50 protein-coding genes, 1 pseudogene and 1 riboswitch (2 of these 52 running past the window's edge) are annotated in these 57,530 nt (G+C 66.7%); of the genes and pseudogenes, 25 read left to right on the forward strand and 26 right to left on the reverse strand.

Annotated elements, in window-relative coordinates; genetic code table 11:
* The 3 genes in view from G6N55_RS11220 to G6N55_RS11230 are tightly spaced (each overlapping or abutting the next) and all read right to left on the reverse strand, a layout consistent with a single transcriptional unit that may run on beyond the window.
* Positions 1-964 carry the 5' portion of an adenosine deaminase gene (locus G6N55_RS11220; RefSeq protein WP_085219956.1) on the reverse strand. 125 nt of this gene lie to the left of the window's left edge, so only the first 964 of its 1,089 coding nucleotides appear in the window; its start codon is at positions 962-964; its stop codon lies off the left edge, out of view.
* Entirely contained in the window at positions 961-2,259 is a 1,299-nt protein-coding gene (locus G6N55_RS11225; protein ID WP_085219955.1) for a thymidine phosphorylase, read from the reverse strand. The genes G6N55_RS11220 and G6N55_RS11225 overlap by 4 nt, the downstream gene beginning before the upstream one ends.
* Entirely contained in the window at positions 2,256-2,657 is a 402-nt protein-coding gene (locus tag G6N55_RS11230) for a cytidine deaminase (RefSeq protein WP_085219954.1), read from the reverse strand. Before G6N55_RS11230 ends, G6N55_RS11225 begins: the two co-directional genes overlap by 4 nt.
* A gap of 230 nt (positions 2,658-2,887) precedes the next feature.
* Here G6N55_RS11230 and sdhC point away from each other — a divergent pair, with 230 nt between their 5' ends.
* The 4 genes from sdhC to G6N55_RS11250 are packed head-to-tail and all read left to right on the forward strand — an operon-like array spanning position 2,888 to position 6,254.
* The gene (gene sdhC, locus G6N55_RS11235) at positions 2,888-3,226 is read left to right on the forward strand and encodes a succinate dehydrogenase, cytochrome b556 subunit (RefSeq protein ID WP_232078978.1); all 339 of its coding nucleotides are present in this window, start codon (positions 2,888-2,890) and stop codon (positions 3,224-3,226) included.
* On the forward strand, positions 3,223-3,693 hold the full coding sequence (locus tag G6N55_RS11240; RefSeq protein ID WP_085219952.1) for a succinate dehydrogenase hydrophobic membrane anchor subunit: 471 nt from the start codon (positions 3,223-3,225) through the stop codon (positions 3,691-3,693). The genes sdhC and G6N55_RS11240 overlap by 4 nt, the downstream gene beginning before the upstream one ends.
* A 3-nt stretch (positions 3,694-3,696) precedes the next feature.
* Entirely contained in the window at positions 3,697-5,451 is a 1,755-nt protein-coding gene (sdhA, locus tag G6N55_RS11245; protein WP_085219951.1) for a succinate dehydrogenase flavoprotein subunit, read from the forward strand.
* Positions 5,451-6,254, forward strand: coding sequence for a succinate dehydrogenase iron-sulfur subunit (locus G6N55_RS11250; protein ID WP_085219950.1), 804 nt, complete (start codon positions 5,451-5,453; stop codon positions 6,252-6,254). Before sdhA ends, G6N55_RS11250 begins: the two co-directional genes overlap by 1 nt.
* On the opposite strand, the gene G6N55_RS11255 is transcribed toward G6N55_RS11250, so the two are convergent.
* On the reverse strand, positions 6,226-6,672 hold the full coding sequence (locus G6N55_RS11255; protein ID WP_085219949.1) for a condensation domain-containing protein: 447 nt from the start codon (positions 6,670-6,672) through the stop codon (positions 6,226-6,228). The genes G6N55_RS11250 and G6N55_RS11255 overlap by 29 nt on opposite strands.
* A gap of 70 nt (positions 6,673-6,742) precedes the next feature.
* Between G6N55_RS11255 and G6N55_RS11260 the strand changes: the two are divergent.
* A pseudogene (locus tag G6N55_RS11260) lies at positions 6,743-7,375 on the forward strand (carboxymuconolactone decarboxylase family protein); the annotation flags it as partial.
* Here G6N55_RS11260 and G6N55_RS11265 read toward each other — a convergent pair.
* On the reverse strand, positions 7,347-8,246 hold the full coding sequence (locus tag G6N55_RS11265; RefSeq protein WP_163667276.1) for a sigma-70 family RNA polymerase sigma factor: 900 nt from the start codon (positions 8,244-8,246) through the stop codon (positions 7,347-7,349). The pseudogene G6N55_RS11260 and the gene G6N55_RS11265 sit on opposite strands and share 29 nt — an antisense overlap.
* A gap of 114 nt (positions 8,247-8,360) precedes the next feature.
* Here G6N55_RS11265 and G6N55_RS11270 point away from each other — a divergent pair, with 114 nt between their 5' ends.
* Together G6N55_RS11270 and G6N55_RS11275 are read left to right on the forward strand one after the other, a co-directional pair.
* Positions 8,361-9,194, forward strand: a complete 834-nt coding sequence (locus tag G6N55_RS11270) for a mycofactocin-coupled SDR family oxidoreductase (RefSeq protein ID WP_085219946.1) — start codon at positions 8,361-8,363, stop codon at positions 9,192-9,194.
* 32 nt (positions 9,195-9,226) lie between these two features.
* On the forward strand, positions 9,227-10,558 hold the full coding sequence (locus tag G6N55_RS11275; RefSeq protein WP_085219945.1) for an aspartate aminotransferase family protein: 1,332 nt from the start codon (positions 9,227-9,229) through the stop codon (positions 10,556-10,558).
* On the opposite strand, the gene G6N55_RS11280 is transcribed toward G6N55_RS11275, so the two are convergent.
* Entirely contained in the window at positions 10,533-10,769 is a 237-nt protein-coding gene (locus tag G6N55_RS11280; RefSeq protein ID WP_179968178.1) for a hypothetical protein, read from the reverse strand. The two genes, G6N55_RS11275 and G6N55_RS11280, sit on opposite strands and share 26 nt — an antisense overlap.
* 221 nt (positions 10,770-10,990) lie before the next feature.
* On the opposite strand from G6N55_RS11280, the gene G6N55_RS11285 reads away from it, so the two are divergent.
* Both G6N55_RS11285 and G6N55_RS11290 read left to right on the forward strand, forming a co-directional pair.
* Complete coding sequence (locus tag G6N55_RS11285; RefSeq protein WP_085219943.1) at positions 10,991-12,235, forward strand: D-alanyl-D-alanine carboxypeptidase family protein; 1,245 nt, start codon at positions 10,991-10,993, stop codon at positions 12,233-12,235.
* 108 nt (positions 12,236-12,343) lie between these two features.
* Positions 12,344-15,226: an MMPL/RND family transporter gene (locus tag G6N55_RS11290; protein WP_085219942.1), complete on the forward strand. Its 2,883-nt coding sequence runs from the start codon at positions 12,344-12,346 to the stop codon at positions 15,224-15,226.
* Here the strand turns inward: G6N55_RS11290 and G6N55_RS11295 are convergent.
* Entirely contained in the window at positions 15,177-16,439 is a 1,263-nt protein-coding gene (locus tag G6N55_RS11295; protein WP_085219941.1) for a hypothetical protein, read from the reverse strand. The genes G6N55_RS11290 and G6N55_RS11295 overlap by 50 nt on opposite strands.
* 214 nt (positions 16,440-16,653) lie before the next feature.
* On the opposite strand from G6N55_RS11295, the gene G6N55_RS11300 reads away from it, so the two are divergent.
* Entirely contained in the window at positions 16,654-17,091 is a 438-nt protein-coding gene (locus tag G6N55_RS11300) for an MmpS family transport accessory protein (RefSeq protein ID WP_085219940.1), read from the forward strand.
* On the forward strand, positions 17,088-19,958 hold the full coding sequence (locus G6N55_RS11305; RefSeq protein WP_085219939.1) for an MMPL/RND family transporter: 2,871 nt from the start codon (positions 17,088-17,090) through the stop codon (positions 19,956-19,958). Before G6N55_RS11300 ends, G6N55_RS11305 begins: the two co-directional genes overlap by 4 nt.
* Here the strand turns inward: G6N55_RS11305 and G6N55_RS11310 are convergent.
* On the reverse strand, positions 19,955-21,256 hold the full coding sequence (locus G6N55_RS11310; RefSeq protein WP_085219938.1) for a hypothetical protein: 1,302 nt from the start codon (positions 21,254-21,256) through the stop codon (positions 19,955-19,957). The two genes, G6N55_RS11305 and G6N55_RS11310, sit on opposite strands and share 4 nt — an antisense overlap.
* A 139-nt stretch (positions 21,257-21,395) precedes the next feature.
* Between G6N55_RS11310 and G6N55_RS11315 the strand changes: the two genes are divergently transcribed.
* Genes G6N55_RS11315 through nagA form a run of 3 tightly spaced genes read left to right on the forward strand, consistent with a single transcriptional unit; the run spans position 21,396 to position 24,189 of the window.
* Positions 21,396-21,725 carry a PH domain-containing protein gene (locus G6N55_RS11315; RefSeq protein ID WP_085219937.1) on the forward strand — a complete coding sequence of 110 codons (330 nt, stop codon included), beginning with the start codon at positions 21,396-21,398 and terminating at the stop codon, positions 21,723-21,725.
* Complete coding sequence (locus tag G6N55_RS11320) at positions 21,722-23,071, forward strand: sugar porter family MFS transporter (RefSeq protein WP_085219936.1); 1,350 nt, start codon at positions 21,722-21,724, stop codon at positions 23,069-23,071. The genes G6N55_RS11315 and G6N55_RS11320 overlap by 4 nt, the downstream gene beginning before the upstream one ends.
* Positions 23,062-24,189 carry an N-acetylglucosamine-6-phosphate deacetylase gene (gene nagA / locus G6N55_RS11325; protein WP_085219935.1) on the forward strand — a complete coding sequence of 376 codons (1,128 nt, stop codon included), beginning with the start codon at positions 23,062-23,064 and terminating at the stop codon, positions 24,187-24,189. The genes G6N55_RS11320 and nagA overlap by 10 nt, the downstream gene beginning before the upstream one ends.
* On the opposite strand, the gene yhjD is transcribed toward nagA, so the two are convergent.
* Entirely contained in the window at positions 24,186-25,214 is a 1,029-nt protein-coding gene (yhjD, locus tag G6N55_RS11330) for an inner membrane protein YhjD (protein WP_085219934.1), read from the reverse strand. The genes nagA and yhjD overlap by 4 nt on opposite strands.
* A 10-nt stretch (positions 25,215-25,224) precedes the next feature.
* Positions 25,225-26,244 carry a tryptophan--tRNA ligase gene (gene trpS, locus G6N55_RS11335; protein WP_085219933.1) on the reverse strand — a complete coding sequence of 340 codons (1,020 nt, stop codon included), beginning with the start codon at positions 26,242-26,244 and terminating at the stop codon, positions 25,225-25,227.
* A 127-nt stretch (positions 26,245-26,371) separates the two neighbouring features.
* On the opposite strand from trpS, the gene G6N55_RS11340 reads away from it, so the two are divergent.
* Positions 26,372-27,169, forward strand: coding sequence for an alpha/beta fold hydrolase (locus G6N55_RS11340; protein WP_085220093.1), 798 nt, complete (start codon positions 26,372-26,374; stop codon positions 27,167-27,169).
* A 3-nt stretch (positions 27,170-27,172) separates the two neighbouring features.
* Here G6N55_RS11340 and G6N55_RS11345 read toward each other — a convergent pair whose 3' ends face one another.
* Positions 27,173-28,390 carry an NADP-dependent isocitrate dehydrogenase gene (locus G6N55_RS11345; protein WP_085219932.1) on the reverse strand — a complete coding sequence of 406 codons (1,218 nt, stop codon included), beginning with the start codon at positions 28,388-28,390 and terminating at the stop codon, positions 27,173-27,175.
* A gap of 15 nt (positions 28,391-28,405) precedes the next feature.
* Positions 28,406-30,643 (reverse strand): NADP-dependent isocitrate dehydrogenase, encoded by a 2,238-nt coding sequence (locus G6N55_RS11350; RefSeq protein WP_085219931.1) that lies wholly within the window; start codon positions 30,641-30,643, stop codon positions 28,406-28,408.
* A gap of 128 nt (positions 30,644-30,771) precedes the next feature.
* Positions 30,772-30,893, forward strand: a riboswitch (SAM riboswitch).
* Between the two features lie 40 nt (positions 30,894-30,933).
* Between G6N55_RS11350 and G6N55_RS11355 the strand changes: the two genes are divergently transcribed.
* The 4 genes from G6N55_RS11355 to G6N55_RS11370 all read left to right on the forward strand — a co-directional run bounded on the left by G6N55_RS11355 (position 30,934) and on the right by G6N55_RS11370 (position 35,643).
* Positions 30,934-32,277, forward strand: coding sequence for a bifunctional o-acetylhomoserine/o-acetylserine sulfhydrylase (locus tag G6N55_RS11355; protein WP_085219930.1), 1,344 nt, complete (start codon positions 30,934-30,936; stop codon positions 32,275-32,277).
* Between the two features lie 10 nt (positions 32,278-32,287).
* Entirely contained in the window at positions 32,288-33,421 is a 1,134-nt protein-coding gene (gene metX / locus G6N55_RS11360) for a homoserine O-acetyltransferase MetX (RefSeq protein ID WP_085219929.1), read from the forward strand.
* Positions 33,418-34,152, forward strand: a complete 735-nt coding sequence (locus G6N55_RS11365) for a class I SAM-dependent methyltransferase (protein WP_085219928.1) — start codon at positions 33,418-33,420, stop codon at positions 34,150-34,152. Before metX ends, G6N55_RS11365 begins: the two co-directional genes overlap by 4 nt.
* Before the next feature lie 228 nt (positions 34,153-34,380).
* Positions 34,381-35,643 carry an MFS transporter gene (locus G6N55_RS11370; protein ID WP_232078979.1) on the forward strand — a complete coding sequence of 421 codons (1,263 nt, stop codon included), beginning with the start codon at positions 34,381-34,383 and terminating at the stop codon, positions 35,641-35,643.
* Here the strand turns inward: G6N55_RS11370 and G6N55_RS11375 are convergent.
* Together G6N55_RS11375 and G6N55_RS11380 are read right to left on the reverse strand one after the other, a co-directional pair.
* Complete coding sequence (locus tag G6N55_RS11375) at positions 35,615-36,031, reverse strand: pyridoxamine 5'-phosphate oxidase family protein (RefSeq protein ID WP_085219926.1); 417 nt, start codon at positions 36,029-36,031, stop codon at positions 35,615-35,617. The two genes, G6N55_RS11370 and G6N55_RS11375, sit on opposite strands and share 29 nt — an antisense overlap.
* Positions 36,032-36,069: 38 nt before the next feature.
* Positions 36,070-37,512 carry an FAD-dependent oxidoreductase gene (locus G6N55_RS11380; RefSeq protein WP_085219925.1) on the reverse strand — a complete coding sequence of 481 codons (1,443 nt, stop codon included), beginning with the start codon at positions 37,510-37,512 and terminating at the stop codon, positions 36,070-36,072.
* Positions 37,513-37,782: 270 nt separating this feature from the next.
* Here G6N55_RS11380 and G6N55_RS11385 point away from each other — a divergent pair, with 270 nt between their 5' ends.
* Positions 37,783-38,337: a DUF732 domain-containing protein gene (locus G6N55_RS11385; RefSeq protein ID WP_085220092.1), complete on the forward strand. Its 555-nt coding sequence runs from the start codon at positions 37,783-37,785 to the stop codon at positions 38,335-38,337.
* Here G6N55_RS11385 and G6N55_RS11390 read toward each other — a convergent pair.
* Both G6N55_RS11390 and G6N55_RS11395 read right to left on the reverse strand, forming a co-directional pair.
* Entirely contained in the window at positions 38,334-38,618 is a 285-nt protein-coding gene (locus G6N55_RS11390) for a DUF3017 domain-containing protein (protein WP_085219924.1), read from the reverse strand. The two genes, G6N55_RS11385 and G6N55_RS11390, sit on opposite strands and share 4 nt — an antisense overlap.
* Positions 38,615-39,460: a bifunctional methylenetetrahydrofolate dehydrogenase/methenyltetrahydrofolate cyclohydrolase gene (locus G6N55_RS11395; RefSeq protein ID WP_085219923.1), complete on the reverse strand. Its 846-nt coding sequence runs from the start codon at positions 39,458-39,460 to the stop codon at positions 38,615-38,617. Before G6N55_RS11395 ends, G6N55_RS11390 begins: the two co-directional genes overlap by 4 nt.
* A gap of 39 nt (positions 39,461-39,499) precedes the next feature.
* Here G6N55_RS11395 and G6N55_RS11400 point away from each other — a divergent pair, with 39 nt between their 5' ends.
* The 3 genes from G6N55_RS11400 (at position 39,500) to G6N55_RS11410 (ending at position 45,954) form a co-directional block, all read left to right on the forward strand.
* Positions 39,500-40,714: an NADH:flavin oxidoreductase gene (locus G6N55_RS11400; RefSeq protein ID WP_085219922.1), complete on the forward strand. Its 1,215-nt coding sequence runs from the start codon at positions 39,500-39,502 to the stop codon at positions 40,712-40,714.
* A gap of 76 nt (positions 40,715-40,790) precedes the next feature.
* A complete protein-coding gene (locus G6N55_RS11405) occupies positions 40,791-43,490 on the forward strand; it encodes an ATP-binding cassette domain-containing protein (protein ID WP_085220091.1) in 2,700 nt (899 codons plus the stop codon).
* 4 nt (positions 43,491-43,494) lie between these two features.
* The gene (locus G6N55_RS11410) at positions 43,495-45,954 is read left to right on the forward strand and encodes an ATP-binding cassette domain-containing protein (protein ID WP_085219921.1); all 2,460 of its coding nucleotides are present in this window, start codon (positions 43,495-43,497) and stop codon (positions 45,952-45,954) included.
* On the opposite strand, the gene G6N55_RS11415 is transcribed toward G6N55_RS11410, so the two are convergent.
* The 7 genes from G6N55_RS11415 to G6N55_RS11445 form a co-directional block, all read right to left on the reverse strand.
* Entirely contained in the window at positions 45,951-46,508 is a 558-nt protein-coding gene (locus G6N55_RS11415) for a pentapeptide repeat-containing protein (protein ID WP_085220090.1), read from the reverse strand. The two genes, G6N55_RS11410 and G6N55_RS11415, sit on opposite strands and share 4 nt — an antisense overlap.
* 5 nt (positions 46,509-46,513) lie before the next feature.
* Positions 46,514-47,086 (reverse strand): GTP-binding protein, encoded by a 573-nt coding sequence (locus tag G6N55_RS11420; RefSeq protein ID WP_085219920.1) that lies wholly within the window; start codon positions 47,084-47,086, stop codon positions 46,514-46,516.
* Positions 47,067-47,441 (reverse strand): DUF742 domain-containing protein, encoded by a 375-nt coding sequence (locus G6N55_RS11425; protein WP_085219919.1) that lies wholly within the window; start codon positions 47,439-47,441, stop codon positions 47,067-47,069. The genes G6N55_RS11420 and G6N55_RS11425 overlap by 20 nt, the downstream gene beginning before the upstream one ends.
* A 6-nt stretch (positions 47,442-47,447) precedes the next feature.
* Positions 47,448-47,864, reverse strand: coding sequence for a roadblock/LC7 domain-containing protein (locus tag G6N55_RS11430; protein WP_085219918.1), 417 nt, complete (start codon positions 47,862-47,864; stop codon positions 47,448-47,450).
* On the reverse strand, positions 47,861-50,620 hold the full coding sequence (locus G6N55_RS11435) for a sensor histidine kinase (RefSeq protein WP_085219917.1): 2,760 nt from the start codon (positions 50,618-50,620) through the stop codon (positions 47,861-47,863). Before G6N55_RS11435 ends, G6N55_RS11430 begins: the two co-directional genes overlap by 4 nt.
* A 250-nt stretch (positions 50,621-50,870) precedes the next feature.
* Positions 50,871-51,476, reverse strand: a complete 606-nt coding sequence (locus G6N55_RS11440; protein ID WP_085220089.1) for a class I SAM-dependent methyltransferase — start codon at positions 51,474-51,476, stop codon at positions 50,871-50,873.
* Positions 51,477-51,498: 22 nt separating this feature from the next.
* Positions 51,499-51,921, reverse strand: a complete 423-nt coding sequence (locus G6N55_RS11445) for a nitroreductase family deazaflavin-dependent oxidoreductase (RefSeq protein WP_085219916.1) — start codon at positions 51,919-51,921, stop codon at positions 51,499-51,501.
* Between the two features lie 29 nt (positions 51,922-51,950).
* Between G6N55_RS11445 and G6N55_RS11450 the strand changes: the two genes are divergently transcribed.
* Positions 51,951-52,415, forward strand: a complete 465-nt coding sequence (locus G6N55_RS11450; RefSeq protein WP_085219915.1) for a tRNA (cytidine(34)-2'-O)-methyltransferase — start codon at positions 51,951-51,953, stop codon at positions 52,413-52,415.
* Here G6N55_RS11450 and G6N55_RS11455 read toward each other — a convergent pair whose 3' ends face one another.
* From G6N55_RS11455 to G6N55_RS11465, 3 genes are all read right to left on the reverse strand, one after another.
* Positions 52,416-53,060 (reverse strand): nitroreductase family protein, encoded by a 645-nt coding sequence (locus G6N55_RS11455; RefSeq protein WP_085219914.1) that lies wholly within the window; start codon positions 53,058-53,060, stop codon positions 52,416-52,418.
* Between the two features lie 95 nt (positions 53,061-53,155).
* On the reverse strand, positions 53,156-53,506 hold the full coding sequence (locus G6N55_RS11460; RefSeq protein ID WP_085219913.1) for a hypothetical protein: 351 nt from the start codon (positions 53,504-53,506) through the stop codon (positions 53,156-53,158).
* Positions 53,507-53,609: 103 nt separating this feature from the next.
* Positions 53,610-56,894, reverse strand: coding sequence for an error-prone DNA polymerase (locus tag G6N55_RS11465; RefSeq protein WP_085219912.1), 3,285 nt, complete (start codon positions 56,892-56,894; stop codon positions 53,610-53,612).
* Positions 56,895-57,057: 163 nt separating this feature from the next.
* Here G6N55_RS11465 and G6N55_RS11470 point away from each other — a divergent pair, with 163 nt between their 5' ends.
* Positions 57,058-57,530 carry the beginning of a wax ester/triacylglycerol synthase family O-acyltransferase gene (locus tag G6N55_RS11470; protein ID WP_085219911.1) on the forward strand. It continues 895 nt past the right edge of the window, so only the first 473 of its 1,368 coding nucleotides appear in the window; its start codon is at positions 57,058-57,060; its stop codon lies beyond the right edge, outside the window.

Raw genomic sequence — 57,530 nt, forward strand, 5'->3', positions numbered from 1 at the left:
AGCCGAAAGCCTCTACCAAACGGTGCATTTCGAGGCTCATCGTGGTGTCGCTCATCAGCCGGTTGTCGGTGTTGACGGTGACCCGGAAGCGCGCGCGGGCCAGCAGGTCGAAGGGATGGTCGGCGATGCTCTTGACGGCGCCGGTCTGCACGTTCGAGCTCGGGCACAGTTCCAGCGGAATCCGCTTGTCGCGCAGGATCGATGCCAGCCTACCCAGCTCAACACCGCCGCCCTCGACGATCTCGATATCGTCGACGATGCGCACCCCATGGCCGAGCCGGTCGGCGGCACAGAACGCGATCGCCTCGTGAATGGACGGCAGACCGAATGCCTCACCGGCATGAATAGTGAAGCGCGCGTTGTGATCTCGCATGTATTCGAACGCGTCCAGGTGACGCGTCGGCGGGTAACCGGCCTCGGCGCCGGCGATGTCGAACCCGACAACTCCCCTGTCCCGGAAGCGAATTGCCAGCTCGGCGATCTCCCGTGACATTGCGGCGTGACGCATCGCGGTGACCAGTAGGCGCACGACGATCGGACGTCCGGCCGCCGCGGCGGCCTTCTCCCCGGCGGCGAAGCCTTCCAGCACGGCATCGACGATCTCGTCGAAGGAAAGCCCGCGGTTGATGTGTAGCTCAGGGGCGAAACGGATCTCGGCGTAGATCACGGAGTCGGCGGCCAGGTCTTCGACGCACTCGTAGCCGACGCGGAACAATGCCTCCGGCGTCTGCATCACGGCCACGGTGTGGGAGAACGGCTCCAGGTAGCGCTCCAGCGAGCCGCTGTGCGAGCGGGTGCGAAACCAGGTCGCCAGCTCGTCGGCGTCGGTGGCGGGCAGCTCGTCGTAGCCGATCTCGCCAGCGATCTCCAGCACGGTCGACGGGCGCAAGCCCCCGTCGAGGTGATCGTGCAGCAGCGCCTTGGGCGCCTTCTGGATCTGCCGCAACTCCAGCGGGGCGCTCACGACGCGACCCCGATGATCAGCGGTCGCGGCTCCGGCGCCGTATCGCCCACACTCCAACCGCGGTCCAGCTCGGCCAGCGCGGCACCGAAGCGTTCGGGGCTGTCGGTGTAGAGGGTGAACAACGGCTCACCGGCCACCACCGGCTGCCCCGGACGACGGTGAATCCTGACGCCGGCGCCGGGTTGCACCTGCCCACCCGGGCGGGATCGACCCGCGCCGAGTCGCCAAGCTGCCAGCCCCACTGCCATAGCATCGATGTTTCCCATTGTGCCGCTCCGCGCCGCGATCACGGTCTCCGAATGTGAACCGATTGGCAACGGTACCGACAAGTCGCCGCCCTGGGCCGCGACCAGCCGGCGGAATAGGTCCATCGCGGTGCCATCGCGCAGGGTCTGGGCGGGATCGCGCCCGGCAATCCCGGCCAGCTCCAGCATCTCGGCGGCCAGCCGCACCGTCAGCCCCACCACGTCGGGTGGCCCACCGCCGGCCAGCACCTCGAGCGCCTCGCCCACCTCGAGCGCATTGCCGACCGTCGCGCCCAGCGGGGAGTCCATGTCCGTCAGCACCGCCCGGGTCGGCACACCGTGGGCCGCGCCCAACCCGACCATGGTTTCGGCCAGTTCGCGGCACTGCGTCTCCGACGCCATCAGCGCCCCGTCACCGACCTTGACGTCGAGGACCAGCGCGCCGATGCCCTCGGCCAGTTTCTTGCTCATGATCGAGCTGGCGATCAACGGCAAGGAGTCGACCGTGGCGGTGATGTCGCGCAGCGCATAGAGCTTTTTGTCGGCGGGCGCCAGCTCACCGGCGGCGAAGATCGCCGCCCCGATATCGCAAAGTTGTTGGCGCACTTGCTGCTTGGAAATTCCCGCGGTGAAGCCCGCGATCGACTCCAGCTTGTCCAGGGTGCCACCGGTATGGCCGAGACCGCGGCCGGAGACCTTGGGCACCGCGCCGCCACAGGCGGCGACGACGGGCACCAACACCAGCGTCGTCTTGTCCCCGACCCCACCGGTCGAATGCTTGTCCACGGTGGCCAACGGTTTACCGTCTACTCGCAGATCGCTGAAATCCAGCCGGTCGCCCGACGCCAGCATCGCCGCCGTCCACCGGACGATCTCGCCGTGATCCATGCCGCGCCAAAAGATCGCCATCAACAGCGCCGCCATCTGCTCCTCGGCAACGCGCCCAGCGGTATAGGCGTCGACGACCCAGTCGATCGCGGCATCGGACAACCGAGTCCCGTCGCGCTTGGTCTTGATGACCGTCGGGGCGTCGAATGCGAAGTCAGTCAACGACGTTCCCGGGCAAGATCATCGGCATCGAACGGATCGGGCAGCAGCTCCTCGAGGCGGCGGGGACCGGCCGGATGCGCGATCAGCAGGTCGCGCCCGCCGTGCTCCAGCAGGACCTGGCGGCAGCGCCCGCACGGCATCAACAGCACCCCCTGTGAGTCAACGCACACCAGGGCAACCAACCGCCCGCCACCGCTCGCATGCAGGGCAGACACCACACCGCATTCGGCACAGAGACCAAGGCCATATGAGACATTCTCCACATTGCAGCCGGTGACCACGCGGCCGTCGTCGACCAATGAGGCCGCACCGACCGGGAATTGCGAATATGGGGCATAAGCTCCCGCCGCCACCTGTATTGCTTTGTCCCGCAGCAAATTCCAATCAATATCAGGCATACCACAACCTCAATCACCGATGGGCCCAGTCCAGAAAGCCACCCTAACCCCGGCACGAAAGCACCGTTGATGAATGGTGTCGGCCGGTTCCGGACACATCGTTGCCGGGCTAAGCTCGATTGCCCGGCTTTAGTTTCGCGGACCACATGAGGACCGGTTTGAGCACTGAGACCACAGAGCCATCACGCAAGCGGCGGCCACCACGGACCCTGTATCGGGGAGATCCGGGAATGTGGTCGTGGGTGCTGCATCGCATCACCGGCGCGACGATCTTCTTCTTCCTTTTCGTGCACGTCCTGGATACCGCCCTGGTCCGGGTGAGCCCGCAGACCTACAACGAAGTGATCGCGACCTATAAGACGCCGATCGTCGGGCTGATGGAGTTCGGGTTGGTCGCCGCGGTGCTTTTCCACGCACTCAACGGGATCCGCATCATCTTGATCGACTTCTGGTCGGAGGGGCCGCGGCACCAGAAGACGATGCTGTGGGTCATCGCCGTCGTCTACCTGTTGGTCATGGTGCCCGCCGCGGTGGCCATCGGCATTCACATGATGGAGCACTTCCGATGAGCAGCCCCGACCTTCAGCTCGGCCGCGGTGAGGTCGCGCCGGTTCTGCAGCGCAGCCACGACCGCCCGCCCAGCCTGGACAACCCGCGCTCGCCGCGGCGGCGCGCCGGCATCCCCAACTTCGAGAAATTCGCGTGGCTGTTCATGCGGTTTTCCGGTGTCGCGCTGGTGTTCCTGGCGGTCGGGCACCTGTTCATCATGCTGATGTGGGAAAACGGCGTGTACCGCATCGACTTCAACTACGTCGCTCAACGCTGGGCGTCGCCGTTCTGGCAATTCTGGGACCTGTCGCTGCTGTGGCTGGCGCAATTGCACGGCGGTAATGGCCTGCGCACCATCATCGACGACTACAGCCGTAAAAACAGCACCCGGTTCTGGCTGAACAGCCTGCTGCTGTTGTCGATGGGATTCACCTTGGTGCTGGGTACCTACGTGCTGATGACCTTCGACCCCAATATCGGAGGCTGACCGATGATTCAGCATCACAAATACGACGTGTTGATCGTCGGCGCGGGCGGCGCCGGAATGCGGGCCGCCGTCGAGGCCGGCCCCCGGGTGCGCACCGCGGTGCTGACAAAGCTCTACCCCACCCGCAGCCACACCGGCGCCGCGCAGGGCGGCATGTGCGCGGCGCTGGCCAACGTCGAGGACGACAACTGGGAATGGCACACCTTCGACACCGTCAAGGGCGGTGACTATCTCGCGGACCAGGACGCCGTCGAGATCATGTGCAAGGAAGCCATCGACGCGGTGCTCGACCTGGAGAAGATGGGGATGCCGTTCAACCGCACCCCCGAGGGCCGCATCGACCAGCGCCGCTTCGGCGGTCACACCCGCGACCACGGCAAGGCCCCGGTGCGCCGGGCCTGCTACGCCGCCGACCGCACCGGCCACATGATCCTGCAGACGCTCTACCAAAACTGCGTCAAGCACGACGTGCAGTTCTTCAACGAGTTCTACGCGCTCGACCTGGTGCTCACCCAAACGCCGAGCGGACCGGTGGCCACCGGCGTGGTCGCCTACGAGCTGGCCACCGGACGTATCCACGTATTCCACGCCAAGGCCATCGTGCTGGCGACCGGCGGCTCGGGCCGCATGTACAAGACGACCTCCAACGCGCACACGCTGACCGGCGACGGCATTGGCATCGTGTTCCGCAAAGGACTTCCGTTGGAGGACATGGAGTTTCACCAGTTCCACCCGACCGGCCTGGCCGGGCTGGGCATCCTGATCTCCGAGGCGGTGCGCGGCGAGGGTGGCCGGTTGCTCAACGGCGAGGGCGAGCGCTTCATGGAACGCTACGCCCCGACGATCGTCGACCTGGCTCCCCGCGACATCGTCGCCCGCTCGATGGTCCTGGAGGTCCTGGAGGGCCGCGGCGCGGGCCCGCACAAGGACTACGTCTACATCGACGTCCGCCACCTCGGTGAGGACGTGCTGGAATCCAAGCTGCCCGACATCACCGAGTTCGCCCGCACCTATCTGGGCGTGGACCCGGTCAAGGATCTGGTGCCGGTCTACCCGACCTGTCACTACGTGATGGGCGGCATCCCCACCACGGTCACCGGACAGGTGTTGCGGGACAACACATCTACCGTCCCGGGCCTGTACGCGGCCGGCGAGTGCGCGTGCGTGTCCGTGCACGGCGCCAACCGGCTGGGCACCAACTCGCTGCTGGACATCAACGTCTTCGGCCGCCGCGCCGGCATCGCCGCGGCCGGCTACGCCCAGGGCCACGACTTCGTCGACATGCCACCGGAACCCGAGGCGATGGTGGTCGGCTGGGTGGCCGACATTCTGTCCGAACACGGCAACGAGCGCGTCGCCGACATCCGCGGCGCCCTGCAGCAGACGATGGACAACAACGCCGCCGTGTTCCGCACCGAGGAAACCCTGAAGCAGGCGTTGACCGACATCCACGCGCTCAAGGAGCGCTACTCCCGAATCACCGTGCACGACAAGGGAAAACGTTTCAACAGCGACCTGCTGGAAGCCATGGAACTGGGCTTCCTCCTGGAGCTGGCCGAAGTCACCGTCGTCGGGGCCTTGAATCGCAAGGAGTCTCGCGGTGGCCACGCCCGGGAGGACTACCCGAACCGGGACGACGTGAACTACATGCGCCACACGATGGCCTACAAGCAGGGCAGCGAGCTGTTGAGTGACATCGCGCTCGACTTCAAACCCGTCGTGCAGACGCGCTACGAACCCAAGGAGCGGAAGTACTGATGTCTGTCGAAGCACCGGACGCACCAGAGGCCCTGCCCGCGGAACCACCCCTGCCGCAGGTTCCGGACGGCGCGGTGATGGTGACGCTGAAGATCGCCAGGTTCAACCCGGACGACCCCGATGCCTTTGCGAAAACCGGTGGCTGGCAAAGCTTTCGGGTACCGTGTCTGCCCAGCGACCGGTTGCTCAACCTGCTGATCTACATCAAGGGCTACCTGGACGGCACGCTCACCTTCCGGCGCTCCTGCGCACACGGCGTGTGCGGGTCGGACGCGATGCGGATCAACGGCGTCAACCGGCTGGCCTGCAAGGTGCTGATGCGCGACCTGCTGCCCAAAAAACCGGGCAAGTCGCTGACCATCACGGTCGAACCGATCCGCGGACTGCCGGTGGAGAAGGATCTGGTGGTCGACATGGAGCCGTTCTTCGACGCCTACCGCGCGGTCAAGCCGTACCTGATCACCAGCGGCAACCCGCCGACCCGGGAGCGGATCCAAAGCCCGACCGACCGCGCCCGCTACGACGACACCACCAAGTGCATCCTGTGCGCGTGCTGCACCACCAGTTGCCCGGTGTTCTGGAGCGAGGGCACCTACTTCGGCCCCGCCGCGATCGTCAACGCGCATCGGTTCATCTTCGACAGCCGCGACGAGGCCGCCGGTGAACGCCTGGACATCCTCAACGAGGTCGACGGCGTGTGGCGCTGCCGGACCACGTTCAACTGCACGGAGTCCTGCCCGCGCGGCATTCAGGTCACGAAGGCGATCCAAGAGGTCAAGCGCGCGCTGATGTTCTCACGCTGAGCCCGGCGGCATTGCACTCGGCGACCAGGTCGTCGACCACCGCCTGCCAGGCCGCTTCGTCGATGCAGAGCTGGCTGGCGGTGAGCACCAGGCGGTCGGGTTCTCCCGGCAGCAGCGAGACCGCGAACAACCGGCCGGTGTGCATGTCGAAGCTGGCCAAATGCCGCGCGACGACGTCGGTGATGGTGCCGCCGGGGGGCTCCACTCCCCACGCCCAGCCACCGCCCGGACGCGTCATCCAGATCTTCAGTTTCGACTCGAACACGGTGCCAAGGTCGGGGTGAGCAGCGAAGACCGTGTCGACCGCGGCGCGGATGCGCGCCTGGTCCAGCCGCGGTTCGGCGACCAACACCTCCGTGTGAGTGGCGGGCTCGATGTCTTCCAGACGGGGCGGCTCGTCGAAATAGCAGTAAGTCATCGCCACAGACTTGCCGGGGATCCTTAATGGATTCTTGGGAAATTCTTGGGATCAAGATCGCCTCAGTCGGTCACACTTGGCAGAGCTGCGTCGTCTGAGGGGTATGACACAGAAAACACGGATCGAGCCCCTACCACCCAAGAGCGCCGGACTGATGACCCGCGCTATGTACCGGATCGCCAAGCGCCGCTACGGCCAGGTTCCCGAACCGTTCGCGGTGGCCGCGCATCATCGCCGGCTGATGGTCGCCGGCGCCGTGCACGAGACCCTGATCGACCGGGCGTCACGCGCGCTTCCGGTCAGCGTGCGTGAGCTTGCCGTCTACCGGACGGCGCGCGCGATCGGCTGCGCGTGGTGCGTCGACTTCGGGTCCATGCTGCAGCGCCTGGACGGCCTGGACATCAACCGGCTCAAGGAGATCGACGACTACGCCACCTCGACGGCGTTCACCGACGACGAGCGCGCCGCCATCGCCTACGCCGACGCCATGACCACCGATCCGCACACCGTCACCGACGAACAGGTGGCCGACCTGCGGGCCCGCTTCGGCGACGCCGGGGTGATCGAGCTGACCTATCAGATCGGGGTGGAGAACATGCGGGCCCGGATGAACACCGCGCTGGGCATCACCGAGCAGGGCTTCAATTCCGGTGACAGCTGCCGCATTCCGTGGGCTACCGAGAGTTCAGCGGAGAACCGGTGAACTTGTCGGGGTTGGCGATATCCCATAGCGCGCAGACCTTTCCGTCGCGCACCGTCAGGGCCGTGATCCGCGGCAACATCTCCCGATAGCCGTCGCTGGCGGGGCAGCCGGGGCTGTACATCCCCAGCTCGCCGTTGATCAGCCCGAATTGATGCACGGTGTACATCGCCGGGCCGTAGCGTTGCGCCAGGCCCTGGATGAACCGGACCACCTTGTCCGCGCCGCGGATGACGTTGATTGCCGTGGGCGCCTTGCCATTCGAATCGCCGGTGAACGTCACATCCGGGTGCAGCAGCGACACCACGGTTTCCAGGTCGCCCTCGGCAATCGCCGCGAGCAACTTGCCGACCACCTCGGCGTGCGCCGGATCGGGTTTCGGCGGCGGCTGGTGCGCGACGGCCTTGCGGGCCCTCGACGCCAGCTGCCGGGCGGCGGGCTCGTTGGTGCCCAGCACCTCGGCCACTTCCGCGAACGGCATCGAGAACCCGTCGTGCAACACGAAGGCGACCCGCTGATCCGGCGACAACCGTTCCAGCACGACCATCGCCGCGAACCGGGCATCCTCGCGAGCCACCACGGCCGACAGCGGATCGTTACCGTCGAAGCCGGTCACCACCGGTTCGGGCAGCCAGGTGCCGGTGTAGCTCTCCCGGCGGTGGGCGGCCGACCGCAACCGGTCCAGCCCCAACCGGCTCACCACGGTGGTCAGCCAGGCGCGTAGATCGGCGATCGCCCCATCCTGTTTGTCCCACCGCAGCCAGGCTTCCTGGACGATGTCTTCCGCGTCGGCAACGGTGCCCGTCACCCGGTAAGCCACCGCCATCAGATGCGGCCGCAGCGCTTCGAAATCTGTGACCTGCGTCGCGGTCATGTCCCGAGCCTATGCGCTTCCCGACCAATACTGTGCGCGCATTGGCTAATGACTAGGCGGTCTCTAACGCGACAGTGAAGGTGGAGGAAACGCGTCAAGTATCGAGAGGGAATCATGACGGGGCGATTGGAAGGCAAGGTCGCGTTCATCACCGGCGCCGCCCGCGGCCAGGGCCGCGCTCACGCCGTGCGGTTCGCGGAAGAAGGCGCCGACATCATTGCCGTGGACATCTGTCAGCAGATCGACAGCGTCGCCTACCCGTTGGGGTGCCCAGAGGACCTGGACGAGACGGTCAACCTGGTGGAGAAGACCGGGCGCCGCATCGTCGCCGGGCAGGCCGATGTCCGTGACTTCGAGCGTCTTGGGTCGGTGCTGGCCGACGGCGTTGCCGAACTCGGCCGCCTGGACTTCGTCCTGGCCAATGCCGGCGTGGCACCGGGCTTCGGCCTCGCCGAGCCGACAGTGAGTTCGTACCTCGACGCGATCGACGTCCTGCTCAACGGTGTCTATTGCACGATCGAAGCGACCCTGCCCCATCTGCTCGCCCACCACGACGGCGGCGCGATCGTCATCACCAGCTCGGCGGCCGGATTCAAATCCGTCTCGCGCGATTTCGACACGCGCAACCCTGGTCTGGCCGGCTACACCGCGGCCAAGCATGGCGTCATCGGGCTGATGCGTTATTACGCCACCACATTGGCGGAGAAGGAGATTCGGGTGAACTCCGTGCATCCGACCGGAGTGGCCACGCCGATGGTTCACAACGACGTCTTCGACAAATACTTAGAGCAGCACCCGGCGTTCGCGACGGCCTTCACCAATCTGCTGCCCGTCTCGGTGATCGATCCCGAGGATGTCTCGGAGGCGATGCTCTACCTGTGCGCCAAGTCCGGTCGCTACATCACGGGCACGACGCTGTCGGTGGATGCCGGAATATTGCTCAAGTGATTGCCGCCCGTGGCGTTACGCTCACGGGCACGATGACTGACAATCTTTGGCTGCACTTCGCCCGGCACGGCGCCGGCATCACGCCGCCGATCATCACCCGCGGTGAGGGCGTCACCATCTACGACGATCGCGGCAAGAGTTATCTGGACGGGCTGTCCGGGCTCTTCACGGTGCAGGTCGGTCACGGCCGCACCGAACTGGCCGAGGTCGCGGCCCGGCAAGCGAGCACGCTGGCTTTCTTCCCGCTGTGGGGATACGCCACCCCCACCGCGATCGAGCTGGCCGAGCGCCTGGCCGGCTATGCCCCGGGCGACCTCAACCGGGTCTTCTTCACCACCGGCGGCACCGAGGCCGTCGAGTCGGCGTGGAAAGTGGCCAAGCAGTTTTTCAAGCTCACCGGCAAACCCGGTAAATACAAGGTGATTTCGCGGGCGATCGCCTACCACGGCACCACCCAGGGCGCGCTCGCGATCACCGGGCTGCCGCGCTTCAAGGCGCCGTTCGAACCGGTCACACCGGGCGGCTTCCGGGTGCCCAACACGAACTTCTACCGCGCCCCCGAACCGTTCGGTACCGATGCAAAAGCCTTCGGGCAGTGGGCCGCCGACCGGATCGCCGAGGCGATCGAGTTCGAGGGGCCCGACACCGTGGCCGCGGTGTTCCTGGAACCGGTGCAGAACGCCGGCGGCAGCATCCCCGCTCCCCCAGGCTATTTCGAGCGGGTGCGGGAGATCTGCGACGCCTACGACGTGCTGCTGGTCTCCGACGAGGTGATCTGCGCGTTCGGCCGGATCGGCTCGATGTTCGCCTGCGACGATATGGGCTACGTGCCCGACATGATCACCTGCGCCAAGGGCATGACGTCGGGCTACTCGCCGATCGGCGCGATGATCGCCAGCGAGCGGCTGTTCGAGCCGTTCAACGACGGCGAGACCATGTTCCCGCACGGGTATACCTTTGGCGGCCACCCGGTTTCGGCCGCCGTCGGGCTGGCCAACCTCGACATCTTCGAGCGCGAGGGCATCAACGACCACGTCAAGACCAACGCGCCCGTCTTCCGCGCCACCCTGGACAAGCTTTACGACCTGCCGATCGTCGGCGACGTTCGCGGCGAGGGCTTCTTCTACGGCGTCGAGCTCGTCAAGGACAAGGCGACCAAGCAAACCTTCACCGACACCGAACGCCGGTCACTGCTGGGGTACGTGTCGTCGGCCCTGTTCGAGGCCGGGTTGTATTGCCGCACCGACGATCGCGGCGATTCCGTCGTCCAGCTGGCGCCGCCGCTGATCAGCGGTCAGGCCGAGTTCGACACCATCGAATCGATCCTGCGCGGCGTGCTCAGCGAGGCGTACACGCGGCTCTAGCGGTACCTGTGGCCATCACCAGCTGGCGGGCGTGCGCCGCGCTCGGGTTGGTCACGAACCGCGACAGCGAGTTGCACAACCAGGCGAGTGCCGACCGCGCTTCGGGATCGACCGTGGCGTCGCGATGCATCTGCAGCTCGGACAGCACCCCGTCGAGTCCGGTACGTCGCACCTGAGTCGACTTCTCCACCTGCTTGAGCAGCTGTTCCAGCGAGCGCGGCGAGGTGCCCGACCCATTCGTGCCGTTCCGGCGCCGCCACTTTGACCACAATCGCTCGCTTGGAATGGCACACCCTTTTCGACGTTGACGGCTGTTGGTTCCTGCCAGCGTAGTGCGTCGATCCGCCGCACAGATGAACTTGTCACATACGCCCCAACAGTCACAGCGCGGCTCCCGCGAATCCGGCGCCCCATCGCCTAGTCTGCACACCAATGCCCCGCTCAAAAGCTCTCGTACGTTCCGCATCCTGCCTGGCAGCGACCGTTTTTGTGATGGCCGCCCCGGCCGCTGCGGGCATGCCGGCCGCGCTCGCGGAGCCGAGCCCCGGGCCCAATGCCGGAGCGCCGAACTGCCCGTACAAGGTGAACACCCCACCGGCGGTGGACTCGTCGGAGGTACCGCAGGCCGGTGACCCGCCGATCCCGCTGGCGGTGCCGGCCAAGCCGGTGGGCGGCGAGGCGCTGAGCAGCTGCGGCATCGTCGCCGCGCCTGATACTCCGGCACTGCCGACCGACGTCTCCGCCGAGGCCTGGCTGGTCGCGGACCTGGACAGCGGCGCGGTGATCGCGGCCAAGGATCCGCATGGCCGCCACCGCCCGGCCAGCATCATCAAGGTCCTCGTCGCGATGGCCGTCCTGAACGCGCTGCCACTCAACAAGTCGGTGACCGGGACGGCCGACGACGCCTCCGCCGAGGGCACCAAGGTCGGCGTGGACGACGGCGGCGTCTACACCGTCAACCAACTGCTGCACGGGCTGCTGATGCACTCGGGTAACGACGCGGCGCACGCGCTGGCCATGCAGCTGGGCGGGATGCAGCAGGCGCTGGAGAAGATCAACGTGCTGGCCGCCAAGCTCGGCGGCCAGGACACCCGGGTGGCCACACCGTCGGGACTGGACGGACCCGGCATGAGCACTTCGGCCTACGACATCGGCCTGTTCTACCGATACGCCTGGCAGAACCCGACTTTCGCCGCCATCGTCGCGACCCGGACGTTCGACTTTCCCGGCCACGGCGACCACCCGGGCTACGAGCTGGAAAACGACAACCAGCTGCTCTACAAGTATCCGGGCGCCCTGGGCGGCAAGACCGGCTACACCGACGACGCCGGCCAGACGTTCGTGGGCGCCGCGAACCGCGACGGCCGGCGGCTGGTGGCCGTGTTGATGCACGGCACCCGGCAACCGATCGCGCCCTGGGAGCAGGCGGCGCACCTGCTGGACTACGGCTTCGCCACCGCGCAGGGCACCCAGGTGGGTGCGCTGATCGCACCCGACCCGTCGCTGGCACCCAAGCAGGACAGCGCCGCGGACCGGCAGAGCAACGGCGCCCAGGCCGCCGGATTGCTGCCATCGGCCGACGCGTTGCCGGTGCGGGTGGGCGTGGGCATCATCGGCGCCATTGTCGTGTTCTCGTTGATCATGGTCGCGCGCTCGATGAACCGCCGGACCATATAACGATTAACTGGAAACTCTCGATGCTTTAACGCATCGACGGTAGCGTCTATCTCGCTAACGCAACCAAACGGGGTAAAGATGATTTCGATTACCCGAGTCGTGAAGCGAATGTTGTTGCTGTTGGCGGTCATCGCCGTCGCACCGAATTCCGGGCCGCCATTTCTGCCGCGGATTATCATCCGCTTTGCGGTGCCGATCGTTCTGTTATGGGTGGGGCTGACCGCCGTCGTCAATCTGGCCATCCCGCAGCTGGAAGTGGTCGGCAAAGCACACTCGGTATCCCTGAGCCCGAAAGACGCGGCCGCGGTCCAGGCGATCAAGCACGTGGGCCAGGTATTCCATGAGTTCGAGTCCAACAGCTCGGTGACGATTGTGCTGGAAGGTGACAAACCGCTCGGCGACGACGCTCACCGTTTCTACAACGAGATGATGCGCAGGCTTTCGGCCGATACCCAGCATGTCGCGCACATCCAGGATTTCTGGAGCGACCCGCTGACGGCCCGGGGATCGCAGAGCGCGGACGATAAGGCCGCCTACGTCGTGGTGTTCCTGGTCGGCAACAACGAAACACAGGCCTACAACTCGGTTCACGCCGTCCAGCACATCGTGAACAGCACCCCGGCGCCGCTCGGGGTCAAGGCATACATCACGGGTCCGTACGCGCTGATCGCCGACCAGACCGAGGCCGGCGACAAGAGCGTCGCCAAGGTCACCCTGACTACCGGCGTGGTGATCGCGGCGATGTTGCTCTTCATCTACCGGTCCGTCGTGACCATGCTTCTCCTGCTCGGCCTGGTTGGGGTCGAGCTGGGGGCAATTCGCGGGGTCATCGCTTTTCTCGCTCACCACAACGCTTTCGGGCTTTCGACCTTTGCGACAAACCTGGTCACCCTGCTCGCCATCGCCGCCAGCACGGACTACGCGATATTCATGCTCGGGCGTTATCACGAGGCGCGCTACGGCGGCGAAGACAGGGAAACCGCGTTCTACACGATGTTTCGCGGGACCGCCCATGTGATTCTGGGCTCGGGCATGACCATCGCCGGCGCCATGTATTGCCTGAGCCTTGCCCGACTTCCGTATTTCCGGACGCTCGGCGCCCCCTGTGCCATCGGCATGTTGGTCGCGGTCCTCGCCGCGCTGACGCTCGGGCCGGCGGTGCTGACCGTCGGCAGCTTCTTCAAACTGTTCGACCCCAAGCGCAGGATGGCCACTCGGCGCTGGCGCCGGGTGGGAACCGCCATCGTTCGCTGGCCCGGCCCGATGCTCGCCGCGACGTGCGCGGTGGCGTCCGTTGGCCTGCTGGCCCTGCCGAATTACCAAACCACTTACGACTTGCGCAAATTCATGTCCGCCAGCATGCCGTCGATCGTCGGGGATGCGGCCGCGGGTCGACACTTTTCGCAGGCCCGGCTGAACCCCGAGGTGCTGCTGATCGAATCCGATCACGACATGCGTGATCCGGTCGACATGGTGGTGTTGGACAAGGCCGCGAAAGCGATCTTTCACACCCCTGGAATCGCACAGGTGAAATCGATAACCCGGCCCCTGGGAACGTCTCTCAAACATACGTCGATTCCGTTCATCCTCAGCATGCGCGACGTGATGAATGCCGAAAACATGGAATTCATGAAGGGCCGAGTGGACGACATGCTGGTCCAAGAGCAGGCGATGGATGTATCGATCGAAACGATGCACAAGATGTACGACCTGATGGGTCGGCTTATCGACGATAACGTCGACATGGATCACCTGACCCACGACATGTCGAACATCACCGACACCATCAGGGATCACTTCGCCGACCTGTCGGATTTCCTCCGGCCAATTGTCAGCTACTTCTACTGGGAAAAACACTGTTTCGATATCCCGATCTGCTGGGCGACGAGATCGATATTCGATACGTTCGACAACGTCGATCAGCTGAGCGAGAAGCTTGGGCATTTCGCCAAGGACATGGACGTGCTGATCAACCTTTTGCCCCAGATGCGGGCGCAGCTCCTCCCGATGATTTCGACGTTGACCACCTTGCGCGACGTGCTGGTCGTTTGGCACGGCACACTTGCGTCTCTTTATGAAGAGCAGGAGCGCAACAGCAAGGACCCCGGTGCCATGGGTCGGGCCTATGACGCCGCCCAGGTTGACGATTCGTTCTATCTACCGCAGTCGGCCTTTGATAATCCGGGTTTCAAGCGGGTCCTGAGCATGTTCTTGTCGCCGGACGGCAAGGCGGCCCGCTTCATCATCTCCCTCGACGGAGCTCCCGCGACGCCCGAGGGCATCTCCCGTGTCGAGCCGATCCAGCAGGCGGCGAGGGAGGCGATCAAGGGAACTCCGCTGCAGGGCGCCGCGATCTCCATGGGCGGCGTCGCCGCGACGTTCAAAGACCTCCAGGAGGGCGCCTTCTACGATCTGATGATCGCCGTGGTGGCCGCGATCAGCCTCATCTTGATCATCATGATGATCGTCACCCGAAGCGTGATTGCCGCCGCCGTCATCGTCGGCACGGTGCTGCTTTCCCTGGGCTCGTCCTTCGGCCTGTCCGTGCTGCTCTGGCAAGACCTTCTCGGCATCGACTTGTACTGGCTGGTGTTGGCGATGTCGGTGATGCTGCTGCTGGCCGTGGGATCGGATTACAACCTGTTGCTGATCTCCCGGCTCAAAGAGGAAATCGGCGCCGGTCTGAACACCGGACTCATCCGTGCGATGGCCGGCACCGGCGGAGTGGTGACGGCGGCCGGCATGGTCTTCGCCGTCACCATGTCGCTGTTCGTGTTCAGCGATTTGCAAATCATCGGTCAGATCGGCACCACCATCGGCCTGGGCCTGGTTTTCGACACGCTGATCGTGCGCTCGTTCATGACACCGTCGATCGCCGCCTTGCTCGGACGCTGGTTCTGGTGGCCGCAACAAGTACGCCCACGCCCGGCCAGTCGGATGCTCAGATCGTCGGGACCCCGCCGTTTGGTGCGTGCCCTGTTGCTGCCCTAGCCGGCCCGGGTGCGCCCAGTGCCGCAACGGCGGCGGCGGCGGCCAGGACCACGACGATGGCGACCGGCCAGATCTTGGAGTGGTTTTGCGCGATCCCGCCCAGCGCCCCGCCCAGTGCCGTGGTTTCGATCGCGAGCAGCGTCGAGCAAAAGCCGATCAGGGTGACGCGGTGGGGTTCGGCGGCGACCACGCCGACCCACGAGATCGCCGCGGCGAAGACGGCGAGGGCGGCCACCGTCGCCAGCAAGAACACGGTGCCGTAGGCCCACATGTGAAACCACTGTCCGCACGCCTCGGCCGCGATGGACAGCACGCCGGCGGCGGCGCTGAGCAGGGCGCTGCCCAGCAGCATGCCGCGCACCCCGAACAGCTGGTAGACCTTGCGCCACAACGCGGAACCGATGACCAGTCCGATGGTGGACAGAAACACCAGCACATGCAGGGTGCCGCTCTGGTGCGCGGTACGCAGGGCATAGAAGGTCATGCCCAGGCTGAGCGGGGCGAACAGCAGGCACGTGATCACATACCGGCGAAACCAAGGCTGGGTGCGGGCAACCCCGAAGCCGCGCCGCCAGGTGTCGCGCACGGACATCCGTGGGGCGATCGAATCCGACCGCGCCGGGCCGACGAACAGTGCCGCGAAGCCCGAGGCAGCCAGTCCGAACGCACCCAGACACAGCAGATCGCGGTGCAACGCCAACTTGTCGCCGGTGGCCAGCCCCGGCACGAGGAACAGCGCGGCAACGGTGGCCACCACCGAGGCGATGGCCCCCTGTACCGACAGCATCCTCAACGCGGACAGCTTGCCGGAGGTCGTGTCGGGGTACGCGACATTGGCGACAGCGACGATGACTCCGCCCCCCGCGCTCGTCAGCAGAAACACCGCCGCCGCGAGCATGCCGTTCCAGCGGATCATCGCGTCGCACAAGATCAGCGCGGCCGCACTCGCCGCCATCGCGGCCAGCAGCAGGTGCCGCATCTGGCCGACGCGCCGCAACACCGCCGGTGACATCGAATTTCCCACGATGGAGCCGAGGCCGTACGCCGGAAACAGGAGCGCGGCCAGCCAGGTGAGGCCCAGGTGCGCGCAAATGAACGGCAGCACCACGGCGCCATTGCTGAACTGCATGCCGGCCGTGTAGAACGCGCCCTGCGAAGGCAGGCGCGGGAACGGGTTCGTGTGTGCCGAAATCTCCGCCGGCAATGCGGCCATGGCATTAACAGTATGGGCGCTGAGCAGGTAAAAACTATCCACCGATCGGACACGGCCGGACGAGTTGGGTGTCCCCCGGTTGGGGGAACGGCTCAATCCATATAACGATTGTCCGAAAGGCTCGATGCTTTAGCACATTGACGGTAGCGTAAGCGCCGAACGCATTGAGACATCAAATCGTTTTGCGACCCGGTAACAAAGCGCGGGAGTAAAGATGGTTTCGGTTACCCGAGTCGTGAAACGAATGTGGTTGCTGCTGGCCGTTATTGCGATCGCCGGCGTCGCGGGGCTCGGAATCTATCGCCTGCATAGCATGTTCGGCGTTCATGGACATCCCGTTGTCAGGGTCAAGGCCGATCTCGATGATCCAGTGTTCGACCCGAAACAAGTGACGTATGAAGTCTTCGGTCCTGCCGCGACCGCAAAGATCGCCTATTTGGATCCCGACGCCCGGGTGCAACGTCTGGAGAATATTCCGCTGCCGTGGTCGCAAACCCTGTCGACGACGCTGACTTCGGTCACCGTCAACCTTTTGGCGCAAAGCAACGGCAGCGTCATCGGCTGCCGAATCAAGGTGAACGGCGCGATTAAGGACGAGCGATCCGAGACCGGACCGAAAGCACTGACTTTCTGCCAGGTGAATGCCGGATGAGCCGGGCACCCAAGATAATCCGCCGATTTGCAGTGCCGATCGTCTTGTTGTGGCTGGGGCTCACGGCCGTGCTCAATATCGGCATCCCGCAGCTGGAGGCGGTCGGCAAAGCGCACTCGGTCTCGATGAGCCCCAAAGGCGGCGCATCGGTTCAGGCGCTCAACCGGGTGGGACAGGTATTCGGTGAGTCCGGCACCGATAACGCGGCCACGATCGTGCTGGAAAGCGACAAACCACTCGGCGACGACGCTCACCGTTTCTATAGCGAACTGGTGCGGCGGCTTTCGGCCGATACCCAGCACGTCGCGCACATCCAGGACTTCTGGAGTGACCCGCTGACCGCCGGGGGATCGCAAAGTGCGGACGATAAAGCCGCCTATGCGGTGGTCTACCTCGCCGGCACGACAGAAACCGCGGCATACAACTCGGTCTACGCCGTGCGGCACATCGTGGACACCACGCCGGCGCCGCGCGGGCTCAAGGCGTATGTGACCGGCTCGATGGGGTTGATCGCCGATCAATCCGAGGCCGGCGACAAAAGTATCGCAAGGGTCACCCTGATTACCGGCGTGGTGATCGCGGCGATGTTGCTGTTTATCTACCGCTCGGTCGTGACCATGATCCTCGTCGTCGTCCTGGTCGGGATCGAACTGGGGGCAATACGCGGAGTCGTCAGTTTTCTGGTCTATCACGGCGTTTTCGGCCTCTCGACCTTCGCGGTCAACTTGCTCACCCTGCTGGCCATTGCCGCCAGCACGGACTACGCGATATTCATGCTCGGCCGCTACCACGAGGCCCGCTACGCGGGTAAGGACCGAGAAGCCGCCTTCTTTGCGATGTTTCACGGAACCGCCCATGTGATTCTGGGCTCCGGGTTGACTATCGCCGGCGCCATGTATTGCCTCAGCTTTGCCCGACTGCCGTACTTCAAGTCGATGGGCCCGCCCTGCGCGGTGGGCATGCTGATTGCGGTCCTCGCCGCACTCACGCTCGGACCGGCGGTGCTGACCATCGCCAGCCACTTCAAGCTGTTCGAACCCAAGCGCAAGATGGCGACTCGGCGCTGGCGCCGGGTGGGAACCGCCATCGTTCGCTGGCCCGGCCCGGTGCTCGCGGCGACCTGCGCGGTGGCATTTGTCGGGCTGTTGGCCTTGCCCAATTACCGCACCACTTACGATCTGCGCAGATTCGTGCCGGCCAGCATGCCGGCCGTTGTCGGGGACGCGGCCGCGGGTCGGCACTTTTCGCAGTCCTGGCTGAACCCCGATGTGCTGTTGATCGAGACCGATCACGATATGCGCACTCCCGTCGACATGCTGATCCTGGACAAGGTCGCAAAAGCCATCTTTCACAGCCCCGGAATCTCGCAGGTGAAATCGATAACCCGGCCCCTGGGAACGCCTCTCAAACATACGTCGATTCCGTTCATCATGAGCATGCAAGGTGTCGGGCAGGCCGAAAACATGCAATTCATGAAGGACCGCCTGGACGACATGCTGATTCAGGTGCAGGCGATGACCGTCTCGATCGACACGATGAAGCACATGTATCAACTCATGGGCGAAATCGTCGACAACACCGTCGATATGGATCACCTCACGCATGACATGTCGAACACCACCGACACCATCAGGGATCACCTCGCGGACCTTTCGGATTTCCTTCGCCCGGTTGGCAGTTACTTCTACTGGGAAAAGCACTGTTTCGATATCCCCGCCTGCTGGGCGGTGCGATCGATATTCGAAACCTTCGACAACATCGATCAGCTGAGCGAGAAATTGGAATCTCTCGTCAAGGATATGGATGTCCTCATCCGGCTCTTACCGGAGATGCGCGCGCAGATGCTGCCGATGATTTCGACGATGACCATCATGCGCGACATGATGGTCGTCTGGCACGGCACACTGTTGTCGTTCTACAAAGAGCAGGAGATGAATACCAAAGACCCCGGTGCCATGGGTCGGGTCTTCGACGCCGCTCAGGTTGACGATTCGTTCTATCTGCCGCAGTCGGCCTTTGAAAACCCGGATTTCAAGCGCGGCCTGAAGATGTTCTTGTCTCCGGACGGCAAAGCGGCCCGCTTCATCATTGCGCTGGACGGAGATCCGTCGACGCCCCAGGGCATCGCCCGCGTCGAGCCGATCCAGCTGGCGGCCAAAGAGGCCATCAAGGGAACTCCGCTGCAGGGCGCCGCGATCTCGATGGGCGGCACGGCGTCGACGTACCGGGACATCCAAGAGGGTGCCTTCTACGACCTGCTGATGGCCGGGGTCGCCGCGATCAGTCTGATTCTGATCATCATGATGATCGTGACCCGAAGCGTGATTGCCGCCGCCGTCATCGTCGGCACGGTGCTGCTGTCCCTGGGCTCCTCGTTCGGCCTGTCCGTGCTGCTCTGGCAGGACATTCTCGGCATCGATCTGTATTGGCTGGTGTTGGCGATGTCGGTGATCCTGCTGCTGGCCGTGGGCTCGGATTACAACCTGTTGCTGATCTCGCGACTGAAAGAGGAAATCGGCGCCGGGCTGAACACCGGGATCATTCGCGCGATGGCCGGCACCGGAGGGGTCGTCACGGCGGCCGGAATGGTGTTCGCCGTGACCATGTCGCTGTTCGTGTTCAGCGATTTGCAAATCATCGGCCAGATCGGCACCACCATCGGTCTGGGCCTGTTGTTCGACACGCTGATCGTGCGCTCGTTCATGACACCGTCGATTGCCGCGTTGCTCGGACGCTGGTTCTGGTGGCCGCAGCGAGTACGCCCGCGCCCGGCCAGTCGGATGCTCAGGTCGTCGGGGCCCCGCCGCTTGGTGCGTGCCCTGTTGCTGCCGCCCGCCGAGAAACCGGCGGAGATAGCGCGGCCCTAGGCGGCCTGCAGGGCCATGGCCGGTGACGCGGTCGGGAAGGACCGGACCCGAGCAGCGACCACCCGCCGTGTTTCCGACGGCGGAGCGGTCAGCGACGCCAGCGCGGCGCCGATGGCCAGGACCAGGACGACGACGTCGGGCCAGATCGTGGAGTGGTTCTGGGCAATGTTGCCGAGCACCGCCGCCAGCGCCATGGTTTCGACGGCAACCAGCGTCGAGCTCAACGCAATCAGTGTCCCGCGGTGCGACTCCTCGGCGACCACGCTGAGCCACGAGATCGCCGCGGCGAAGACCGCCTGCGCGGCCACCGTCGCCAGCAGAAACACCGTGCCGTAAGCCCAGACGTGGGTCCATTCGCCGTAGACTTCGGCCCCCAAGGTCAGCGTGGCGGCGGCGACACTGAGCAGCGCGCTGCCCAGCATCATGCCGCGCACTCCGAACAGGCGATAGACCTTGCGCCACAGCGGCGACCCGAAAACCAGTCCGATGCTGGACAGGATCACCAACACATGCAGGCTGCGGTTGTCGTGGGCGGTGCGCAGGGCATAGAAGGTGGTGCCCAGGGTGACCGGACCGAACAACAGGCACGCGACCATGTACCGGCGGAACCACGGCTGGGACCGCGCGATCGCGATGCCCTCCCGGTAGGTGTCCCGCACCGACATCCGGGTGGTGGTCGAGGTGGACCGCACCGGCCCGACGAACAGCGCCGCGATGGCCGAGCCCGCCAGCCCGAGCGCACCCAGCCACAACAGATCGCGGCGGTAGGCCATCTCGTTGCCGTGGGCCAGCGCCGGCACGACGAACAGCGTGACGACGGTGGCCAGCACCGACCCGATGGCGCTCTGGAACAGGAACAGCTCGCCGCGCCGCGCCCCGGGCAGCTTGCTGGAAACCATATCGGGGTAGGCGACGCCGGCGATCCCGAGCAGAACTCCCGCTGCCGCGCAGGTCAGCAGAAACACCACCGCGGTGAGGGCGCCGTGCCAGGGAATCATCGCGTCGCACAGGGTCAGGGCGGCCACGCTGGCCGCGATCACGGCCAGCAGCCGGTGCCGCATCCGGCCCACTCGCTGCAGCACCAGTGGAGACACCGAATTTCCGACGACGTCGCCGAGGCAGAAGGCCGGAAAGAGCAGCGCGGCCACCCAGGTCAGACCCTGGTGTGCGCAGATCAACGGCAGGATCACGGTGCCATTGCTGAGCTGGATGCCCGCGGTGTAGAAGGTGCCCTGCGAAAGCAGCTTGCCGAACACGCGCGGCTGTGCCGGGGTGGTGGGAACCAGCGTGATGGACATAACAAAAAAATCTAGGGATGATCAACCTTGCATAACATCCTCCGATCGGACATCCCGGGTGGAATTGCTTTGTCCACCGATCGGGGGACACGGCTCAACGCCGTTGACCGCCAATGTTTGCTGTGGCACCGTCTTGCGGATGACTGAAGCCTTGTACGAGGACTCCGGCCTCCGGCTCGACGAGGACGGAATCACCATCCGGCGCTACTACTTCCCGTTGGCCGGGGCCAAGCGGATCCCGTACGGCGAGATCCGCGGCCTCAAGACCGAGCAGATGACCTTCGCGTCCGGTGGCGGCAGGATCTGGGGAGCGACGGATCCGCGATACTGGTTCCCGTTGGACATTCACCGGCCGCGGAAGAAGAAGCTACTGATTCTCGACATCGGCGCTCGGGTTCACCCGTGCATCACCCCCGACGATCCCGACCGTGTCGTCGAGTTGCTGAGCGATCGGGTGCCGACCACTTGAGGGGTTCGCGCGTTGGGCTCACCGGCGCCAGCGTCGGTCTGATCTACGGATACGACCTGTCCATCATCGCCGGCGCGCAGCTGTTCATCACCGAAGATTTCGGACTCACCACCTCTCAACAAGAACTCCTCACGACGATGGCCGTGATCGGGCAGATCGCCGGAGCGCTCGGTGCCGGCGTACTCGCCAACGCGATCGGCCGAAAAAAGTCGGTCGTGCTGATCCTGGTCGCCTACGCGACCTTCGCGCTGCTGGGTGCGTTCTCGGCGTCATTTCCGATGCTGCTGGCGGCACGACTCCTGCTGGGTATGACGATCGGCGTGATGGTGGTGGTCGTCCCGGTCTATATCGCGGAATCGGCGCCGGCGGCGGTGCGCGGGGCGCTGCTGACCGCCTATCAGCTGACGATCGTCACCGGGCTTATCGTCGGGTATCTCGTCGGCTACCTGTTGGCCGGTACCCACAGCTGGCGCTGGATGCTGGGGCTGGCCGCGGTGCCGGTGATGCTGTTGCTGCCGTTGGTGATCCGCCTGCCGGACACGGCCCGGTGGTATCTGCTCAAGGGGCGGGTCGACGACGCGCGGCGCGCGCTGCTGCGCGTCGAGCCCGCCGCGAACGCCGACGAAGAGCTCGCCCAGATCGGCCGCGCACTGGGCGAGGGCTCCCCCGGTTTCAAAGGCCGCATCTCCGAGATGCTGCGGCCACCGTACGTGCGAGCCACCGTATTCGTGATCGTGCTCGGCTTCCTGCTGCAGATCACCGGCATCAACGCGATCATCTACTACAGCCCCCGAATATTCGAAGCCATGGGATTCACCGGTAATTTCGCGCTGCTGGGCCTGCCGGCGCTGGTCCAGGTGGCCGGTTTGGCAGCCGTGGGCGCGGCGCTGACGCTTGTGGACCGCGTCGGCAGACGCCCAATCCTGTTGTGCGGCATCGCCATGATGATCGCCGCCGACGTCGTGCTGACGGCGGTGTTCGCCCGGGGCATCGGCGGCGCGGCGCTCGGGTTCGCCGGCATCCTGTTGTTCATCATCGGCTACACCCTGGGTTTCGGCTCGCTGGGCTGGGTGTACGCCAGCGAGAGCTTCCCCACCCGGCTGCGGTCCATCGGGTCCAGCATCATGCTGACCTCCAACCTGACTGCCAACGCGATCGTCGCGGCGGTCTTCCTGACCATGCTGCACTCCCTCGGCGGCGCAGGCACTTTCGCGTTGTTCGGGGTTTTGGCCGTGGTGGCGTTCGGCTTCGTGTACCGGTACGCGCCGGAGACCAAGGGACGCCAGCTCGAGGACATCCGGCACTTCTGGGAAAACGGCGGCCGCTGGGAAGACCCGTGCCCCTGATCCGCGCCGGCGCGGTCGTCCTCGACGATCAGGTCTGCCGGCCGGGATGGCTAGAGATCACCGGCGCACGGATTCTCGCCTGCGGGGCCGGTGAACCGCCCGCGCCGCCCGACCGGGACTTCCCGGATTGCCTTGTGGTGCCTGGCTATATCGACATGCACGTGCACGGCGGCGGCGGCGCCTCTTACCTGGACGCCGAGCAGATCGACGAAGCCGCGCAGTTTCACCGTTGCCATGGCACCACCACGACGCTGGCCAGTCTGGTCACCGCCGCACCCGACACGCTGATCGCGGGGGTGCGCGCGCTGGCCGAAGCCACCCGATCCGGCACCGTCGCGGGCATCCACCTGGAAGGGCCGTGGCTGGCAACCGCACGGTGCGGAGCACACGATCCGACCCAGATGCGCGATCCCGAGCCCGGCGAGGTCGACGACGTCCTGGCCGCCGGCGAGGGCACCATCCGGATGGTCACGCTGGCACCGGAGCGACCCGGTGCCGGCGAGGCGATCCGGCGCTTCGTGGACGCGGGTGTCGTTGTCGCCGTGGGACATACCGATGCCACCTATGAGCAGACCCAACAAGCGATCGCCCTGGGCGCCACGGTGGGCACGCATCTGTTCAATGCGATGCCGCCCCTGCACCATCGGGAACCCGGACCGGCACTCGCGCTGCTGGAAAGCCCGGCGGTGACCGTCGAGCTGATCCCCGACGGCGTGCACGTGCACCCCGCCGCGGTGCACGCGGTCGTCCGGGCGGCCGGGCCCGACCGGGTCGCCGTCATCACCGACGCGATCGCCGCGGCCGGATGCGAGGACGGCGCGTACCGGCTCGGCGCGGTGCAGGTCGACGTGCGGGCGGGGGTGGCCCGGGTGCATGCGACGTCGACGATCGCCGGCAGCACCGCCACGATGGATCAGCTCTTCCGCACGATTTCGCGGCTCGGCCCGGACGCTGATGCCGCATTGGTCGCCGCGGTGCAGATGACCTCGGCGACGCCGGCGCGGGCGCTGGGCCTGGGGCGGGTGGGCGCCCTACAGGCCGGCTACGACGCCAATCTTGTTGTGCTGGACCGCGAATTGCGAGTCGCGGCCGTGATGGCGCAGGGCGCCTGGCGCTAACGCAGCCAGCGGGTCAGCCGGGAAAAGGCCAGCGCGCCAACGGCTCCCATCACGATCGCGGTCAGCGTCTGCCGGGTGCTGATCCCCTCGTCTAGCAGGACCCGCGGGGCGATGATCGCGGGCGCCGGAGGCGGGGCGTACTTGCTGCGCGGATCGGTGGAAAGCGTGGCGGCCCAGGCGGTGGCGAAGAGCACGAGATACCCGGTGATGTAGGAGAACACCATCAGGCCCAGCACCGGCCCGAAGGTCGCACCCGCCGGACTGCGCAACACGACCCGCAGGTAGATCGAGGCCACCTGTTTGAACAGCTCGAAGCCGATCGCCGCGAGCAGGCCGGCCCGCGCCGAGTCGGCGAGGCTGACCTTGTGCCGCGGCAGCCGGCCGATCATCCAGGTGAACAACATCCACGACACCAGCAGCGACACCACTATCGAAAGACCCCGGAAGAGCTCGCCGAAGATCGAGAAGTTGGGCACGCCAGCCCATTTCAGTACCGCGCGCATCGGCGCCGCGTGCCCGAGCGCGGTGAGCGCGATGGTGGCGAGGATGACCACGAACGTCCCCACCATTGCGACCAGATCGGACAACTTTCCGCGCACGAAGCCCGGCGACTGCAGCGGTTCGTCCCACCACATCTCGGTCACGGCGCCGCGCATATGGGACATCCAGCCAAGTCCGGCCCACGCCGAGGCGGCCAGGCCGATCACACCGACCGACGTGCGCGCGTTGATCGCCGAATTCATCAGGTCCACCAGCTGCTGCCCGAGCTCACCGTCGACCGCGTCGCGGATGTGCTCGTCGATGCTGGCGAGCAGCTTGGGGTCCTCGGCCAGCATGAAACCGACGACCGCGAAACCGACCATCAGCAAAGGGAATAGCGCGAAGATCGTGTAGTACGTCAGGGCGGCCGCCAAGAAGCCGCCGTTGCGCTCGTCGAAATGTTTGTAGGCGCGTAGCACATGGTCGAGCCAGCCGAACCGGGCCCGCAACCGGTCAAGGATCCCTGGCTTGGCCGGCTCGTCCATGGTGAACGCACTACCTCCGTTGCGGAAGAAACCCCAGCCGATCGTAGACCCGCTGGACCGTTTTTCCGGCCACATCGTCGGCGCGCTGGGCACCGGCCGCCAGCACGGCCTCCAATTCGGCCAGATCCGCGGTCAATTCGTCGACTCGGGCCTTGATCGGGGCGACGAATTCGACGACGGCCTCGGCGGTCTCCTTCTTCAGATCGCCGTAGCCGCGCCCGGCGTAGCCGTCGACGAGCTTGTCGATGCCGACTCCGGTGACCGCCGATTGGATGGTCAGCAGGTTCGAAACGCCGGGCTTGGCCTCGGTGTCAAAGCGGATCTCGCGCTCGCTGTCGGTCACGGCCGAGCGAATCTTCTTGGCGGACAATGCCGGATCGTCGAGCAGATTGATCAAACCGGCATCGGTGGCCGCCGATTTGCTCATCTTCGATGTCGGATCCTGCAGGTCGTAGATCTTGGCGGTGGCCTTCGGAATGAACATGTCCGGGACGACGAAGGTGTCCGGGAAGCGGCTGTTGAACCGCTCCGCGATGTCGCGGGCCAGCTCGAGGTGCTGGCGCTGGTCCTCGCCAACGGGCACCAGATCGGTGTCGTAGGCCAGCACGTCGGCGGCCTGCAACACCGGATAGGTGAACAGCCCGACGGTGGTGGAGTCGGTGCCCTGGCGCTGCGACTTGTCCTTGAACTGCGTCATCCGCGACGCCTGCCCGAAGCCGGTGAAGCAGCCCAGCACCCAGGCCAGCTGTGTGTGAGCGGGCACGTGGCTTTGCACGAAGACGGTGCTGCGGGCCGGGTCGATGCCCAGCGCCAGGTACTGGGCGGCGGTCACCAGGGTGCGGCGTCGCAGCGCCTCGGGATCCTGCGGAACGGTGATCGCGTGCAGGTCGACCACACAGAAGAACGCGTCGTGGTCGTCCTGCAGCGCGACCCACTGGGTGACCGCGCCCAGCGCGTTGCCGAGGTGAAGCGAATCAGACGTGGGCTGCACGCCGGAGAAAATCCGGCTGGGTCCGGTAGCGGTGCTCATGATGTCTCGATCTTTTCACGCGCGCTTTCCCCGTCGCGCCCTCGCTTGCGGTACCGGCGGTACCGCCTTTAATGTCGGCTACGTGACGACTCGTGCGCCGATCCACCAGGGTTCTGGAGAGCCGGTACTGCTGCTGCACCCGTTCCTGATGTCCCAGACGGTATGGGAAGGGGTGGCCCGGCAGCTGTCCGATACCGGGCGCTACGAGGTATTCGCCCCGACGATGGCCGGCCACAACGGCGGCCCGCACGCGGGCACCTGGCTGCTGAGCTCGTCGGTGCTGGCCGATCACGTCGAACGCCAGCTCGACCAGATGGGGTGGGACACCGCTCACATCGTGGGCAACTCGCTGGGCGGCTGGGTCGCCTTCGAACTGGAGCGGCGGGGCCGGGCCCGTACCGTCACCGGCGTCGCCGCCGCGGGCGGTTGGACCCGCTGGAGCCCGGTGAAATTCGAGGTCATCGGCAAGTTCGTGGCCGGCATGCCGGTCTTGGCGCTGACCCGACTGCTGGGCCAGCGCACGCTGCGGCTGCCGTATAGCCGCCGGCTGGCCACCCTGCCGCTCAGCGGGGCGGCGGACGGGATCAGCGAGCGCCAGCTGTCCGGCATAGTGGATGACGCCGCGCACTGCCCGGCCTACTTCCAGCTGCTGGTCAAGGCACTGCTGCAGCCCGGGTTGATGGAGTTGGCGCAGACCGCGGTGCCCGCTCACCTGGTGTTGTGCGAGAAGGACCGCGTCGTGCCGCCGAGCAGGTTCAGCCGGCATTTCACCGACTTGCTGCCGGCCGACACCAGAATCACCCGGCTCGACGGCGTCGGGCACGTTCCGATGTTCGAGGCACCCGGACGGGTGACCGAGGTCATCTCCGGATTCATCGACGACTGCACCCGGCCGGCGCGGGTCGTCGACCCGCCGGCCAGCTAGGCCCTAGGCGAGCGCCTTCTCCAGGTTCTCGGCGATCGAGCCGAGGAACTCCTCGCTTTGCTGCCACTGCTGATCGGGCCCGATCAGAATCGCGAGGTCCTTGGTCATCTTCCCGCTCTCGACGGTGCCGATGACGACCTCTTCCAGCTTCTGCCCGAAGCCGATCACCTCGGGGGTGTTGTCCAGCTTGCCGCGGTGCTGCAGTCCCCGCGTCCAGGCGAAGATCGAGGCGATCGGGTTCGTGGATGTCGGCTTGCCGGCCTGATACTGCCGGTAGTGCCGGGTGACGGTGCCGTGCGCGGCCTCGGCCTCCACCGTCCTGCCGTCGGCGGTCATCAGCACCGAGGTCATCAGCCCCAGCGAGCCGTAACCCTGTGCGACGGTGTCGGACTGGACGTCGCCGTCGTAGTTCTTACAGGCCCAGACGTAGCCGCCGTCCCACTTCAGGCAGGCGGCCACCATGTCATCGATCAGCCGGTGCTCGTAGGTCAGGCCTTCGGCCTCGAACTGCTCCTTGAACTCCTCGTCGTAGATACGCTGGAATTCGTCTTTGAACATGCCGTCGTAGGCCTTGAGGATGGTGTTCTTCGTAGACAGGTACACCGGCCATTTGGCGTTGAGCCCGTAAGCGAATGAGGCCCGCGCGAAGTCGCGGATGGAGTCCCGGAAGTTGTACATCCCCATTACGACGCCGCCGTCCTCGGGGATGTCCACCATCTCGTGCACGATCGGCTCACCACCGTCCGCGGGCGTGAACGTTATCGCCACAGTGCCGGGTTTCTCGACCTTGAAGTTTGTGGACCGGTACTGGTCGCCGAATGCGTGACGGCCGATGACGATCGGCTTGGTCCAGCCCGGAACCAGGCGCGGGACGTTCGAGATCACGATCGGCTCGCGGAAGATGGTGCCGCCCAGGATGTTTCGGATCGTCCCATTCGGCGAGAGCCACATCTTCTTCAGGTTGAACTCTTGGACACGCGCCTCGTCGGGGGTGATCGTCGCGCACTTGACGCCCACGCCGTGCTTCTTGATGGCATACGCCGCGTCGATCGTCACCTGGTCGTCGGTGCGATCGCGGTACTCGATGCCCAGGTCGTAGTACTCCAAGTTGATGTCGAGGTGCGGCAGGATCAGCATGTCCTTGATCAGCTTCCAGATGACACGGGTCATCTCGTCGCCATCGAGTTCGACTACCGGGCCTCGAACTTTGATCTTGGACATCAGCGTCGACGCGGCTCAGTCCTGCGAAGCCGCTAGAGATTCATTGAACTTCTTGCTCGGCCGCATCACTGCAGTCGTCTTCTCGTTGTCCGGCTGATAGTAGCCGCCGATGTCGACCGTTTCGCCCTGCACCATTGCCATTTCGGCGATGATGGCCTCCTCGTTCTTGCTCAACGAGTCGGCCAGCGCGGCAAAGTGCTTGCGCAATTCTTCGTCATCGCCTTGCGCGGCAAGTTCCTCGGCCCAGTACAGCGCCAGATAGAACTGGCTGCCGCGGTTGTCGAGCTCACCGGTCTTGCGTGACGGACTCTTGTTGTTGTCCAACAACTTGCCGATCGCGGCGTCCAATGTCTTGCCCAGCAGCTTGGCGCGCTCGTTGTCGGTCTTGATTCCGAGGTCCTCGAAACATGCTCCGAGAGCAAGGAACTCGCCAAGGGAATCCCAGCGCAGGTGGTTCTCCTCGACGAGCTGGTGGACGTGCTTGGGCGCCGAACCGCCCGCGCCGGTTTCATACATTCCGCCGCCGGCCATCAATGGCACGATGGACAGCATCTTGGCGCTGGTGCCCAGCTCCAGGATCGGGAACAGGTCGGTGAGGTAGTCGCGCAGGATGTTTCCGGTCGCGGCGATGGTGTCTTGCCCGCGCATGGCGCGCTCGATCGTGTGCCGCATGGCGCGTTCCTGCGACATGGTCTGGATGTCGAGGCCCTCGGTGTCGTGGTCGGCCAGGTAGGTGTTGACCTTCTTGCGCAATTCGTTCTCGTGCGGTCGCTCCTGGTCCAGCCAGAACACCACCGGCATGCCCGAGTTGCGCGCCCGGGTGACGGCCAGCTTGACCCAGTCCCGGATCGCTTCGTCCCGCACGATGGGCATGCGCCAGATGTCGCCTTCTTCCACGTTCTGCGAAAGCAGCACATCGCCCGTGTCGAGGTCGACGATGTTGGCGACGCCGTCCTCGGGGATCTCGAACGTCTTGTCGTGCGAGCCGTACTCTTCGGCCTGCTGCGCCATCAGGCCGACGTTGGGGACGGTGCCCATCGTGGTCGGATCGAATTGCCCGTGGGTCTTACAGAAGTTGATGATCTCCTGGTAGATGCGGGCAAAAGTCGACTCCGGGTTGACGGCCTTGGTGTCCTTCGGCCGCCCGTCGGCGCCGTACATCTTGCCGCCGGCGCGGATCATCGCCGGCATCGACGCATCCACGATCACGTCGCTGGGCGAGTGAAAGTTGCTGATGCCCTTGGCCGAATCGACCATCGCCAACTCGGGGCGGTGTTCGTGGCAGGCGTGCAGGTCGCGGATGATCTCGTCGTGCTGCGAGGCCGGCAGCGACTCGATCTTGTCGTACAGATCGACCAGACCGTTGTTGACGTTGACGCCGAGTTCGTCGAACAGCGCCTGATGCTTGGCGAAGGCGTCCTTGTAGAAGACCTTCACGGCGTGGCCGAAGACGATCGGGTGCGAGACCTTCATCATCGTCGCCTTGACGTGCAGCGAGAACATCACGCCGGTCTTGTAGGCGTCGTCGATCTCGGCTTCGTAGAACTCGCAGAGCGCCTTGCGGCTCATGAACATGCTGTCGATGATGTCGCCGTCGCGCAGCGACACCGTGGGCTTGAGCACGATCTTCTTGCCGCTCTTGGTCTCCAGCTCCATCTTCACGCTGCGCCCGCGATCCAGCGTCATCGACTTCTCACCGTGATAGAAGTCGCCGTGCTTCATGGTCGCGACGTGGGTGCGCGACGCCTGTGACCAGGTCCCCATACTGTGCGGGTGCTTGCGCGCGTACTCCTTGACGGCGTTGGGCGCCCGGCGGTCCGAGTTGCCCTGCCGCAGCACCGGGTTGACCGCGCTACCAAGGCATTTCGAATAACGCTCGCGAATTTCCTTGTCCTCGTCGGTCTTCGGGCTCTGCGGATAGTCCGGAATCTTGTATCCCTTGCCCTGCAGCTCCTTGATCGCGGCGACCAGCTGAGGGACCGAGGCGCTGATGTTGGGCAGCTTGATGATGTTGGTGTCCGGCAGCTTCGTCAGCCGGCCCAGTTCGGCCAGGTTGTCCGGCACCCGTTGCTCTTCGGTCAGGTGCTCGGGGAACTCGGCGAGGATCCGGGCGGCCACCGAGATGTCGCTTGTCTTGATCTCGATACCCGCCGGTTCGGCGAAAGCCCGCACGATCGGCAGGAACGCGTAGGTCGCCAGCAACGGCGCCTCATCGGTCAGCGTGTAGATGACGGTCGGCTTTTCGGCGCTCACGGACGGTCCCTCTCCCGGTCAGATTTTGGGGGGCTCAGCGTTATCATTTGCCACGTTATCAAGGGTGTTTGAGCAGGTGTCGACCTGGCATTGGCATCCGGTCGGCACAGTAAGATAGTCTTCGTATTGGTCATGAGCGCCAGCGTCAAGCCCCGGCTCGCTGGCCGGCAACCCTCCAACCGCGGTGGGGTGCTCCGGGTGAAGACCAGGTTGAGTAGCCAAAGCACCGGCTATCCGGCAAGCGCGGGTCCGCCATGACGGGCCCCTGAGCCAGACAGGGGACGCTTCCCATGAGCGATGAGAACAGCAACGACACCGATCCGATCGCGCATTGGTCGTTCGAGACCAAGCAGATTCACGCCGGTCAGCAGCCCGACCCGGCCACCAACGCACGCGCGCTGCCGATCTACCAGACCACGTCCTACGTCTTCGACGACACCACCCACGCCGCCGCCCTATTCGGGCTCGAGGTCCCGGGCAACATCTACACCCGGATCGGAAACCCGACCACCGACGTTGTCGAACAGCGCATCGCCGCGCTCGAGGGCGGCGTCGCGGCGCTGTTCTTGAGCTCCGGACAGGCTGCTGAGACATTTGCCATATTGAACCTCGCATGTGCCGGCGATCACATTGTGTCCAGCCCGCGCCTCTACGGTGGCACGTACAACCTGTTCCACTACTCGCTGCCCAAGCTGGGCATCGAGGTCAGCTTTGTCGAGGATCCCGACGACCTGGACTCGTGGCAGGCCGCGGTGCGGCCCAACACCAAAGCCTTCTTCGCCGAGACGATCTCCAACCCGCAGATAGACATCCTCGACACCCCGGGGGTCGCCGGGGTCGCCCACGCCAACGGCGTGCCGCTGATCGTCGACAACACCATTGCCACGCCGTACCTGATCCAGCCGTTCACGCAGGGCGCCGACATCGTCGTGCACTCCGCGACCAAATACCTGGGCGGGCACGGCTCCGCGATCGCCGGGGTCGTCGTCGACGGCGGCACGTTCGACTGGACGCAGGGCCGTTTCCCCGGATTCACCACGCCCGACCCGAGCTACCACGGCGTGGTCTTCGCCGAGCTGGGGCCGCCGGCGTACGCGCTCAAGGCACGCGTGCAACTGCTGCGCGACCTCGGCTCGGCGGCGTCGCCGTTCAACGCGTTCCTGGTGGCCCAGGGCCTCGAGACGCTGAGCCTGCGAATCGAGCGCCACGTCGCCAACGCGCAACGGGTCGCCGAATTCCTCGAGGGTCACGACGGCGTGGTGTCGGTCAACTACGCGGGACTGCCCAGCTCGCCGTGGCACGAGCGGGCAAAGAAGTTGGCCCCCAAGGGAACCGGCGCCGTGCTGGCATTCGAGCTGGCCGGCGGTATCGAGGCGGGCAAGGCGTTCGTGAACGCGCTGCAACTGCACAGCCACGTCGCCAACATCGGCGACGTGCGGTCGCTGGTGATCCACCCGGCGTCGACCACCCACGCCCAGCTCTCCCCCGAAGAGCAGCTGAGCACCGGCGTCACGCCGGGACTGGTGCGGCTGGCCGTCGGTATCGAGAACATCGACGACATCCTGGCCGACCTCGAGCTCGGGTTCGCCGCCGTCCCGACGAGCTCTGACCCGCGCTCCGTGGCGGCCTTCTGAGGGACTTGGCATGACAATCTCCGACGTCCCCACGCAAACGCTGCCCGCCGAAGGTGAGGTCGGGCTGGTCGATATCGGCTCGCTGACCACGGAAAGCGGCGCGGTCATCGACAACGTCTGTATCGCCGTGCAGCGCTGGGGCGAGCTGTCACCGACGCGCGACAACGTCGTGGTGGTCCTGCACGCCCTCACCGGCGATTCCCATATCACCGGACCGGCCGGACCGGGCCACCCCACGCCCGGCTGGTGGGACGGCATCGCCGGGCCGGGCGCACCGATCGACACCAACCGCTGGTGCGCGGTGGCCACCAACGTGCTGGGCGGTTGCCGTGGCTCCACCGGGCCGAGTTCGCTTGCCCGAGACGGAAAGCCGTGGGGCTCCAGGTTTCCGCTGATCACCGTGCGCGATCAGGTGGAGGCGGACATCGCCGCGCTGGACGCGCTGGGAATAAACCAGGTTGCCGCCGTGGTCGGCGGATCCATGGGCGGCGCACGGGCTTTGGAATGGATGGTCGGCCACCCCGACCGGGTTCGGGCCGGGTTACTGCTGGCCGTCGGGGCGCGTGCCACCGCCGACCAGATCGGCACCCAGACCACCCAGATCGCGGCGATCAAGGCCGACCCGAACTGGCAGGGCGGCGACTACCACGACACCGGGCGCAGGCCGGATGCCGGCCTGGCGATCGCCCGGCGCTTCGCCCATCTGACCTACCGTGGCGAGGCCGAACTCGACAACCGGTTCGCCAACGACGGCCAGACCGGCGAGGATCCGGCGGACGGCGGGCGCTACGCGGTGCAGAGCTACCTGGAACACCAGGGCGACAAGATCCTGGCCCGCTTCGACGCCGGCAGTTACGTGATCCTGACCGAGACGCTGAACAGCCACGACGTCGGCCGCGGCCGCGGCGGGGTCAAGAAGGCGTTGCGCCGGTGCCCGGTACCGGCCGTGGTCGGTGGCATCACCTCCGACCGGCTCTATCCGCTGCGCTTGCAGCAGGAGATGGCCGAGTTGCTGCCCGGTTGCACCGGGCTGGCGGTTGTCGACTCCATCTGCGGACATGACGGCTTTCTGGTGGAAACCGAAGCGGTGGGCGAATTGATCCGCGAGACACTGGATTTGGCCGCGGGCGAAGGTCAGCGGTGACCCGGTCGAGGCACGAACAGTCGCTGTCGTTCGGTTCGGCTGCCGCAGCCTACGAGCGCGGACGTCCGTCGTATCCGCCCGAGGCCATCGACTGGTTGTTGCCCCGGGGTGCGCGTCAGGTGCTCGATCTGGGTGCGGGTACCGGCAAGCTGACCACTCGTCTGGTGGAACGCGGCCTCGACGTGGTGGCCGTGGACCCGATTCCGGACATGCTCGAAGTGCTGAGCGCCTCGCTGCCGGAGACCCGCGCGGTGCTGGGCACGGCCGAAGAGATTCCGTTGGAGGACAACAGCGTTGACGCGGTGCTGGTCGCCCAGGCGTGGCACTGGGTGGACCCGGAACGGGCGATTCCCGAGGTGGCCCGCGTGCTACGGCCCGGCGGGCGGTTGGGCCTGGTGTGGAACACCCGCGACGAGCGGCTCGGCTGGGTGCGCGAGCTCGGTCAGATCATCGGCAGCGACGGCGATGGCCACCGTTTCGACGTGACGCTGCCGCCGCCGTTTGCCGAGCGCCAGCGTCATCAGGTCGAGTGGACGAATTACCTTACGCCGCAAGCGTTGATCGATCTGGTGGCCTCGCGCAGCTACTGCATCGCCTCGCCGGCCGAGGTCCGCACGCAGACCCTGGACCAGGTGCGCGAACTGCTGGCCACCCATCCGGCGTTGGCGAACTCGACCGGGTTGGCGATGCCGTACGTCACGGTGTGCATCCGGGCGACGCTGTCGGGTTGAAGAATCCGGGACATCTAACAACCGAACTGCGTCTTAAAGTTCGGCGTGGGTGCGTGAATCGCGCGTTGCCGCAGCTAAAGATGGTGTCGCGCAGGGTATCTTGAGCTCGTGCCGACGGCCGCAGAGCACGCCTCCGCGGTACAGGAGTATCCAGCCGCCAAAGTTGCGGATCCCCGGCGTCCCCGGCGTCCCCAACGTCCCCGGCGTCCCCAGCGGTGGAAGCCAATCGTGCTGCTCGCTTCGGTGGTTGGGCTGCAAAGTGCCGATGCCGGCACCGTGGGGGCGCTGGTTGTCCCACTGACGCGGTCATTGCATATCAACAACATTCAGGTAGGGCTGCTGGTGACCGTGTCGACCGGCGTCGGCGCCGTCGCCACGCTGCTTGCCGGTCCGCTTGCCGACCGCACCGTGCGGGTTCGCCTACTGTGGATGGCGCTGCTGCTGTGTTCGGCAGCGATGGCGTTGAGCGCGGCCAGCCCGAACTACGGCTGGCTGCTCGCGTGCCGGGTGGCCCTTGGTGCCGGGATCGCGGTCTCCGGGCCGGTGGTCGCCTCGCTGGTCGGGGATTACTTCAGGCCGGCCGAGCGGGGTCGTGTGTACGGGCTCGTGCTCGCCGGCGAAGGCACGTGCACGGCGATCGGGCTGCTGGTTGCGGGCGAACTCGGTGCGGTCAGCTGGCGGCTGGGCTTCGGCTGGCTGGCCGCGGTGGGTTTCATACTCAGCGTCGCGGTGGCGTGGCTGCTGCGCGAACCGCTGCGTGGCAGCCGCCTCGATGACCGGACAACGAATTCACCGCGCGGCTCGGTCTGGCGGGAACTGCGCTGGGTGCTCTCGATCCGTACCAATGTCGTTCTGATTGCCGCGTCCTCGTTCGGCTACTTCTTCTCCACCGGGTTGAGCACCTTCGGTGTCGCGCTGCTGTGCGGCCGGTTTCAGATCGGCCAGTCGGTGGCGACCATGCTGATCGCCGTCCTCGGGGTCGGTGCGCTCACCGGCGTGCTCACCACCGGGCGCATCGCCGACCGGCTGACGGACCGGGGCCAGATCAGCGCACGGATCATGGTGGGCGGGGCGGCTTTTCTCGCCGCAGCGGTGTTCATCCTTCCGACTCTGCTCGCTGACAGCCTGCTGTTGGCACTGGTATTCGCGTTCTTCGCGGGGACCGCAATGGGTGGGGTGAACCCGCCGCTCAACGCGGCGCGGCTGGACATCGTGCATTCGCGGCGGTGGGGCACTGCGGAGGCGGTGCGCAGCACGCTGGTGTCGGTATCGACGGGGTTGGCACCGGTGGCGTTCGGCGCGGTGTCCACGGCGCTGGGCGGCACCCCAAGCGCGTTGGGCGACACCTTCCTGATCATGCTCGTCATGCTGATCGTCGCCGCCGGCCTGCTGCTGGGCCTGGCCCGCCGTACCTACCCGCGCGATGTCGCGACGGCGATGGCTTCCGAGGTGCTGACGGCCACTACCGAAACGGGGCGGGACCGAACTTGAACCGGCGCCCGGAGATCTCGATGGGGATCACCCGGACGAAGTGCGGCTTTACCGTCGCCGGCCACGTCATCAACGGAGCTTCCTCGGCGTCGAGGATCTCGTCGGCGGCCGTTAGTAGATGTGCCCTGCCGTGGATGATCACGCTCCACCCCTCGACATCAGTGTGGCCGTCAGCCTCGAAAGCTATCTCGTCGCTCATGACGGCGTGGTAGAGCTTGGTACCCGGGGCAGTTCGGAAGACCAGCGTCCGGCGCTGGGTGATGAAGTTGATCGGAAAGATTTCGGCCCGGCGGCCCGTCACCACGACAAATCGGCCTAAGGCCACGCTCGATAGCAGGTCCCAGCTGTCTTCCTCGCTGAGCACCGTCACCGGATCGTCTGCAGGCATGGCTCAGCCTAACCCCGGCGGCGATTCCGTCGGAGGTTTCAGAATTTCAGGCCCGAGAACATGATCTGGTTGGGGTCGTACTTCTGGCGCACGGACGTCAGTTGCGACAGATTAGAGCCGAAGTACCGTGACGCCGGACTGTTGGGCTCCAGGTAGTTGACGTAGCCGCCGACCGAAAACTGTTGGACCGCTTGGTGCGCCGAGCTAAGCCACTGCGTTGCGGCGGCGACCTGGTTGGCGGCGGGTTCGACGTACCACTGCAGCACCGCGGACTGCTTGCGCCACGGAAACGCCGAATCCCCGGGCGCCACATCGGCGATGGCCCCACCCAGCGGATCCACCAGCAGCGAAGCCCGCCCACCGGAGGCGGGCCATTGCCCGATCGCGGTGGCAATCGCATGGGCCGCAGCAGAATTCACCGTGGTTATCACATCGGAACCTGCCACGAAGCCTCGCGGCGCCGATGTCGAGCTGCCTCCGGCCAGATACGTCACCAGGTCCATCCGGTTCATCGTCTTGTTGGTCACCGAGCTCGGCTGCAAACCGACCGCGGCCTTGATCGCGTCGGCCACCCCGGCCGCACCGCCGGCGGGGCAGGTCGCCAGGATGTGGCAGTCGGGCTGGGCCGAGCCGACCGCGAGATCGACCATGGCCCAAGCATTTCGGTCGGCTCCGTCCAGCCAGCTCTGCCAGCCGGTGAGCACCTGGACGGCCGACGACGGGGCGAATTCGAGCCGGATGACGTCGGTGTCGCCGGTCGGGAAGGTCGCGAAGGTCATCGACGTCGTCACCCCGAAGTTACCGCCGCCGCCACCGCGAAGCGCCCAGAACAGGTCCGGATGGTCGTTGGCGGAAGCGGTCACCACGTCCCCGGTGGGGAGCACCACCGTCGCCGACTGCAGCGCGTCGCACGCCAGGCCGGCGTGCCGTGAATCGGCACCTATGCCGCCGCCGAGCGTCAACCCCGCGACACCGACGGTGGGGCAACTACCCGTCGGGACACCGCGACCGGCGCTGGCGCAGGCCTGGTGGACCGCCCACAGATTCGTCGCCGGGGTGACCGTGACGTTGCCGCCGTCGAGCTGCGCCCCGCCCGGAAGCCCGCGCAGGTCGAGCACCATCGTGCCGTTGGCACTCGATGCGCCGATGTAGGAATGCCCACCGCCGCGCGGTGCGATCTTGAGCTTGTTCGCCGTCGCGAAGGCGGCCGCCTTTTGGACGTCGGCCTGCGAGGAGACCGTGACGACCGCCGCGGGATTGGAGTTGTTGTAGAAGGAGTTGAATACCGCTTTGCTCGAAGCGAATTGGGCGCCGCTGGCCGGCAGCAGCACACTGCCGCCGATGGTCGAGGCCAAGCCGTTCCAGCTGGCGACGGCGGCGCCGGGGTCCGCGGCAGCGCGCGTGGTCCCGAGCACCGTGCCCGTCGCCAACATTGAAACGGCACCGCGAACAAACGCCTGGCGCGAGATGCCATGATTCATAAGGCGGATTCTTAACCATTTCCCACTCGCAAGCCCGGCGTCGTCGATCGTGTCGGATCACAGTGTGGCCTCGATTGGCCAGGACGCGACCTTCGTTTGCCCGTAACGGTTTACGCGCAATAACCGATGTCTCGCACGCGCCGCGCTAACGAAACGCATAGTGTGCGAACCTTGATCTCCCCGTGTCATAAACGTGACCGGCATGCACCAGTCTTTCCTAAGTGATTCGAGTGCCTTCAGAGCACTCCGCGACAGATGGGGAAGCTGTCAATGAAAGCAGTTGCTGCTGCGCATGGTTGGGTCTGGTCGTTTCGCCATCAGCCCCTGCCCATTCGCTTGCTGACGGCCGTGGTCGGCCTGCTCGCCGTCGCCGCGGCGTTTGGGTCACCGCCGGCCGAGGCGGACGCCAACGCCGATGACAGCTTCATCGACGCGCTGAACCACGCCGGCGTCGACTTCGGCCAACCCGGAAACGCGATGGCCGTGGGCGAATCCATCTGCCCGATGCTGGCCCAGCCCGGTGGCAGCTTCGCCGGGGCCGTCACGAGCGTCCGGCGCCAGGGCATGTCACCGGCCATGGCGCAGATGTTCACCACGATCGCGATTCAGTCGTACTGCCCGCAGGCGATGGCGAACTTGGCCAGCGGCAATATGCCCAACCTGCCCGGCGGTATGCCGAACATGCCGGGCGGCCTGCCGAACATGCCCGGCGGCATCCCGAACATGCCCGGCGGCATGATGCAGAACATCCCCGGCGGGGTAATGCCGAATATGCCCGGCGGCGCCGTGCCAAACCTGCCGCAGATCACCGGCCCCGGGATCTAGCCCGTACCGAGCGGATCGATGGTCCAGGCGATATAGACCATCGCGGCCCCGACCGACGCGGTCGTGATGAAGTCAATGCCCTTGCTGCGCACCACCAATAGGCCGGCGCGATCGTCGGATAGCACCAACCGCAGTATCGCGGCGACGCCGACCGCGATGCCGATCAGCAGCGAGCCGCGACGCCAGAAGTTGGCGCCCACCAACGCGAAGGCCGTCACGAAGATCAGCCCGACCAGCAGGATCGGCCACTGGGCTTTGGCCGCGGTCTTCGCCGGACTCATTGCCGCTCGGCCAGCTCGACCACGTTCGTCAGCAGAAACGCCCGGGTCAGCGGGCCGATACCGCCGGGGTTCGGCGACACGTGCCCGGCGACCTCCCACACGTCGGGATGCACATCGCCGGTGAGCTTGTCGTCCACCCGGCTGACGCCGACGTCGAGCACCGCGGCACCCGGGCGCACCATGTCGGCGGTCAGCAGGTGGGGCACGCCGACGGCGGCGACGATGATGTCGGCCTGCTTGGTCAGCGCCGGCAGATCACGAGTTCCGGTGTGGCACAACGTCACCGTCGCGTTCTCCGAGCGGCGCGTCAGCAACAGACCCAATGGCCGGCCGACCGTGATCCCGCGGCCGATGACGACCACGTGCGCCCCGGCGATCTCGACGTCGTAGCGGCGCAGCAGGTGCACGATGCCGCGCGGGGTGCACGGCAGCGGGGCCGGGTTGTTGAGGACCAGCCGGCCCAAGTTGGTCGGGTGCAGGCCGTCGGCGTCCTTGGCGGGATCGATGCGCTCCAGCGCGGCGTTCTCGTCGAGCTGCTTGGGCAGCGGCAACTGCACGATGTAGCCGGTGCACTCCGGGTTGGCGTTGAGCTCGTCGATCGTCTCGTTCAGCTTGGCCGTGGAGATGTCGGCAGGCAGATCGCGACGGATCGAGGTGATGCCCACCTTCGCGCAATCGGCATGCTTGCCGCGCACGTAGGCCTGAGAACCTGGATCGTCGCCGACCAGGATCGTGGCCAGCCCGGGGGTACGCCCGGCCGCGGTCAGTGCCGCAACGCGTTCGGAGAGGTCGACGAAGATCTCGTCGCGGGTGGCCTTGCCGTCCAGTGTGATTGCGCCCACGCCTCCCAGTCTTTCACGTCATGGGTTTACGCTCCTGACATGCCCTCTGACCAGCCCACGGCGCCCGATGTATTCAGCCCGGCCAAGCTCGGACCGATCTCGCTGCGCAACCGGACCATCAAGTCGGCGACGTTCGAAGCGCGCACGCCGGGCGCGCTGGTGAGCGACGACCTGATCGAGTACCACCGCGCGCCGGCCGCCGGCGGGGTCGGCATGACGACCGTCGCCTACTGCGCGGTCTCCCAAGGCGGACGCACCGAGGGCAACGGGCTGTGGATGCGGCCCGAGGCGGTGCCCGGGCTGCGCCGGCTCACCGACGCGATCCACGCCGAGGGCGCGGCGATCAGCGCCCAGATCGGTCACGCGGGTCCGGTCGCCAACGCCAAGTCCAACAAGGCCAAGGCGCTGGCGCCGGTGCGGTTCTTCAACCCGATCGGAATGCGGTTTGCCCGCAAGGCAACCCGCGACGACATCTCCGACGTGATCGAGGCGCACGCCAACGCGGCCCGGTTCGCTATGGAAGCGGGCTTCGATGCGGTCGAAATCCACTTGGGCCACAACTATTTGGCGAGTTCGTTCCTGTCGCCGCTGATCAACCGCCGCGACGACGAGTTCGGTGGCTCGCTGGAGAACCGGGCCAAGGTCGCCCGCGGCATGGTGATGGCCGTTCGCCGCGCGGTGGACAAGGAGGGAACTCCGATCGCCGTCACCGCCAAGCTCAACATGGCCGACGGCGTGCGCGGCGCCATCGACACCGAGGAATCGCTGATCACCGCCAAGTGGCTGCAGGACGACGGCGGGCTGGACGCGATCGAACTCACCGCCGGCAGCTCGCTGGTCAACCCGATGTACCTGTTCCGCGGCGATGCCCCGCTCAAGGAATTCGCCGGGGCCTTCAAGCCGCCGCTGCGCTGGGGCATGCGCATGACGGGCACCAAGTTCCTGCGCGAATACCCTTACCGCGAGGCCTATCTGCTGCGCGATGCCAAGCTGTTCCGGGCCGAACTCACGATGCCGTTGATCCTGCTCGGCGGCATCACCAACCGGGAGACGATGGACCTCGCGATGGCCGAGGGATTCGAGTTCGTCGCGATGGCCCGCGCACTGCTGGCCGAGCCGGACCTGATCAATCGACTCGCGGCCGACGGCGCCCGGCACAGCGTCCATTCGGCGTGTACGCACTGCAATCGGTGCATGCCGACGATCTACACCCGCACCCGCTGCGTCGTCACCGGAGCGCCTGACAAGGGGTGATTGCCCGGGCACAACTGGCCCGACGTGCCGCATTGGTGCGGATGGTGAAATAGGTCCACGGGCTAGAGTTGTGGCGATGAATTCACCAGCCCCACCGACGCTGACAGTCCGGTATGACGGGTCGGAACGCACCTTCGCGGCAGGTCACGACGTGGTGGTGGGGCGCGATCTGCGGGCCGATATGCGCATCACTCATCCCCTGATTTCGCGTGCCCATCTGTTGCTGCGTTTCGACCAGGGCCGGTGGCTGGCGATCGACAACGGTTCGCTCAACGGCACTTTCGCCAACGGCCGCAAGGTTCCGGTCGTCGATATCCGCGACGGCCAGAGCATCAACATCGGAAACCCGGACGGCCCGTTGCTGACGTTCGAGGTCGGACGCCACCAAGGAATGGCCGGGCGCCCGCCGCGGACCGAGTCGATGGGAATCGCGGTGCCGCAGCCGTCGGCAGCACCGTGGCCCTCATCACAGGCGTCGGGTCAGCCCGGGCAACCGCTCCCCGCTCCGCCGCTGCCGCCGCCCGGGCCGCCGCCCGGACGCCCGACCGCCTGGAGCGCGCCGCCCCCGCCGCCGCGACCGCAGCCCGGTGCGCCGGTACAGCGGCCGGGACCGCCGGGGCCACCAGGGCAGCCCGTGTATCCGACGTCGGTTGGGCGACCGACCGCCACGTATCCCAACAACGCTGGGCCCAACTATCCGCCACAGCCGCAGCTGTCGGCGCCCGTCGGATCCATGCCGCCACCGAAGACGCAGATGTCGCCGGCGATCGAGGCCAAGCCGCCCGAGGTCGCAAATCTGGCGACCAAGATGTTCCAGGCGCTGTTGCCGTCCCGTTCGGGCGCGATCGAAAAGCCGTCCAATGGGCTCACGATCGGGCGTGCCACCGACAATGACATTGTCATCCAGGACGTGCTGGCCTCGCGCCACCACGCGTTTTTGCTCCAGACGCCGATTGGCACCGAGATCCGCGACGCGCACAGCGTCAACGGGACCTTCGTCAACGGCGTCCGCGTCGGCTCGGCGGTGCTGACCGAGGGCGACGTGGTCACGATCGGAAACGTCGACCTGGTCTTCACCCGCGACACCCTGGTCCGCCGCACCGAAGCCGCGACGCGCTCCGGTGGTCTGGAAGTGAACTCGGTCTGCTTCACCGTCGACCACGGAAAGCAACTGCTCGACCACGTCTCGCTGACCGCCCGGCCCGGCACGCTGACCGCGATCATCGGTGGCTCCGGCGCCGGCAAAACCACGCTGTCGCGGCTGATCGCCGGATATACCACCCCTAGCTCCGGCACGGTGACCTTCGAGGGCCACAACATCCACACCGATTACTCCTCGCTGCGCAGCAGGATCGGCATGGTCCCGCAGGATGACGTCGTACACCGGCAGCTGACGGTCAACCAGGCGCTGGGGTACGCCGCCGAGCTGCGCCTGCCGCCGGACACCAGCCAGGCGGAGCGTGCCCAGGTGGTCTCCCAGGTGCTTGAAGAGCTGGAGATGACCAAGCACGCCGACACCCGCGTCGACAAGTTGTCCGGCGGACAACGCAAACGCGCCTCCGTCGCGCTGGAACTGCTGACTCAACCGTCGCTGCTGCTGCTGGACGAGCCGACCTCGGGTCTAGACCCGGCGCTGGACCGTCAGGTGATGCTGATGCTGCGCCTGCTCGCCGACGCCGGGCGCGTGGTGCTGGTGGTCACCCACTCCGTGTCCTACCTGGACGTCTGCGACCAAATCCTGCTGATGGCGCCGGGTGGCAAGACCGCGTTCCAGGGCCCGCCCGACCAGGTCGAGGCCGCCATGGGCACCCGCAACTGGGCCGACATCTTCGCCAGCGTCGGCGCCGATCCCGACGAGGCGAACCGCCGCTTCAAGGAGCGCAACCAGCAGTCGTTGCAGCCGCCGGCTCCCCAGAGCCCGGCGGACCTGGGCGACCCGCCGGCGACCAACCTGGTCCGGCAGATATCCACGATTGCCCGGCGTCAAGTGCGCCTGGTCATCTCGGACCGCGGCTACACCATCTTCCTGGCGGTGTTGCCGTTCCTGATCGGCGCGCTGTCGCTGACCGTGAAGGGTCCCAAACCCGGTCTCGGGCCCGCCGACCCGCTCGGCCTGGCGCCCACCCAACCGCAGTACATCATGGTGCTCTTGAACATCGGCGCCATCTTCATGGGCACCGCACTGACCATCCGCGACCTCATCGGAGAGCGCGCGATCTTCCGCCGAGAACAGGCGGTAGGACTGTCCACCGGGGCCTACCTGTTGGCGAAGATCGCGGTGTTCTGCGTCTTCGCGACCCTGCAGGCAGCGATCGCGGTCTTCATCGTACGGCTCGGCAAAGGCGCGCCCACGCAGCCGGCGCTGTTCTTCGGTGATCCCACGGTGTCGTTGTTCGTCACCGTGGCCGGCGCGTGTGTCGCGTCGGCGATTTTCGGCCTGATGCTGTCCGCCCTCGCGCAGTCCAACGAGCAGATCATGCCGCTGCTGGTGGTGTCGATCATGAGCCAATTGGTGTTGGCCGGCGGAATGATCCAGGTCTATCAGCGCCCGGGCCTGGAGCAGCTGGCGTGGCTGACACCGGCGCGCTGGGGTTATGCGGCGGCCGCGTCGTCGATCGACTTTCCGGCGCTGGTGAAGGTCAAACAGATCCCGACCAACGACCCGATATGGCAGCACTCGAAGCACATCATGCTGTTCGACATGGCCATGCTGGGCGTCCTGTGCATAAGCTATAGCGCGATCGTGTGGTGGAAGATCCGGCTGAAACGACGCTGAACTGATGACTAACCCTGGGCAATCGGTATTGACCGTTCGGTCCAACCGATCCGAGCTCAGTTTCGCCCCCGGCGGCGACGTCATCGTCGGCAGCGACGTGCGCGCCGACCTGCGCGTGGCGCATCCACTGGTCACCCGTGCACACCTGTTGCTGCGCTTCGATCACGGCAGATGGGTTGCGGTAGACAACAATTCGCGCAACGGCACCTATGTCGACGGACGCCGGGTGCCGGGTGCCGATATCCGGGACGGCCTAGCGATCAACCTCGGAGCGCCCGATGGACCGCGGATCACCTTCGCGATCGGACATCACCGTGGCAACGTCGGCGTGCTGCCGCCGACCTCGCAGGCGGTCCCGACCGTTCCGCCGGCCGGGACCTACCAGGATCAGCCCACCGACGCCGTGCACACCAGGGCCGTGCCGATCGTGCGGCCCACCGTGACGACGCAGGCCGTCCCGAACGATGCGACCCGGGTCGCGCAACCCGCGGGCACCGACATGTCGCAATTTCCGACCCGGGTGATGAAGGTCGTCGGGCCCGAATCCGGTGTGCAAGGGCGTTCCGGCGGCACCGCGTGGATCGGTCGCGAACTCGACAACGACATCGTGATCCACGACGTGCTGGCCTCGCGCCGCCACGCGTTCTTGGAGCCGACGCCCGCCGGCATCGAGATCCGCGACGCGAACAGCATCAACGGGACGTTCGTCAACGGGGTGCGGGTCGCGCAGGCCCTGCTGAACGAGGGCGACGTGGTCACGATCGGCAACGTCGACCTGGTGTTCACCGCCGGGATGCTGGCCCGCCGCCAGGACGCGGCGACGAGCACCGGCGGCCTGGAGGTGCGCGAGGTCGGCTTCGCGATCAACGGCAAGGACCTGCTGCAGCAGATCTCGATGACGGCCCGGCCCGGCACCCTGACCGCGATCATCGGCGGCTCGGGCGCCGGCAAGTCGACGCTGTCGCGGCTGGTCGCCGGCTACACCACCCCCACCGCCGGCGCGGTCACCTTCGAGGGCCACAACATCCACACCGCCTACGCCACGCTGCGCAGCAGGATCGGGATGGTCCCGCAGGACGACGTCGTGCACCGCCAGCTGACCGTCAACCAGGCGCTCGGTTATGCGGCCGAACTGCGGCTGCCGCCCGACTCCAGCAAGGCCGACCGCGACCAGGTCGTCGCGCAGGTCCTCGACGAGCTGGGCCTGACCGCGCACGCCGACACCCGCGTCGACAAGCTCTCCGGCGGCCAGCGCAAACGTGCCTCGGTGGCCCTCGAACTGCTCACCGGGCCGTCGCTGCTGATCCTCGACGAACCGACCTCGGGCCTGGATCCGGCGCTGGACCTGCAGGTCATGACGATGCTGCGCCAGCTCGCCGACGCCGGGCGCGTCGTGCTCGTCGTCACGCACTCGCTGACCTATCTCGACGTCTGTGACCAGGTGCTGCTGATGGCGCCCGGCGGCAAGATCGCGTTCCTGGGCCCACCCGGGCAAATCGGGGACGCGATGGGCACCACCAACTGGGCCCAGATTTTCGCGAAGGTCGGCGCCGACCCCGACGAGGCCAACCGCCGCTTCCTGGAACGCCAAGATCACACGCCACCCACCCGGGCCGAGACGCCGGCCGAGTTGGGCGCCCCGGCGCGCAGCAGCATGCTGCGCCAGTTCTCCACCATCGGGCGGCGCCAGATCCGGTTGATCGTCTCCGACCGCGCCTACTTCGCCTTCCTGGCGTTGTTGCCGTTCATCCTGGGTGTCCTGTCGCTGACGGTCCCGGGTCATACCGGTTTCGGCATCGCGGACCCGAACAGCGAGACGCCGGACGAAGCCGCCCAGATCCTGACGCTGATGTCGATCGCCGCGGTCTTCATGGGGACCGCGTTGACGATCCGCGATCTGATCGGCGAGCGCCCGATCTTCCAGCGCGAGCAGGCGGTGGGCCTGTCCACCGGGGCCTACCTGGCCGCCAAGATCACCGTGTTCTGCGCGTTCGCCATCATCCAGGCGGCGATCGCCACCGGCATCGTGCTGATCGGCAAGGGCACACCCAAACAGCCGGCGCTGCTGCTCGGCAACGCGAGTCTTGAACTGTTCGTTACGGTCGCCGCGACGTGCGTGGCGTCGGCGATTCTGGGCTTGGTGCTGTCGTCGATCGCCCGGTCCAACGAGCAGATCATGCCGCTGCTGGTGGTGTCGCTGATGCTGCAGCTGGTGCTGGCCGGTGGCCTGATCCCGGTGACGGGCCGGCTCTTCCTCGACCAGCTGTCCTGGCTGATGCCGTCGCGCTGGGGTTATGCGGCCTCGGCGTCGACGGTCAATCTGCGGATGCTGGTACCGATGGGCCCGAAAGACAGCCACTGGGCGCACACCGACAGCGCGTGGCTGTTCGATATGGGAATGCTCGGCGCGCTGTCGGTGGTCTACTCCGTCATCGTGTGGTGGCGCATCCGGTTGAAGCGCTAGTCCGGTTTGGCGTCCAGCCGCAGCCCGTGCGCCAGCGCGAACGCCATCGCTTGCGGGACGTCGACCCGCACGCCCGCGAGTGTCGCGGTGCGCCACAACGCCGGGTCCGTCGTCGCGCCGCGCAGGTCGGCGTCGTCGAGCCGGGTGCCGGTGGTCCGCGCGCCGGACAGGTCGGCCCCACGCAGCACGGCCTTGCGCAGGTCGGTCTCCACCAGGCTGGTCTCCCGGAGCCGGCAACCGCTCAGGTCGACGCCGCGCAGGTCGTTGCCGCCGAGCACCGCGAGCGTGAAGTCCACCTCGTCAAACGTGATCGGCCGCAACCGGCACCGCACGAAGACCGACCCCAGCATGCTGCACTGCGCAAATGTGCTGTGCCACAGTGTGGTTCGTTCGAACTTGCAGTTACGAAAGGCGGACCCCCGGTGCTGGGACTCGGCCAGGTTGACGCCGCTGAAATCGCACTCACTGAACATGACCCGCTCGGTGCACAAGCGGCCGAGGTCTTCATCGGTGAAATCGCGGCCGGTGAACTCGCAATCAGCCCACTGCTGCAAGGCGGTCAAGCCGACAGGCTCGCCAGCGCGTACTCGCTGACCGCGATCAGCGCATCGGTCGCCGACCTGCGGTCCCTGGCATCGACGTTGATCACCGGGATGTGCGGCGACAGGGCGAGTGCTTCGCGGATCGCACCAACGGGATACCTTGGCGCACCGTCGAATTGGTTGACCGCGATCAGGAACGGCAGGTTGCGGTGCTCGAAGAAGTCGACCGCGGCGAAGCTGTCCTGCAGCCGGCGGCAGTCGACCAGAACGATCGCGCCGATGGCGCCGCGCACCAGGTCGTCCCACATGAACCAGAACCGCCGCTGGCCCGGCGTGCCGAACAGGTAGAGCACCAGGTCGCGGTCCAGCGTGATCCGGCCGAAATCCATCGCCACCGTCGTCGTCCGCTTGTTGGGCGTGGCCTCGAGCATGTCGACGCCGGCCGAGGCGTCCGTGACGATCTCCTCGGTGCGCAGCGGCATGATCTCCGAGACCGCCCCGACGAACGTGGTCTTGCCGGCGCCGAACCCGCCGGCGACGACGATCTTCGTCGACGCGGTGGCGCGGGCATCAGAGTGCTTTAAGGCCACGCAGGGTCCTTCCTATGAGTTCGTGGCGCTCATCACGGGTCGACTGCTCGGTCAACGTTCTGTGCACCCGAAGGTAACCGGACAGCACCAGATCACCGACCAGCACACGCGTGACGCCGATCGGCAGGTCCAGCCGGGCCGAAATCTCGGCGACGGACGGGCTTTTGACGCACAGTCCGATGATCCTGCCTCTCGCATCGTCGGCCGGCCAGCGGTGCGCCCGCCCGGCCTGCAAGGTCTGAACCGGCGCCTCCAGCGGAAGGTCGACGCCCGTGTTGGTCCGCCCGCCCGTCAGGGTGTACGGGCGGACCAGGCTCGCCTCACGTGCGGACGGCCCGGATTCTCGTTTGTCCATCGCGGCTCACGAGTGGCTTCTGGTGGGCGATGAGGCGGAACGGCGGGTGGACTGCACGACGCCGCCGACCCGTTCGACGAGGATGGCCATCTCGTATCCGATCTGGCCGATATCGCACGACGTCTCGGCCAGCGTCGCCAGGTGCGACCCGTCGCCGACGCGCATCAACAACAGGTAGCCGTTCTGCATCTCGACCACCGACTGCAGCACCTGCCCGCCGTCGAACAGCTGGGCGGCACCGGTCGCGAGGCTGGCCAGCCCGGAGGCCACCGCGGCCAGCTGGTCGGCGCGCTCGCGGGGCAGCCGCTCGCTGGCGGCGATGGGCAGACCGTCGACGGACACCAGCAGCGCATGCGCCACCCCTGGGACCTCGCGGGCGAACTTCGTCACCAGCCAGTCCAGTGAGCTGCCTGCAGACGTCATTGCTCGTCGGGTCCTTGACTCGAGTGGCGGGCGTGCGACCGTCCGCTGCGCACGCCGCCGAAGTGGTTACTGAACGAGGTGCGAACAGCCTCGGGGTCGCGCGCCGCATGCAGTCCGCCGTTCGATCCTACGAGGGATTCTTCGTCGTCTTGTTGATGGTGGGCGCCGCTGACCCCGTTGGCCGCTCCCGGCACCAGCCGGGCACCGGGCGTGCGCACCGGCAGGCCGTGCTCGGCGGTGCGCTCCGCGACGGGCTTGTCCTCGGCCTCGGCGGCCAGCGACCAGCCGCGGTCCCACACCGACTGCCAATCCAGATCCGGGCTGTTGACCAGGTCGTGCGGGTCACCCATCATCTCGGACATCATCCGCCGATAGATCACGTCTTCCTTCGATGGGGCGGCGGCCGTGCGGGGCGGTGCGGGCGGCAGGGTGGGCGGCGCGGGCGGCGGAGCGCCGGTCCCCCGCGACCGTGCCGCGAAGAATGCCGAGGTGTCCGAGACCGACGGCGCCGGCGTTGGGGTCGGCTTCGGGGCCGGCGGCGGTGGTGCCGGCGTGGGCCGGGGCTGGTTTTCGTTCTCCCACCACGCGGTGGCCAGCTCGCGCCGCCGCTTGGGTAGCGGCTGCGCGGCGGGCGCGGCGGGAACGTCGGTGATGCCGCTGGAGCCGGGGCTGCGGCGGGGCAACAACGAGATCGGCGGAGCCTCGCCGTTGTTGACCGCGACGGGGCGTTGCCGCGGCGCGCCGCCGGTCGGGTCCGGTGCCGGCATGCCGCTGGCCAGCTTGGCACTCGGCGACGAGACCGCCCGGATGCGTTCGCGCGGCTCGGATGAGATTTCGGCCGGGCCGCCGTCGAAGCCCTCCAGCACCGCCGGTGGCAGGTAGATCTCGGCGGTCGTGCCGGTGCCCGCCTCGTCGGGCGCGGGACCGCGCAGCCCGACCCGGATGCCGTGCCGGGCGGCGATCCGGCCCACCACGAAAAGCCCCATGTGGCGGGCATTGTCGGGGGTGACGTCGCCGCCGGTTTGCAGGCGCATGTTGGCCATCCGCCGATCGGAGTCGTTCATGCCCAGGCCGGAGTCGGCGATCCGCAGCACCACGCCTCCGTCGCCGCCGCGTGCCCCGGAGATCCGGGCGTAGGTCGACGGCGGCGAGTAGCGCAGGGCGTTGTCGATCAGCTCGGCGAACAGATGAATGGCGCCACCGGCGGCCGCACCGATCAGCATGCATTCGGGCAGCTCGCCCAACTCGACGCGGCGGTAGTCCTCGACCTCGGAGACGGCCGCGCTGAGCACGGTCGACAGGGGAACCGGCTCGCGCTGGTCGCGGGCCAGCTGGGCGCCGGCGAGCACCAGCAGGTTGGCGCTGTTGCGGCGCAGCCGGGCGGCCAGGTGATCGAGCCGGAAGAGGCTGTCGAGGCGCTCGGGATCCTCCTCGTTGCGCTCCAGCCGGTCGATCAGCGACAACTGCTGGTCGACCAGCGACCGGCTGCGCCGCGACATGGTCTCGAACATGTCGTTGACCAGCAATCGCAATCGCGCCTCATCACCGGCCAGCAGCAGCGCCTGGGTGTGCAGCTCGTCCACCGCGTGCGCGACCTGGCCGATCTCTTCGGTGGTGTACACCGGCAGCGGAGCCGGAATCGGTTCGGCCTCACCGGCTTTGACGCGGGCGATCTCCTCTTCAAGGTCGGTGTGGGCGACCTTGAGCGCGCCATCGCGCAGCATCCGCAGCGGCACCACCAGCGCGCGCGCCATCAGCAAGACGATGATCAGTGCGATCACGATGGCGGCCAGCACCACGACGCCGTCGACGATCGCGGCGGTGCGCCGCTCGTCGGCCTGGGTTTGCACCGACTTCGTCACCGACTCGGTGGCGTCGGCGATGACCTGTTCGGCGATCCCGTCGGTGGTCTGGATCGAGCGCAGCAGGTCCGGGTTGTCGACGAGCACGCTGGCCGGATCCGACATGATCGCCATCCGGGTCACCATCTGCTGCTGCAGGGTCTTGGCTTCGGGCGAACCCACGCCGAGCACCTGGCTCATCCCGAACAGCGTCGACGGTTCGGTGCCGGCCAGGGTGATCATCGAGGTGCGCAACTGCGGCTCGGGCAGGTCGGCGCCGCGGGTCACCAGGATCTCCTGCATCGTCATCTGGCCGCGGGCCCCGACGGCCCGGCTCAAACCCTGTGCCTGCGCACGGATCTGCTCGTCGTCCACCCGCACCGAGGCGTTGATGACGTCCTCGGCCGTCAACAGCAGCGGCGCATAGGTGGTGACCCGGTCCCGCAAACCAATGCTGTTGTCGGCCACCTTGTCCAGCAGCGACTGGCCGCCGCCCAGCAGCGTGTTCACTCCCGACCGGACATCGGGAGTGACGTCGGTGTCCGACAACCGGGTCTGCAGCTCACCCTTGCGGGCGTCGTAGTTCTTCTTCGCGCCCTCGACGTCGTGCCCGCTGGAGTTCGCCAGCAGCGCGACGTCCAATGCCGACATGTACTTGGTGAGCGTCGGCAGCAAGTCGGCGCGCCCGGCGGCCAACCGCAGGCCGCTCGAACTCGACATCGCGGCGTTCACGCGCAGGCCGCCGAAAATCGCCGCCAGGGTCAGCGGGACCAGGACGATGGCCAGAACCTTCCACAGCACCGGCCAGTTGCTCGGCGACCAGGCCGGCGGACGTTTCGCCGGGGCCGCCCGGACCTCGGCGAACTCTGGGGGTGCCGCCTCGGCCGGGGTGGCCGGGCGGTTGAACATCGTCATGTGGTTGCGGCCGCGCGACCGGCCGCTGCGCCCACACCGCGCATCGAATAAAACGTGAGGCTCATGAACTTCCTGCTTTTATTCCGCTCCCCCCGCGCCAAGACGCGCGAGCGGTAAACGCGTGGCAATTCGACGAGTATGACAGCCTGCGCGCCGGGTCACCACAATCGTTACTGAGCAGACAGCCACCCCCAAGGTGCACGGGGACGCCGGCACGCAAGTCTGGCAAACAGCCCGCGGCGCGAAATGCCTACGCGGGCCGCAGGATCGCGACCAGGAAGTCGGAGTCGTCGGTGAAGGGCCGCAGATCCCAGGTGGACAACAGCACGTCGGGCGCGAATCCGGAGGCCGCCGCGTGGTCGAGAAACTCGGCGAACGCGTAGTCGCGGCCGGCGCCGAAGCCGATCACCGCCCGGCCTTCGTCGGCGACGTGGGCCCGCAGCCTTTCCAGCACCCGGCCGCGGGTGCTCGGGGCGAGAAACGCCATCACATTGCCGGCGGACACGATCACGTCGAACGGTTCGGCGACGCCGCGCGCGGGCAGGTCGAGCTCGGCGAGGTCGCCGACGAGCCACCGCGGGCCGGGATAGTCCTGCTCGGCCGCCGCGATCAGCGCCGGGTCGACGTCCACTCCGACCACCCGGTGCCCGAGCGTCGCCAGGTATCCGCCCACCCGGCCGGCACCACAGCCGGCGTCGAGGATGTGGGCACCGCGCGGCACCATCGCGTCGACCAAGCGCGCCTCACCGGCGAGATCCTTGCCGTCGCGCGCCATCGAGCGGAAGCGCTCGATGTACCAGTCCGAATGCCCGGGATCGGCAGCGACCTTCCGCATCCAGAGACTCTGCTCGACCATGTCGACCATTATCCCGTCGTGCTCATTCGAGCACGAAGATGGGGATCTGCCGTTCGGTCCGCGCCTGCAAGTCGACGTATACCGGGTAGGCGGCAACCGCCGTCTGCCACCACTCGTCGCGTTCGGCGCCGTGGACTTCGCGTGCTGTCATCTCGAAGACCTTGTCGCCGTCTTGCACGGTGACATTGGGGTTGGCCTTCACGTTGTGGTACCAGGTCGGGTGCTTCGGGGCTCCCCCGATGGAGCCGACCATCGCGTAGCGTCCCTCCCGTTCCACACGCATGAGCGGCACGTACCGCTTGAGGCCGGTCTTCGCGCCGGTCACCGTGAACAGGACGACCGGCCGGTCAAGGATCTCGACGCCGTCGGTGGTGCCCTGCTGCAGAATTTGTTCGGTCTGCTCTCGCACCCAATCGGTCGTGCTGAGCTGTACTTGATCCGTCATGCCTTGCTCAACACGAAACGGAGTCTGCCGTGTTCCGGCTGTTGTTCGTATCGCCGCGGATTCCGCCCAATACCGGCAACGCCATCCGGACGGCCGCGGCCACCGGCGCCGAATTGCATCTGGTTGAGCCGATGGGCTTCGACCTGTCCGAACCCAAGCTGCGCCGCGCCGGACTGGACTACCACGACCTCGCTTCGGTCACGGTGCACCCGACGCTGCAGGACGCGTGGCAGGTGCTGATGCCGGCGCGGGTGTTCGCGTTCACCGCACACGCACCGACGTCGTTCTCCGACGTCGGCTATCAACCCGGCGACGTGTTGATGTTCGGCCCAGAACCCGACGGACTGGACGCCGAGACCCTGGCCGACGGCCACATCACCGGCCGGGTGCGCATCCCGATGCTGACCGGCCGGCGTTCGCTGAACCTGTCGAATGCCGCGGCGATCGCGATCTACGAGGCCTGGCGCCAGCACGGCTACCCCGGGGCGGTGTGACTACCAGGTGTTCCAGTGCGTCAGGGTCTCGGCGGGCAGCCGCTTGGCCGGGCGGAAATCGGTGCCCTTGGTGTAGGCGATCGGGAACAACCCGCCCTGGCTGAACTGGTCGAAGGGGATGCCGAGGACCTCGGCGGCCTTGCGCTCGCCCTCGCCGAGCAGGTGCAGCGTGGTCCAGCAGGACCCCAGCCCGCGGGAGCGCAGCGCCAGGCAGAAGCTCCAGACCGCCGGGAACAGCGAAGCCCAGAAGGAGACGCCGCCCAACGCCGACTTGTCTTCGCGGCCTTCGATACACGGGATCAACAGCACCGGCGCCTCGTGCATGTGCTCGGCGAGGTACATCGCGGAGTCCTTGACCTTGGGCATCCGCTCCCCGCGGGTGTCACCCTCGGGGTATTCACGCATCGGCGAGCTGAGGTAGGCGCGGGCATGCTGCAGGTAGATGTCGCCGATCGCCTTCTTCTTCTCGGCGTCTTCGACGAACACCCACTGCCAGCCCTGCGAATTGGAGCCGGTGGGCGCCTGCAACGCCAGCTCGAGGCAGTCCATCAGGACCTCGCGAGGCACCGGCTTGTCGAAGTCGAGACGCTTACGAACCGAGCGGGTAGTGGTGAGAAGTTCGTCGACGGACAGGTTGAGGGTCATGGTTGGAGGCTATACGCGCCGCGCCGTGCGCCGAACGTGCACTCAGGGCGAGATTTTCGCCGTTTTTCCGCCCTGAGTGCACGCTCGGCGAAGGGTTAGGGTGGCGGCGGGGGCGGGGGCGGCCCGTCGGGCGGAATCGCCCCGCCGCAGCCACCGGGCGGGGGCGGACCGGGGAGAGGTTCGTCACCGCCGACGCAGTCGTAGTAGAACTGCGGGCCGGCGATCCAGGTTTTCATCCACTGATGCCAGAACGAGCCATCGGGGTACTTCTCCCCGTCGCACACCGCCAAATTGCCGTAGCCCCATCGACCACCCGGGCAGAAGCCCTTCGTCATGTCGGGCTGATGCGGGTCGGGCGGATCTGCGCTGGCAGTCGCAGGAGCAAGAACAAGTGCCGCGGCACAACCTAATATCGCAGCCCCATGGCGAGCGAGCTTGAATTTCATTCCGACTCCCTAAGACATTTGAGTCCGGATAGTTTATGACGCAGCGGGCAATGCCCATGTCGAATTGTTCAACACCGAATAGGCGTAGAAAGTGGCGCGGCTATCAGCGAAAGTCGCGGGACTTGGAGCCGACGGCCAGCGTGATGCGGCCCAACCGTTCGGCCACGACGGTGACTGCGCCGCTGGCGTTTTGGACCTGACCGCGGATCAGCAGCGCCGGGGCGGTATTCGCCAGCTTGCGGTGTCGCGCCCACACCCCCGGCGTGCAGAGCACGTTGACCATCCCGGTCTCGTCCTCGAGGTTGATGAACGTCACCCCTTGCGCCGTGGCGGGGCGCTGCCGATGGGTCACCGCGCCGGCGATCAGCACGCGGTCGCCGTCGGGCACGCCGAGCAGCTCCTCGGCGGGCACCACCCCCATCGCGTTCAGATCGGCCCGCAGGAACTGGGTCGGGTAGCTGTCCGGGGAGATACCGGTGGCCCACACGTCGGCGGCGGCCAGCTCCAGCTCGCTCATTCCGGGCAGCGCCGGGATGTGCGACGACGACCCGACTCCGGGTAGCCGGTCGGGCCGCTGGGTGGCCGCGGCCCCGGCCGCCCACAGCGCCTCGCGCCGCGACGTCCCGAAGCAGGCAAAAGCCCCGGCCGTCGCCAGCGCTTCGGTCTGCGGCACCGAGAGCTGCAGCCGGTTCGTCAAGTCCAGCAGAGATATGAACGCGCCGTTGGCTTTTCGCTCCTCGACCAGCTGCTCGGCGAGGTCGTCGCCGATGTGCCGGACCGCGCCCAGCCCGAGGCGGACCTCGGTTCCGGCGTTCTCGAGAGTGGCGTGCGCCAGGCTGGCGTTGACGTCCGGGCCGTGCACCAGCACGCCATGCCGGCGCGCATCGGCCACCAGCGACTGCGGGGAATAGAAACCCATCGGCTGTGCCCGCAGCAGCGCGGCGCAGAACGCCGCCGGGTGGTGCAGCTTGAACCACGACGAGTAGAACACCAGCGACGCGAAGGACAGCGCATGGCTTTCCGGGAAACCGAAATTGGCGAAGGCTTCCAGCTTTTCGTAGGTCCGGTCGATCACCTCGTCGGTGGCGCCGTGCAGTTCGCGCATGCCCTCGTAGAACCGGCCGCGCAGCCGTTGCATGCGCTCGGTCGAGCGCTTGGATCCCATGGCGCGGCGCAGCTGGTCGGCCTCGGCGGCGGTAAACCCCGCGCAGTCGACCGCCAGCTGCATCAGCTGCTCCTGAAACAGCGGCACTCCCAGCGTCTTTCGCAGCGCCGATTCCATGGACGGGTGGTCGTAGACCACCGGGTCGATGCCGTTGCGCCGCCTGATGTACGGGTGCACCGACCCGCCCTGGATGGGCCCGGGGCGGATCAGCGCCACCTCCACCACCAGGTCGTAGAACACCCGGGGCTTGAGCCTGGGCAGGGTGGCCATCTGCGCGCGCGACTCCACCTGGAACACCCCGACGGAATCGGCGCGCTGCAGCATCTCGTACACCGCCGGCTCGGAGAGGTCGAGGCGGGCCAGGTCCACCTCGACGCCCTTGTGCTCGGCCACCAGGTCCTTCGCGTAGTGCAGCGCCGAGAGCATGCCCAGTCCGAGTAGATCGAACTTCACCAAACCGATTGCCGCGCAGTCGTCTTTGTCCCATTGCAGGACGCTGCGGTTCTCCATGCGCGCCCACTCCACCGGGCACACGTCGGCGATCGGGCGGTCACAGATCACCATGCCGCCGGAGTGAATGCCCATGTGCCGCGGCAGGTTCCGGATCTGGGTGGCCAGGTCGATCACCTGCTCGGGAATGCCCTCGATGTCGGGCGAGTCGGCGAGCCCGTTCCAGTGGCCGATCTGCTTGCTCCACGCGTCCTGCTGGCCTTGCGAGTAGCCAAGGGCGCGGGCCATGTCGCGCACCGCAATTCGACCGCGGTAGGTGATGACATTGGCGACCTGGGCGGCGTAGTCGCGGCCGTATTTGTCGTAGACGTACTGGATGACCTTCTCGCGCTGATCCGACTCAATGTCCATGTCGATGTCGGGCGGCCCGTCGCGGGCCGGCGACAAGAAGCGCTCGAACAACAGCTCGTTGGCCACCGGGTCGACCGCGGTGACGCCCAGGGCGTAACAGACCGCGGAGTTGGCCGCCGATCCCCTGCCCTGACACAGGATGTTGTTCTCCCGGCAAAACCGGGCGATATCGTGCACCACCAGGAAATAGCCCGGAAAAGTCAGTTGGGCAATGACTTTCAGCTCGTGCTCGATCTGGGCGTACGCGCGCGGCGCGGCCTCGGGCAGGCCGTAGCGGTCGCGCGCTCCCGCCATCACCAACTGCCGCAACCAGCTGTCCTCGGTGTACCCGGCGGGCACGTCGAACGGCGGCAGCTGCGGCGCGATGAGCGCCAGCCCGAACGCGCATTGCTCGCCGAGTTCGGCGGCGGCGGTCACCGTCTCGGGTCGCTGGGCGAACAGCCGGGCCATCTCCTCGCCGGACCGCAGGTGCGAGCCGCCCAGCGGGGCCAGCCATCCGGCGGCCGACTCCAGCGACTGCCGGGCCCGGATGGCACCCATCGCCATGGCCAGCCTGCCGCGCGACGGATGGGCGAAATGCGCTCCGGTGGTGGCGACGACGCCTACCCCGAAGCGGGGCGCGATCCCGGCCAGCGCGGCGTTGCGTTCGTCGTCGAGGGGCTGACCGTGATGCGTCAACTCGACGCTGACCCGCCCGGCGCCGAAGCGGTCCACCAGATCGGCCAGCGCCCGCGCCGCCGCATCCGGCCCACCGCCGGAAAGCGCCTGGCGGACATGGCCTTTACGGCATCCGGTCAGGATGTGCCAATGCCCGCCCGCGGCTTCGGTCAGCGTATCGATGTCGAAACGCAGCTTGCCTTTCTCACCGCCGGCCAGATGCGCCGCCGCCAGCTGCCGCGACAGCCGCCGGTAGCCCTCCGGGCCGCGGGCCAGCACCAGCAGGTGCGGGCCGGCCGGGTCCGGCTGCTCGGTCCGGGCCTGCGTACCGAGCGACAGCTCGGCGCCGAACACGGTGCGCACGTCGAGTTCGGCGGCGGCTTCGGCGAACCGCGCCGCGCCGTACAGGCCGTTGTGGTCGGTGAGCGCCAGCGCCCGCAGATCCAGCCGGGCCGCCTCCTCGACCAGTTCCTCGGGGGTGCTGGCCCCGTCCAGGAAGCTGTACGCCGAATGCGCGTGCAGCTCGGCATACGCGACAGCCGAGCGAGCCCGCTGCCGGCTCGGCGGCTGGTAGCTGCCGCGCTTGCGCGACGACGGCACATCGTCGGGCTGCTCGGTTGCCGCCGGGCCGCCGGCATGGCGCGGCTTGCCGTCGAGCACCCGCTCCATCTCCGCCCAACTCGGCGGTCCATTAAACCAGCCCACGCATCCAGTGTATCGAACACATGTTCGATTTCGTGCAGAGTTGTTAAAGCGGTTGTTAAACGCGACTTCAACTTCTAAACACAGTCTTAACGGATTGGGATCTACCGCGACGGGGGTGCCGCGGCAGATACTGGTACGGGGCAACTAGGGGCGGGAATTGAATATGGTACAGCTGACAACAGCATTGGATACGCGCTTCCTCGCCGCAGCGGACCCCGATCGGCAGGCGAGCATGGCGACTGGAGCGGTCGCGATCGTCAACGGCGTCGTGCCCAACCTAGGGCGGCTCAAAACTATTCTGGCAGAACGGATTCTGTCGATCCCGCGATGCACCCAGGTGTTGCGGACGCATCCGTTGCGCGGCACCCAGCACTGGGTCGACGATCCGGGTTTCGACCTCACCCATCACCTGCGCCGGGTCGCGGTTCCCCGCCCGGGCGACGAGGCCGACCTGTCGCGGGCGATCGCCCACGCTTTGGAACGTCCCCTGGAATTGGACCGGCCGCTGTGGGAGTGCTGGGTCATCGAGGGGCTCAGGGGCAAATGGGCGATCCTGATGAAGGTCCACCATTACCTCGCCGACGCCACTCCCGCGGCCCACTTGCTCACCCGGCTCTGTGACGACTCCGACAGCGA

The sequence above is a fragment of the Mycobacterium florentinum genome, from assembly GCF_010730355.1.
Taxonomy (GTDB): Bacteria; Actinomycetota; Actinomycetes; order Mycobacteriales; family Mycobacteriaceae; genus Mycobacterium; species Mycobacterium florentinum.

Excerpts from the sequence above, each read along its gene's own strand:
- G6N55_RS11230 (WP_085219954.1), bottom strand. The coding sequence starts at position 2,657 with ATGCCTGATATTGATTGGAATTTGCTGCGGGACAAAGCAATACAGGTG.
- sdhC (WP_232078978.1), top strand. The coding sequence starts at position 2,888 with ATGTGGTCGTGGGTGCTGCATCGCATCACCGGCGCGACGATCTTCTTC.
- G6N55_RS11240 (WP_085219952.1), top strand. The coding sequence starts at position 3,223 with ATGAGCAGCCCCGACCTTCAGCTCGGCCGCGGTGAGGTCGCGCCGGTT.
- sdhA (WP_085219951.1), top strand. The coding sequence starts at position 3,697 with ATGATTCAGCATCACAAATACGACGTGTTGATCGTCGGCGCGGGCGGC.
- G6N55_RS11250 (WP_085219950.1), top strand. The coding sequence starts at position 5,451 with ATGTCTGTCGAAGCACCGGACGCACCAGAGGCCCTGCCCGCGGAACCA.
- G6N55_RS11255 (WP_085219949.1), bottom strand. The coding sequence starts at position 6,672 with ATGACTTACTGCTATTTCGACGAGCCGCCCCGTCTGGAAGACATCGAG.
- G6N55_RS11265 (WP_163667276.1), bottom strand. The coding sequence starts at position 8,246 with ATGACCGCGACGCAGGTCACAGATTTCGAAGCGCTGCGGCCGCATCTG.
- G6N55_RS11270 (WP_085219946.1), top strand. The coding sequence starts at position 8,361 with ATGACGGGGCGATTGGAAGGCAAGGTCGCGTTCATCACCGGCGCCGCC.
- G6N55_RS11275 (WP_085219945.1), top strand. The coding sequence starts at position 9,227 with ATGACTGACAATCTTTGGCTGCACTTCGCCCGGCACGGCGCCGGCATC.
- G6N55_RS11285 (WP_085219943.1), top strand. The coding sequence starts at position 10,991 with ATGCCCCGCTCAAAAGCTCTCGTACGTTCCGCATCCTGCCTGGCAGCG.
- G6N55_RS11290 (WP_085219942.1), top strand. The coding sequence starts at position 12,344 with ATGTTGTTGCTGTTGGCGGTCATCGCCGTCGCACCGAATTCCGGGCCG.
- G6N55_RS11295 (WP_085219941.1), bottom strand. The coding sequence starts at position 16,439 with ATGGCCGCATTGCCGGCGGAGATTTCGGCACACACGAACCCGTTCCCG.
- G6N55_RS11300 (WP_085219940.1), top strand. The coding sequence starts at position 16,654 with ATGGTTTCGGTTACCCGAGTCGTGAAACGAATGTGGTTGCTGCTGGCC.
- G6N55_RS11305 (WP_085219939.1), top strand. The coding sequence starts at position 17,088 with ATGAGCCGGGCACCCAAGATAATCCGCCGATTTGCAGTGCCGATCGTC.
- G6N55_RS11310 (WP_085219938.1), bottom strand. The coding sequence starts at position 21,256 with ATGTCCATCACGCTGGTTCCCACCACCCCGGCACAGCCGCGCGTGTTC.
- G6N55_RS11315 (WP_085219937.1), top strand. The coding sequence starts at position 21,396 with ATGACTGAAGCCTTGTACGAGGACTCCGGCCTCCGGCTCGACGAGGAC.
- yhjD (WP_085219934.1), bottom strand. The coding sequence starts at position 25,214 with ATGGACGAGCCGGCCAAGCCAGGGATCCTTGACCGGTTGCGGGCCCGG.
- trpS (WP_085219933.1), bottom strand. The coding sequence starts at position 26,244 with ATGAGCACCGCTACCGGACCCAGCCGGATTTTCTCCGGCGTGCAGCCC.
- G6N55_RS11345 (WP_085219932.1), bottom strand. The coding sequence starts at position 28,390 with ATGTCCAAGATCAAAGTTCGAGGCCCGGTAGTCGAACTCGATGGCGAC.
- G6N55_RS11355 (WP_085219930.1), top strand. The coding sequence starts at position 30,934 with ATGAGCGATGAGAACAGCAACGACACCGATCCGATCGCGCATTGGTCG.
- metX (WP_085219929.1), top strand. The coding sequence starts at position 32,288 with ATGACAATCTCCGACGTCCCCACGCAAACGCTGCCCGCCGAAGGTGAG.
- G6N55_RS11375 (WP_085219926.1), bottom strand. The coding sequence starts at position 36,031 with ATGCCTGCAGACGATCCGGTGACGGTGCTCAGCGAGGAAGACAGCTGG.
- G6N55_RS11380 (WP_085219925.1), bottom strand. The coding sequence starts at position 37,512 with ATGAATCATGGCATCTCGCGCCAGGCGTTTGTTCGCGGTGCCGTTTCA.
- G6N55_RS11385 (WP_085220092.1), top strand. The coding sequence starts at position 37,783 with ATGAAAGCAGTTGCTGCTGCGCATGGTTGGGTCTGGTCGTTTCGCCAT.
- G6N55_RS11390 (WP_085219924.1), bottom strand. The coding sequence starts at position 38,618 with ATGAGTCCGGCGAAGACCGCGGCCAAAGCCCAGTGGCCGATCCTGCTG.
- G6N55_RS11400 (WP_085219922.1), top strand. The coding sequence starts at position 39,500 with ATGCCCTCTGACCAGCCCACGGCGCCCGATGTATTCAGCCCGGCCAAG.
- G6N55_RS11405 (WP_085220091.1), top strand. The coding sequence starts at position 40,791 with ATGAATTCACCAGCCCCACCGACGCTGACAGTCCGGTATGACGGGTCG.
- G6N55_RS11410 (WP_085219921.1), top strand. The coding sequence starts at position 43,495 with ATGACTAACCCTGGGCAATCGGTATTGACCGTTCGGTCCAACCGATCC.
- G6N55_RS11425 (WP_085219919.1), bottom strand. The coding sequence starts at position 47,441 with ATGGACAAACGAGAATCCGGGCCGTCCGCACGTGAGGCGAGCCTGGTC.
- G6N55_RS11430 (WP_085219918.1), bottom strand. The coding sequence starts at position 47,864 with ATGACGTCTGCAGGCAGCTCACTGGACTGGCTGGTGACGAAGTTCGCC.
- G6N55_RS11435 (WP_085219917.1), bottom strand. The coding sequence starts at position 50,620 with ATGACGATGTTCAACCGCCCGGCCACCCCGGCCGAGGCGGCACCCCCA.
- G6N55_RS11440 (WP_085220089.1), bottom strand. The coding sequence starts at position 51,476 with ATGGTCGAGCAGAGTCTCTGGATGCGGAAGGTCGCTGCCGATCCCGGG.
- G6N55_RS11445 (WP_085219916.1), bottom strand. The coding sequence starts at position 51,921 with ATGACGGATCAAGTACAGCTCAGCACGACCGATTGGGTGCGAGAGCAG.
- G6N55_RS11455 (WP_085219914.1), bottom strand. The coding sequence starts at position 53,060 with ATGACCCTCAACCTGTCCGTCGACGAACTTCTCACCACTACCCGCTCG.
- G6N55_RS11460 (WP_085219913.1), bottom strand. The coding sequence starts at position 53,506 with ATGAAATTCAAGCTCGCTCGCCATGGGGCTGCGATATTAGGTTGTGCC.